This window comes from Streptomyces sp. NPDC005281, assembly GCF_040607495.1.
Classification (GTDB): Bacteria; Actinomycetota; Actinomycetes; order Streptomycetales; family Streptomycetaceae; genus Streptomyces.
In genome coordinates this window covers 171,229-228,899 of sequence record NZ_JBEXGX010000010.1, presented here as the reverse complement: position 1 = coordinate 228,899, position 57,671 = coordinate 171,229, and the positions used below count along the sequence as shown (strand labels likewise).

At 71.4% G+C, this 57,671-nt stretch carries 46 protein-coding genes and 3 tRNA genes (1 of these 49 running past the window's edge); 34 read left to right on the top strand and 15 right to left on the bottom strand.

Annotation, left to right across the window (positions count from 1 at the left end; translation table 11 throughout):
• Nucleotides 1–174: 174 nt before the first annotated feature.
• The 5 genes from fasR (at nt 175) to fabF (ending at nt 5,154) form a co-directional block, all read left to right on the top strand.
• Nucleotides 175–1,380, top strand: a complete 1,206-nt coding sequence (fasR, locus tag ABZV42_RS16760) for a fatty acid biosynthesis transcriptional regulator FasR (RefSeq protein WP_355976229.1) — start codon at nt 175–177, stop codon at nt 1,378–1,380.
• A gap of 89 nt (nt 1,381–1,469) precedes the next feature.
• On the top strand, nt 1,470–2,387 hold the full coding sequence (locus ABZV42_RS16755; RefSeq protein ID WP_355976232.1) for an ACP S-malonyltransferase: 918 nt from the start codon (nt 1,470–1,472) through the stop codon (nt 2,385–2,387).
• A 13-nt stretch (nt 2,388–2,400) separates the two neighbouring features.
• On the top strand, nt 2,401–3,432 hold the full coding sequence (locus ABZV42_RS16750; protein WP_355976235.1) for a ketoacyl-ACP synthase III: 1,032 nt from the start codon (nt 2,401–2,403) through the stop codon (nt 3,430–3,432).
• Nucleotides 3,433–3,506: 74 nt separating this feature from the next.
• Nucleotides 3,507–3,755 (top strand): acyl carrier protein, encoded by a 249-nt coding sequence (locus ABZV42_RS16745; RefSeq protein WP_329299470.1) that lies wholly within the window; start codon nt 3,507–3,509, stop codon nt 3,753–3,755.
• Between the two features lie 127 nt (nt 3,756–3,882).
• Complete coding sequence (fabF, locus tag ABZV42_RS16740) at nt 3,883–5,154, top strand: beta-ketoacyl-ACP synthase II (protein ID WP_356052354.1); 1,272 nt, start codon at nt 3,883–3,885, stop codon at nt 5,152–5,154.
• Nucleotides 5,155–5,274: 120 nt separating this feature from the next.
• On the opposite strand, the gene ABZV42_RS16735 is transcribed toward fabF, so the two are convergent.
• Nucleotides 5,275–5,769: a DUF3145 domain-containing protein gene (locus tag ABZV42_RS16735; protein WP_037623426.1), complete on the bottom strand. Its 495-nt coding sequence runs from the start codon at nt 5,767–5,769 to the stop codon at nt 5,275–5,277.
• Between the two features lie 308 nt (nt 5,770–6,077).
• On the opposite strand from ABZV42_RS16735, the gene ABZV42_RS16730 reads away from it, so the two are divergent.
• Together ABZV42_RS16730 and ABZV42_RS16725 are read left to right on the top strand one after the other, a co-directional pair.
• Nucleotides 6,078–6,977: an SGNH/GDSL hydrolase family protein gene (locus tag ABZV42_RS16730; RefSeq protein WP_355976244.1), complete on the top strand. Its 900-nt coding sequence runs from the start codon at nt 6,078–6,080 to the stop codon at nt 6,975–6,977.
• A gap of 10 nt (nt 6,978–6,987) precedes the next feature.
• Entirely contained in the window at nt 6,988–7,962 is a 975-nt protein-coding gene (locus tag ABZV42_RS16725) for an aldose epimerase family protein (RefSeq protein ID WP_356052352.1), read from the top strand.
• A 114-nt stretch (nt 7,963–8,076) separates the two neighbouring features.
• Here the strand turns inward: ABZV42_RS16725 and ABZV42_RS16720 are convergent, their stop codons facing one another.
• Entirely contained in the window at nt 8,077–10,533 is a 2,457-nt protein-coding gene (locus ABZV42_RS16720; protein WP_356052350.1) for a glycoside hydrolase family 3 C-terminal domain-containing protein, read from the bottom strand.
• Nucleotides 10,534–10,636: 103 nt separating this feature from the next.
• Here ABZV42_RS16720 and ABZV42_RS16715 point away from each other — a divergent pair, with 103 nt between their 5' ends.
• Complete coding sequence (locus tag ABZV42_RS16715; protein WP_355976252.1) at nt 10,637–11,212, top strand: TetR family transcriptional regulator; 576 nt, start codon at nt 10,637–10,639, stop codon at nt 11,210–11,212.
• A 7-nt stretch (nt 11,213–11,219) separates the two neighbouring features.
• Here the strand turns inward: ABZV42_RS16715 and ABZV42_RS16710 are convergent, their stop codons facing one another.
• The gene (locus ABZV42_RS16710; protein ID WP_355976255.1) at nt 11,220–12,056 is read right to left on the bottom strand and encodes an EI24 domain-containing protein; all 837 of its coding nucleotides are present in this window, start codon (nt 12,054–12,056) and stop codon (nt 11,220–11,222) included.
• A 143-nt stretch (nt 12,057–12,199) separates the two neighbouring features.
• Nucleotides 12,200–13,222 (bottom strand): NADP-dependent oxidoreductase, encoded by a 1,023-nt coding sequence (locus ABZV42_RS16705; protein WP_355976258.1) that lies wholly within the window; start codon nt 13,220–13,222, stop codon nt 12,200–12,202.
• A gap of 110 nt (nt 13,223–13,332) precedes the next feature.
• On the opposite strand from ABZV42_RS16705, the gene ABZV42_RS16700 reads away from it, so the two are divergent.
• Nucleotides 13,333–13,788: a MarR family transcriptional regulator gene (locus tag ABZV42_RS16700; protein WP_355976261.1), complete on the top strand. Its 456-nt coding sequence runs from the start codon at nt 13,333–13,335 to the stop codon at nt 13,786–13,788.
• 266 nt (nt 13,789–14,054) lie between these two features.
• Here the strand turns inward: ABZV42_RS16700 and ABZV42_RS16695 are convergent, their stop codons facing one another.
• Complete coding sequence (locus ABZV42_RS16695) at nt 14,055–14,813, bottom strand: hypothetical protein (protein WP_355976264.1); 759 nt, start codon at nt 14,811–14,813, stop codon at nt 14,055–14,057.
• A 253-nt stretch (nt 14,814–15,066) separates the two neighbouring features.
• On the opposite strand from ABZV42_RS16695, the gene ABZV42_RS16690 reads away from it, so the two are divergent.
• The 10 genes from ABZV42_RS16690 to ABZV42_RS16645 all read left to right on the top strand — a co-directional run bounded on the left by ABZV42_RS16690 (nt 15,067) and on the right by ABZV42_RS16645 (nt 29,621).
• Complete coding sequence (locus tag ABZV42_RS16690; RefSeq protein ID WP_355976267.1) at nt 15,067–16,224, top strand: mandelate racemase/muconate lactonizing enzyme family protein; 1,158 nt, start codon at nt 15,067–15,069, stop codon at nt 16,222–16,224.
• Entirely contained in the window at nt 16,221–17,225 is a 1,005-nt protein-coding gene (locus ABZV42_RS16685) for an alcohol dehydrogenase catalytic domain-containing protein (protein WP_356052348.1), read from the top strand. The genes ABZV42_RS16690 and ABZV42_RS16685 overlap by 4 nt, the downstream gene beginning before the upstream one ends.
• A 118-nt stretch (nt 17,226–17,343) precedes the next feature.
• Nucleotides 17,344–18,312 (top strand): hypothetical protein, encoded by a 969-nt coding sequence (locus ABZV42_RS16680; protein WP_355976273.1) that lies wholly within the window; start codon nt 17,344–17,346, stop codon nt 18,310–18,312.
• A 141-nt stretch (nt 18,313–18,453) separates the two neighbouring features.
• Nucleotides 18,454–19,566: a multiple monosaccharide ABC transporter substrate-binding protein gene (gene chvE, locus ABZV42_RS16675; protein ID WP_355976276.1), complete on the top strand. Its 1,113-nt coding sequence runs from the start codon at nt 18,454–18,456 to the stop codon at nt 19,564–19,566.
• Between the two features lie 32 nt (nt 19,567–19,598).
• Nucleotides 19,599–21,149, top strand: coding sequence for a multiple monosaccharide ABC transporter ATP-binding protein (gene mmsA, locus ABZV42_RS16670; protein ID WP_355976743.1), 1,551 nt, complete (start codon nt 19,599–19,601; stop codon nt 21,147–21,149).
• Entirely contained in the window at nt 21,146–22,390 is a 1,245-nt protein-coding gene (mmsB, locus tag ABZV42_RS16665) for a multiple monosaccharide ABC transporter permease (RefSeq protein ID WP_355976279.1), read from the top strand. Before mmsA ends, mmsB begins: the two co-directional genes overlap by 4 nt.
• A gap of 57 nt (nt 22,391–22,447) precedes the next feature.
• Nucleotides 22,448–23,593, top strand: a complete 1,146-nt coding sequence (locus ABZV42_RS16660; RefSeq protein WP_355976282.1) for an aldose epimerase family protein — start codon at nt 22,448–22,450, stop codon at nt 23,591–23,593.
• Between the two features lie 161 nt (nt 23,594–23,754).
• Nucleotides 23,755–25,452 (top strand): aminotransferase class I/II-fold pyridoxal phosphate-dependent enzyme, encoded by a 1,698-nt coding sequence (locus ABZV42_RS16655; protein ID WP_356052346.1) that lies wholly within the window; start codon nt 23,755–23,757, stop codon nt 25,450–25,452.
• Nucleotides 25,453–25,640: 188 nt separating this feature from the next.
• Complete coding sequence (locus ABZV42_RS16650; protein ID WP_355976288.1) at nt 25,641–26,420, top strand: intradiol ring-cleavage dioxygenase; 780 nt, start codon at nt 25,641–25,643, stop codon at nt 26,418–26,420.
• A gap of 228 nt (nt 26,421–26,648) precedes the next feature.
• Nucleotides 26,649–29,621, top strand: coding sequence for a beta-galactosidase (locus tag ABZV42_RS16645; protein WP_356052344.1), 2,973 nt, complete (start codon nt 26,649–26,651; stop codon nt 29,619–29,621).
• Between the two features lie 27 nt (nt 29,622–29,648).
• Here ABZV42_RS16645 and ABZV42_RS16640 read toward each other — a convergent pair whose 3' ends face one another.
• From ABZV42_RS16640 to ABZV42_RS16630, 3 genes are all read right to left on the bottom strand, one after another.
• Nucleotides 29,649–31,151: an alpha-N-arabinofuranosidase gene (locus tag ABZV42_RS16640; RefSeq protein WP_356052342.1), complete on the bottom strand. Its 1,503-nt coding sequence runs from the start codon at nt 31,149–31,151 to the stop codon at nt 29,649–29,651.
• A 435-nt stretch (nt 31,152–31,586) separates the two neighbouring features.
• Complete coding sequence (locus ABZV42_RS16635; RefSeq protein WP_355976296.1) at nt 31,587–32,465, bottom strand: SMP-30/gluconolactonase/LRE family protein; 879 nt, start codon at nt 32,463–32,465, stop codon at nt 31,587–31,589.
• Nucleotides 32,462–33,235, bottom strand: a complete 774-nt coding sequence (locus tag ABZV42_RS16630) for an IclR family transcriptional regulator (RefSeq protein ID WP_355976299.1) — start codon at nt 33,233–33,235, stop codon at nt 32,462–32,464. Before ABZV42_RS16630 ends, ABZV42_RS16635 begins: the two co-directional genes overlap by 4 nt.
• Nucleotides 33,236–33,535: 300 nt before the next feature.
• On the opposite strand from ABZV42_RS16630, the gene ABZV42_RS16625 reads away from it, so the two are divergent.
• Nucleotides 33,536–34,165, top strand: coding sequence for a hypothetical protein (locus tag ABZV42_RS16625; protein WP_355976302.1), 630 nt, complete (start codon nt 33,536–33,538; stop codon nt 34,163–34,165).
• A 46-nt stretch (nt 34,166–34,211) separates the two neighbouring features.
• On the opposite strand, the gene ABZV42_RS16620 is transcribed toward ABZV42_RS16625, so the two are convergent.
• Nucleotides 34,212–35,087 carry a hypothetical protein gene (locus ABZV42_RS16620; protein WP_356052392.1) on the bottom strand — a complete coding sequence of 292 codons (876 nt, stop codon included), beginning with the start codon at nt 35,085–35,087 and terminating at the stop codon, nt 34,212–34,214.
• A gap of 238 nt (nt 35,088–35,325) precedes the next feature.
• Here ABZV42_RS16620 and ABZV42_RS16615 point away from each other — a divergent pair, with 238 nt between their 5' ends.
• Complete coding sequence (locus ABZV42_RS16615; RefSeq protein ID WP_355976749.1) at nt 35,326–36,414, top strand: MerR family transcriptional regulator; 1,089 nt, start codon at nt 35,326–35,328, stop codon at nt 36,412–36,414.
• A gap of 57 nt (nt 36,415–36,471) precedes the next feature.
• Here ABZV42_RS16615 and ABZV42_RS16610 read toward each other — a convergent pair whose 3' ends face one another.
• Entirely contained in the window at nt 36,472–37,194 is a 723-nt protein-coding gene (locus ABZV42_RS16610; protein ID WP_355976304.1) for a toxin-antitoxin system, toxin component, read from the bottom strand.
• Nucleotides 37,195–37,582: 388 nt separating this feature from the next.
• Here ABZV42_RS16610 and ABZV42_RS16605 point away from each other — a divergent pair, with 388 nt between their 5' ends.
• Nucleotides 37,583–39,121, top strand: coding sequence for an acyl-CoA synthetase (locus ABZV42_RS16605; RefSeq protein WP_356052340.1), 1,539 nt, complete (start codon nt 37,583–37,585; stop codon nt 39,119–39,121).
• Entirely contained in the window at nt 39,114–40,505 is a 1,392-nt protein-coding gene (locus ABZV42_RS16600) for a carboxyl transferase domain-containing protein (protein WP_356052338.1), read from the top strand. Before ABZV42_RS16605 ends, ABZV42_RS16600 begins: the two co-directional genes overlap by 8 nt.
• 179 nt (nt 40,506–40,684) lie before the next feature.
• On the opposite strand, the gene ABZV42_RS16595 is transcribed toward ABZV42_RS16600, so the two are convergent.
• Nucleotides 40,685–44,338 (bottom strand): S8 family serine peptidase, encoded by a 3,654-nt coding sequence (locus ABZV42_RS16595; RefSeq protein WP_356052336.1) that lies wholly within the window; start codon nt 44,336–44,338, stop codon nt 40,685–40,687.
• Nucleotides 44,339–44,782: 444 nt separating this feature from the next.
• On the opposite strand from ABZV42_RS16595, the gene ABZV42_RS16590 reads away from it, so the two are divergent.
• The 7 genes from ABZV42_RS16590 (at nt 44,783) to ABZV42_RS16560 (ending at nt 51,515) form a co-directional block, all read left to right on the top strand.
• On the top strand, nt 44,783–45,820 hold the full coding sequence (locus tag ABZV42_RS16590; RefSeq protein WP_355976312.1) for a rod shape-determining protein: 1,038 nt from the start codon (nt 44,783–44,785) through the stop codon (nt 45,818–45,820).
• A 39-nt stretch (nt 45,821–45,859) separates the two neighbouring features.
• Entirely contained in the window at nt 45,860–47,566 is a 1,707-nt protein-coding gene (locus ABZV42_RS16585) for a GAF domain-containing protein (RefSeq protein ID WP_356052334.1), read from the top strand.
• A 378-nt stretch (nt 47,567–47,944) separates the two neighbouring features.
• Complete coding sequence (locus ABZV42_RS16580) at nt 47,945–48,181, top strand: hypothetical protein (RefSeq protein ID WP_355976316.1); 237 nt, start codon at nt 47,945–47,947, stop codon at nt 48,179–48,181.
• 227 nt (nt 48,182–48,408) lie between these two features.
• Nucleotides 48,409–49,755 (top strand): GH25 family lysozyme, encoded by a 1,347-nt coding sequence (locus ABZV42_RS16575; protein ID WP_356052332.1) that lies wholly within the window; start codon nt 48,409–48,411, stop codon nt 49,753–49,755.
• A gap of 38 nt (nt 49,756–49,793) precedes the next feature.
• Nucleotides 49,794–50,186 carry a hypothetical protein gene (locus ABZV42_RS16570; RefSeq protein ID WP_356052330.1) on the top strand — a complete coding sequence of 131 codons (393 nt, stop codon included), beginning with the start codon at nt 49,794–49,796 and terminating at the stop codon, nt 50,184–50,186.
• 73 nt (nt 50,187–50,259) lie between these two features.
• Nucleotides 50,260–50,679, top strand: coding sequence for a hypothetical protein (locus ABZV42_RS16565; protein WP_355976321.1), 420 nt, complete (start codon nt 50,260–50,262; stop codon nt 50,677–50,679).
• Nucleotides 50,680–50,735: 56 nt separating this feature from the next.
• The gene (locus ABZV42_RS16560; protein WP_355976323.1) at nt 50,736–51,515 is read left to right on the top strand and encodes a D-Ala-D-Ala carboxypeptidase family metallohydrolase; all 780 of its coding nucleotides are present in this window, start codon (nt 50,736–50,738) and stop codon (nt 51,513–51,515) included.
• A 126-nt stretch (nt 51,516–51,641) separates the two neighbouring features.
• Here ABZV42_RS16560 and ABZV42_RS16555 read toward each other — a convergent pair whose 3' ends face one another.
• The 4 genes from ABZV42_RS16555 to ABZV42_RS16540 all read right to left on the bottom strand — a co-directional run bounded on the left by ABZV42_RS16555 (nt 51,642) and on the right by ABZV42_RS16540 (nt 53,702).
• Nucleotides 51,642–52,865: a helix-turn-helix domain-containing protein gene (locus tag ABZV42_RS16555; RefSeq protein ID WP_355976325.1), complete on the bottom strand. Its 1,224-nt coding sequence runs from the start codon at nt 52,863–52,865 to the stop codon at nt 51,642–51,644.
• 444 nt (nt 52,866–53,309) lie between these two features.
• A tRNA-Ile gene (locus ABZV42_RS16550) sits at nt 53,310–53,386 on the bottom strand.
• A gap of 165 nt (nt 53,387–53,551) precedes the next feature.
• Nucleotides 53,552–53,624 (bottom strand) — tRNA-Asn (locus ABZV42_RS16545).
• Nucleotides 53,625–53,629: 5 nt separating this feature from the next.
• Nucleotides 53,630–53,702 (bottom strand) — tRNA-Asn (locus tag ABZV42_RS16540).
• Nucleotides 53,703–53,847: 145 nt separating this feature from the next.
• Between ABZV42_RS16540 and ABZV42_RS16535 the strand changes: the two genes are divergently transcribed.
• From ABZV42_RS16535 to ABZV42_RS16520, 4 genes are all read left to right on the top strand, one after another.
• Entirely contained in the window at nt 53,848–54,153 is a 306-nt protein-coding gene (locus tag ABZV42_RS16535) for a YtxH domain-containing protein (RefSeq protein WP_355976327.1), read from the top strand.
• Nucleotides 54,154–54,277: 124 nt separating this feature from the next.
• Nucleotides 54,278–55,732 carry an FGGY family carbohydrate kinase gene (locus ABZV42_RS16530; protein WP_355976329.1) on the top strand — a complete coding sequence of 485 codons (1,455 nt, stop codon included), beginning with the start codon at nt 54,278–54,280 and terminating at the stop codon, nt 55,730–55,732.
• Nucleotides 55,733–55,901: 169 nt separating this feature from the next.
• The gene (locus ABZV42_RS16525; protein ID WP_355976331.1) at nt 55,902–57,635 is read left to right on the top strand and encodes an ABC transporter ATP-binding protein; all 1,734 of its coding nucleotides are present in this window, start codon (nt 55,902–55,904) and stop codon (nt 57,633–57,635) included.
• On the top strand, nt 57,635–57,671 hold the 5' portion of the coding sequence (locus tag ABZV42_RS16520; RefSeq protein ID WP_355976333.1) for an ABC transporter ATP-binding protein. 1,892 nt of this gene lie beyond the right edge of the window; the window shows 37 of its 1,929 coding nt (coding positions 1–37); the start codon lies at nt 57,635–57,637; its stop codon lies beyond the right edge, outside the window. The genes ABZV42_RS16525 and ABZV42_RS16520 overlap by 1 nt, the downstream gene beginning before the upstream one ends.

Genomic DNA, 57,671 nt, shown 5'->3' with positions numbered 1-57,671 from the left:
CGGTAGGGCCTGCCGTTCGGATCGGGCGGCATGGAGGCGCGTCGCCTTGCCGGCCGGGCCGAGCCCCGCGTCCCGCCGCGTGATCCGAACGACAGGCCCCGGGCCCGGCGACCGCCCCCGCCTACTTGCGACCCGCCGCCGCACAGCTCCGTCCCGATAAGGCAGTCTTGTTCCGTGCCCGAACCCGAAGCCAGCAAGACCGAGCGCCCAGCGCACGACGTCCACTCACACACCGCGACCCTCAAGCGGCTGGAGAAGTCGGCCGGTACTCTCGCCGCCCAGGCCATCACGCGGATGGACGAGACGCTGCCGTGGTACCGGGCCATGCCACCGGAGAACCGGTCGTGGATCGGGCTGGTGGCGCAGGCCGGTATCGCGGCCTTCACGGAGTGGTTCCGTCACCCGGACGCGCCGCAGGCCATCTCCACCGACGTCTTCGGCACCGCGCCACGCGAGCTGACCAGGGCCATCACGCTGCGCCAGACGGTGGAGATGGTGCGGACGACAATCGAGGTCATGGAATCGGCCATCGACGAGGTGGCGGCACCCGGCGACGAGTCCGTGCTGCGCGAGGCGCTGCTGGTCTACGCCCGCGAGATCGCCTTCGCCACCGCCCAGGTGTACGCGCAGGCGGCGGAGGCACGCGGCGCCTGGGACGCCCGGCTCGAATCGCTCGTCGTGAACGCCGTGCTCTCCGGCGAGGCCGACGAGGGCGCCGTCTCCCGGGCCGCCGCGCTCGGCTGGAGCTCGCCCGAACATGTCTGCGTGGTGCTGGGCACGGCACCCGACGGTGACAGCGAGCTGACGGTCGAGGCGATCCGGCGTGCGGCCCGGCACGCCAAGCTCCAGGTGCTGACGGGAGTGCTCGGGGACCGGCTGGTCGTCATCGCGGGCGGCAGCGACAACCCGCTCGCCGTCGCCAAGTCGCTGATCGGCCCGTTCGCCGCCGGATCGGTCGTCGCCGGGCCGATCGTGCCCGATCTGCTGGCCGCGACCCGGTCCGCGCAGGCCGCGGCGGCCGGACTCAAGGCGTGTTTCGCCTGGCAGGACGCCCCACGTCCGGTTCTGGCGGACGATCTGCTGCCGGAGCGCGCGATCGCCGGAGACCCGTCCGCCCGTGAGCAGTTGGTGGAGGAGATCTACAGACCGCTGGAGGAGGCGGGCTCGGCGCTCCTGGAGACGCTCAGCGTCTATCTGGAGCAGGCGAGCAGCCTCGAAGGCGCGGCCCGGATGCTGTTCGTCCATCCCAACACCGTGCGCTACCGGCTCCGACGTGTGACTGACGTCACCGGCTGGTCGCCCTCGGATGTTCGGTCGGCGTTCACGCTGCGGATCGCGCTGATCCTGGGGCGTCTGGCCGATGGAGATCCACAAACGTAGGCTTTTGTCGGGGACCTACAATTCCCCCTCGTGTTCTTCGTCCCTGTCCCCACGGGCGGCCGTGGCCGTCCACAAGAGAGAGTGTGAGAGTGCTCGTACTCGTCGCTCCCGGCCAGGGCGCTCAGACGCCCGGCTTCCTGACTCCTTGGCTCGACCTCCCCGGTGCCGCCGAACGCCTCGCCGCGTGGTCGGACGCCATCGGGCTGGACCTTGCCCACTACGGCACGCAGGCCGACGCGGACGCGATCCGTGACACGGCTGTCGCACAGCCGCTCCTGGTCGCCGCCGGTCTTCTGTCCGCCGCCGCGCTCGGTGACGTCACCCCCGGTGCCGTCGCCGGCCACAGCGTCGGCGAGATCACCGCCGCCGCGTTCGCGGGAGTGCTCGACGACACCACCGCCCTCGCCCTCGTCCGCAAGCGCGGCCTGGCGATGGCCGACGCCGCCGCCGTCACGCAGACCGGTATGTCGGCGCTGCTCGGCGGGGACCACGACACGACGGTCGCGCACCTGGAGAAGCTGGGTCTGACTCCGGCGAACGTGAACGGCGCCGGCCAGATCGTCGCCGCGGGCACGCTGGAGCAGCTGGCCGCGCTGGAGGCGGACAAGCCCGAGGGTGTCCGGCGTGTCGTGGCCCTGAAGGTGGCGGGCGCGTTCCACACCGTCCACATGGCCCCCGCGGTCGAGGCGCTGGCGAAGGCCGCCGAGGAACTGGCTCCGGCCGACCCCCGGGTCACGTACGTCTCGAACCGGGACGGCCTGGCCGTGTCCTCGGGTGCCGAGGTCGTCTCGCGCCTGGTCGGCCAGGTCGCCAACCCGGTCCGCTGGGACCTGTGCATGGAGACCTTCCGGGAGCTCGGCGCGACCGCGCTGATCGAGGTGTGCCCCGGCGGCACGCTGACCGGTCTGGCCAAGCGCGCGCTGCCCGGCGTCCCGACGCTGGCCCTGAAGACCCCCGACGACCTGGACGCGGCTCGCGAGCTCATCGCCGAGCACGGCGCCGCCTGAGGAGCCCGAGAGCATGTCGAAGATCAAGGCACCCAAGGGCGCTCCGTTCGCGCGCATCCTCGGCGTCGGCGGCTACCGTCCGGTCCGGGTGGTGCCGAACGAGGTGATCCTGGAGACGATCGACTCGTCCGACGAGTGGATCCGTTCGCGCTCCGGCATCGAGACCCGGCACTGGGCCTCCGACGAGGAGACCGTCGCCGCGATGTCGATCGAGGCGTCCGGCAAGGCCATCGCCGACGCCGGGATCACCGCCGAGCAGATCGGCGCCGTGGTGGTCGCCACCGTGTCGCACTTCAGCCAGACCCCGGCCATCGCCACCGAGATCGCCGACAAGCTCGGCACGAACAAGGCCGCGGCCTTCGACATCTCGGCCGGCTGCGCGGGCTTCGGCTACGGCCTGACCCTCGCCAAGGGCATGATCGTCGAGGGTTCGGCCGAGTACGTCCTCGTCATCGGCGTGGAGCGGCTGTCCGACCTCACCGACCTGGAGGACCGCGCGACGGCCTTCCTGTTCGGCGACGGCGCGGGCGCGATCGTCGTGGGTCCCTCCGACGAGCCGCACATCGGCCCCACCGTGTGGGGCAGTGAGGGCGACAAGTCCGGCACGATCAAGCAGACCGTGCCGTGGGACCAGTTCCGGAGCGGCGACGTCTCCCGGCTTCCGCTCGACTCCAAGGGCGAGATCAAGTTCCCTGCCATCACGCAGGAGGGCCAGGCGGTGTTCCGCTGGGCCGTGTTCGAGATGGCGAAGGTCGCACAGCAGGCGCTGGACGCGGCCGGGATCAGCTCGGACGACCTGGATGTCTTCATTCCCCACCAGGCCAACGAGCGGATCATCGACTCGATGGTGAAGACGCTGAAACTGCCGGGACACGTCACGGTCGCGCGTGACGTGCGTACCACCGGCAACACCTCGGCCGCCTCGATCCCGCTCGCAATGGAGCGGCTTCTGGCGACCGGTGCGGCGAAGAGCGGCGACACCGCGCTCGTCATCGGCTTCGGGGCGGGTCTCGTGTACGCCGCGACGGTCGTTACCCTCCCCTAGGCACTCCGTGCCGGATCATCCGGTCCGTACGGAATATCGCCACCCTCTGTAAACACACCGAAGGAGCGCCTGACATGGCCGCCACTCAGGAAGAGATCGTCGAAGGTCTCGCCGAGATCGTCAACGAGATCGCCGGGATCCCCACCGAGGACGTCCAGCTGGACAAGTCCTTCACCGACGACCTGGACGTCGACTCGCTGTCCATGGTCGAGGTCGTCGTCGCCGCCGAAGAGCGCTTCGACGTCAAGATCCCGGACGACGACGTCAAGAACCTCAAGACCGTCGGCGACGCGACCGCCTACATCCTCAAGAACCAGGCCTGATCTTCCGATCACCTGGGCCGACCGTCCGGGTTCACCGGGGCCGTGTGCCCTGGTTCGCCCGGGCTGATGCCCCGCCACCCGGCGGTGGCGCCGCTGAATCCTCGTATCCGTTGGAGAAAGAATTCCCGTGAGCCCGACCAATCGCACCGTGGTCGTCACCGGTATCGGCGCAACCACACCGCTGGGTGGCGACGCAGCCTCTACCTGGGAGGGCCTGATCGCCGGACGTTCCGGCGTCCGCCCCCTCGAGCAGGAGTGGGCCGCCGACCAGGCCGTCCGTATCGCGGCACAGATCGCCGTCGAGCCGGGCGAGGTCATTCCCCGCCCGCAGGCCCGCCGGCTGGACCGCTCGGCGCAGTTCGCGCTGATCGCGGCCAAGGAAGCCTGGGCCGACGCCGGTTTCACCGACAAGGCGGGCGAGGACCCGAGCATCGAGCCCGAGCGGCTGGGCACGGTCATCGCCTCCGGCATCGGTGGTGTGACGACTCTGCTCGACCAGTACGACGTGCTGAAGGAGAAGGGCGTACGCCGCGTCTCCCCGCACACCGTTCCGATGCTGATGCCGAACGGCCCGTCCGCCAACGTGGGTCTCGCCGTGGGCGCCCGCGCCGGTGTGCACACCCCGGTCTCCGCCTGCGCCTCCGGCGCCGAGGCCATCGGCTACGCCATCGAGATGATCCGCACGGGCCGCGCCGACGTCGTCGTCGCCGGCGGCACCGAGGCGGCCATCCACCCGCTTCCCATCGCCGCGTTCGGCAACATGATGGCGATGTCCAAGAACAACGACGACCCGACGGGTGCCTCGCGCCCCTACGACGTCGCCCGTGACGGCTTCGTCCTCGGCGAGGGTGCCGGCGTCGTCGTCCTGGAGTCCGCCGAGCACGCCGCCAAGCGCGGCGCCCGGGTGTACGCCGAGGCGGTGGGCCAGGGCATCTCGGCCGACGCGCACGACATCGTGCAGCCGGAGCCCGAGGGCCGCGGTATCTCGCAGGCCCTTCAGAACCTGCTCGACAACACCGACCTGGACCCGGCCGAGATCGTGCACGTGAACGCGCACGCCACCTCGACCCCGGCCGGTGACGTGGCCGAACTGAAGGCGCTGCGCAAGGTGTTCGGCGACGAGGCCGACCACTTCGCGGTCTCCGCCACCAAGTCGATGACCGGTCACCTCCTCGGTGGCGCCGGCGGTGTCGAGTCGGTCGCGGCCGTGCTCGCGCTGTACCACCGTCTCGCGCCGCCGACCATCAACGTGGAGAACCTCGACCCCGAGGCCGAGGCCGCCGCCGACATCGTCCGCGGCGAGGCGCGCAAGCTGCCCGTCGAGGGCCGTATCGCCGCCCTGAACGACTCGTTCGGCTTCGGCGGGCACAACGTGGTGCTGGCGTTCCGTTCCGTCTGACGCCGGTCCTCCGTTCCGTACGACTGTGGCCCGTACCCCTGGGATCAGGGGTACGGGCCACAGTCGTACGTTCTTCGGCAGCGGTCCCGGTGACGCCGACGGGGCGTCACCCGGCCCGGGTCACACCACCTGGTGCAGCCAGCGGACCGGGGCGCCCTCGCCCGCGTAGCGGAAGGGCTCGAGTTCGTCGTCCCAGGGCTTGCCGAGGAGCTTGGCGAGGTCGGCCTCCAGGTCGCTCTCGCCCCGCTGGGAGCGCAGCAGCGCGGCGCGCAGACGGTCCTCGGGGATGAGGATGTCGCCGTGGATGCCGGTGACCGCGTGGAAGATGCCGAGCTCGGGGGTGCAGCTGTAGCGCTCGCCCTCGGCGGTGGGACAGGGTTCGGCGGTGACCTCGAAGCGCAGCAGGTGCCAGCCGCGCAGCGCGGAGGCGAGCTTGGAGGCGGTGCCGGCCTCGCCCTTCCAGGAGAACTCGGATCTCCAGGTGCCCGGCGCGGCGGGCTGCCGGATCCAGTCGAGGTTGACGCGCGTGCCGAGCACCCCCGCGACCGCCCACTCGACATGCGGACACAACGCGCGGGGCGCGGAGTGCACGTAGAGAACTCCACGTGTCGTCACTGGGGCCTCCGGACAGAGCGAGACATCTTGTAACTTAGCGGAACGGCGGTGGCAGGGCGGCCACGTGGCGAGGCTACCTTGCGGCGGCGCAAGGAGTGTGACGTACCGTCGGTCCAAGCGCCGTGAACCTCCGAGGTTTCACCCGGCGGGACGTGTCCGGACTCCGCTGCCGGGGTCCGGGTCCGCCTCCCGGGTGAAGACGGCCGCACCATGGGAACGCGGCGCGACCGACCGTGTACGACGTGGTGCGACCGACCGCGCGGAGCGGGTGCCGACCAACCCTGTACAACGAACGAGGAGACCAGGGGATGCGGAATCGCAGCCACCGTTGGCGGGCCGCCTTCGCCGTCGCATCGGCGGCGGCTCTCCTGGGCACCGCCGCCTGCGACGCCGCCGGCAACTCCTCGGCGCCGGGCGGGACCGCGGGACTCCGGCCGTCGGCGAGGCCCACGCCGGTCTGGGACCGCAGCCCGGACTCCATGGCCGCGGTCGGCGACTCGATCACGCGCGGTTTCGACGCGTGCAGCGTGCTGTCGGACTGCCCCGAGGTGTCGTGGGCGACCGGCAGCGATCCGCGGGTCGACAGCCTCGCCGTACGGCTGCTCGGTCCCACCGGCGCGGCCGAGCGCAGCTGGAACTACGCGGTGACCGGCGCACGGATGGCCGACCTTGCCGGCCAGATGGAACAGGCGGCGGCCCGCGGGCCCGAGCTGGTCACGGTGATGGCGGGCGCCAACGACGCCTGCCGCTCCTCCGCCTCGGCGATGACGCCCGTCGCCGGCTTCCGCACCGAGTTCCAGGACGCGATGAACACGCTGCGCCGCACGCTGCCCAAGACCCAGGTGTACGTGTCGAGCGTGCCGGATCTGAAGCGGCTGTGGTCCGAGGGGCGCGGCAATCCGCTGGGCAAGCAGGTGTGGAAGCTGGGCATCTGCCCCTCGATGCTCGGCGACCCGGACTCGCTCGGCTCGGCGGCGACCCTGCGGCGCGGGCAGGTGTGGGACCGGGTGAAGGAGTACAACGAGGTGCTGCGCGAGGTGTGCGCCAAGGACCGGCGCTGCCGCTTCGACGGCAACGCGGTCTTCGGCTACCGCTTCGGCACGGACCAGTTGAGCCACTGGGACTGGTTCCACCCGAGCAGGGACGGACAGGCGCGACTCGCGGAGATCGCCTACCGAACGGTCACGGCACGCGAACCCGTGACCTAGGGTTTCTCTCATGAGTGAACTTTTCGGCACACTTTCCGACGGCACCAGGGTCCACCGCTGGACCCTGGAGCGCGCCGGGGTCCGGGTGCGGGTGCTCACCTACGGCGGGATCGTGCAGTCGGCCGAGGTGCCGGACCGGGACGGGCGGGCCGTGGACGTGACCCTGGGCTTCCCCGCCCTGGAGGGGTACACGGCCCATCCCGAGCCGTACCTCGGCGCGCTGGTCGGACGGTACGCGAACCGGATCGGGGGTGCGCGCTTCACGCTGGACGGGGTGACGTATCCCCTGGAGCCGAACAACGGGCCCAACTCGCTGCACGGCGGCGACGACGGTTTCGACAAGCGCGTGTGGGACGCGGAGCCGCTCGATCACGGGGTGCGGCTCTCCCGGGTCAGCCCGGACGGCGAGGAGGGCTTCCCGGGGCGTCTGGAGGTCTCGACGACGTACACGCTCGACGAGCGGGGCGCGCTGCGGATCGCCTACGAGGCGGTCACCGACGCGCCGACCGTGGTGAACCTGACGAACCACACGTACTGGAACCTCGGCGGCTCCGGCAGCGCGGTCGGGCACGAGCTCCGGCTCGACGCGTCACGGCTGACGCGGGTGGACGAGCAACTCGTCCCGACCGGGGAGCTCGACCCGGTCGAGGGCACCCGCTTCGACTTCCGCGAGTCCCGCAAGACCGGCGCGGGCTATGACCACAACTACGTGCTCGACAAGGGGGCCACCGCCGCTCCCGTGGAGGTCGCCGAGCTGTACGACCCGTCGTCCGGGCGCGTGCTGACCGTCGCGACCACCGAACCCGGCCTCCAGCTCTACACCGCCGACCACCTGGGCGACCCCTTCTCCCCCAACGACGGCATCGCGCTGGAGACCCAGCATTTCCCCGACTCCCCGAACCGGCCGGAGTTCCCGAGCACACAGCTGCGGCCGGGCGAGGTGTACAGGTCGGAGACGGTGTACGGGTTCTCCGTGCGGTCCTAGGGAGTCCCGGGCCGCGTTCCGCGGGCGCGTGTCCTTCGCGGCCGTGCAGTAACGGCGAGCCCCGGTCCGGATGTCAGGTTCCGGGCCGGGGCCGGCCGTAGGCGGGCGCGTTGTTCACGCCTCGATGATCGTGCTCAGACGGAGGTCCGAAAGGGAACGGCCTACCTGAATCTCGTACGAACCCTTCACAAACGCCCAGGTGCTCGTGGCGGTGTCCCAGACCTCGAAGGCGCGGCGCGGAAGTTCCACGACGGCCTCGACGCTCTCGCCGGATCCGGCCTCGACCCCGGCGAATCCGGCGAGTGCCCGGACGGGCCGCTCGGTGCCGGGTTCCGCGGGGGCGAGGTAGACCTGGACGACCTCACGACCGGCACGTCGACCCGAGTTGCGGACACGGACGGTGACGGTCGTGCCCTCGGCCTCGACGGACTCGTACGTCCAGTCGGTGTAGCCGAGGCCGTGCCCGAAAGCGTACGAGGGGGTCCTGCCCTCCTTCTCCCAGGCGCGGTAGCCGATGAAGACGTCCTCGGCGTACGGGAGTTCGCCGCCGTCGGGGCGCACCCGGGTGACCGGGGCGTCGGCGAGGGAGCCCCAGGTGGTGGGGAGGCGGCCGCCCGGCTCGTGGGCGCCGGTGAGGACGTCGGCGAGGGCGGCCCCGCCCTCCTGCCCCGGGAACCAGCTGAGGAGCACGGCGGCGACCTCGTCACGCCACGGGAGTTCCACCGGGGAGCCGGAGTTGACGACCACGACGGTGTTCGGGTTGGCGGCGGCGACGGCGTGCACCAGCTCGTCCTGGCGGCCGGGGAGCCTCAGGTCCGCCCGGTCGAAGCCCTCGGACTCGACACGGTCGGTGGTGGCGACCACGACGACGACGGTGTCGGCGGCGCGGGCCGCCGCGACCGCCTCGGCGATCAGTTCGTCCGCGTCCCGTACGGGCTCCTGGTGGGCGAGCGAGAAGCCGACGACCCTCATCGGAACGTCCTCGGGGAACGCGACGACGTGGGTGAGGGAGACCTCCACCGTTTCGCCCGCGGCGAGTTCGGCCTGACCGCGGGGGACGGGGGCGCCGAAGAACGTCACGAAGGGGTCGTCCTTGTCGGCGCCCTGGACGTCGTCGAAGTACGTCGTCCCGTCGACGGTGAGGGTGAACGCGCCGAGGCCCTTGACGCCGAAGGTGTGCGGGCCGCTCTCACGCGGGGTGAAGGTGCCGGTGAGTTCGACGCTGTGGAGATTGTCGTAGGTGACCCCGTCCGGCAGGTCGTCGCCCATCCACTGGATCTGGCCGTTCGGGGCGGAGGCCGTGGCGATGACCTCGCCGGAGGCGTCGCGGCAGATGGCTCGCAGCTCGAAGCCCTTCCCGGCGATGGGGAGTTCCACGGTCGGGTCGGCGCCGACGGCGTACGTCAGGCTCCCCTCGGGCAGGGCGGCGGCGAGGCCGTCCAGGGGCGGGACGATCCGGGCCGGGAAGACGGTGGCGGAGCCGCCGCCGAGGACGCGGGCGTCGCGGGCGGCGGCGCCGATGAGGGCGACCCGGTGCCCTTCGGGGAGCGGCAGGGCACCTTCGTTGCGGACGAGGACGAAGCCCCGGCGGGCGATCTCGCGGGCCAGCGCCGGTCCGTCCACGGTCTCCGGCGGCTCGGTCACGACGGGTTCCGCGCCCTCCAGGACGCCGACGCGGGCGGCGAGCCGCAGCACGTTGCGGACGGCCGCGTCGACGGTGGCCTCCGCGACCTCGCCGGCGCGCACGGCGGCGGCGAGCGGTTCGCCGTAGACGGTCCGGGGGCCGGGCATGGCGACGTCGAGGCCGCCCTCTATCGCGGCCGTGGTGGAGCGGGCGGCCATCCAGTCGGAGACGTTGAAGCCGTCGAAGCCCCATTCACCGCGCAGGACCTCGTTCACGAGGTGGCGGTGCTCGCTCATCGTCGTGCCGTTGACCGAGTTGTAGGCGGTCATGATGCCCCACGGGTGGGCGTTCTCGACGACGGCCTCGAAGGGAGCCAGGTACAGCTCGCGCAGGGCGCGTTCGGAGACGAGGTTGTTCACCGTGAAGCGGTCGGTCTCGGCGTCGTTGGCGACGAAGTGCTTGACGGTGGTGCCGACCCCGCCGGACTGCACGCCCCGGACATAGCCGCTGCCGATCGCGCCGGTCAGGAGCGGGTCCTCGCTGTAGGCCTCGAAGTGCCGGCCGCCGAGCGGTGAGCGGTGGAGGTTGACGGTGGGGGCGAGCAGGACGTGGACGCCCTTGCGGCGGGCCTCCTGGGCGAGGAGCACGCCGGCGCGGCGGGCCAGTTCCGGGTCCCAGGCGGCGGCGAGCGCCGTGGGCGAGGGCAGGGCGACGGAGGGGTCGTCGGCGCTCCAGTGGACACCCCGGACGCCGATGGGGCCGTCGGACATGACCAGGGACCTCAGCCCGATCTCGGGGAGCGCTGGCAGCGTCCACATGTTCCGTCCGGACAGCAGCCGGGCCTTCGCGTCCAGGCCGAGCCGGGCGAGGGCCGCCTCGACGACGGCTTCGCGGGCCGTCTCGGCGTCCTCGTGGTCCTTCGCCGTCTCCACCGCAGTCTCCGCCATGGCGGCACCTCCTCGTTGAAAGCCGTCGGTCCCCCACATCGTGCATCGGTCGCCTGTAGAGCGGTAGGTTTCGTTATTCTGCCGTTACAATTGGAATGATCGGATGCCGTACGGTGACGCCATGACGACCAGGTCCCGGAGCGAGGAGCGGCGCGCCGAGATCGTGCGCGCGGCGCTGGAGGTGATCGCCGAGCGCGGTTACCGGGGCGCGAGCCTCGCCGCGGTCGCCGAGCGCGTCGGCCTCACCCAGCAGGGCCTGCTGCACCATTTCCCCACCAAGGAGGCCGTGCTCGTCGCCGTGCTCAGGGAGCGGGACCAGTGGGACGCCCTTCCGGGCACCGAGTGGCGGGCCGATCTGCTGGTCTCGCTGGTCGAGTACAACGCGATGCGGCCCGGGATCATCCAGACGTTCTCGGCCCTGCTCGGCGAGAGCGTCACGGAGGGGCACCCGGCCCGCGAGTTCTTCACCCGGCGCTACACCGCGGTGCGCGCGAACATGGCCGTGGTCCTGCGGGCCGAGTACGGGGAACGGCTGCCGAGCGGCCTCACCCCGGAGCGCGCCGCCCCCCTGCTCGTCGCCGTGATGGACGGCCTTCAGTACCAGTGGCTGCTGGACCCGGAATCGGTGGACATGCCGGCCGCGTTCCGCGACTTCCTCACCCTGCTGGGCGAGGACTGAGCACCCGTCACGAGGTGGTGCTCTGCTCCTCGGGCGCCGCCGCCGAGGCCGGCTCGGAGGCCGCCTCGGAGTCCTCCTCGTCGGCTTCGCCCTCGCGGATCTCCTCGCCGAGCAGGTCACGGGCCATCAAGGTGGCGCCCGCGACAGCTCCGGGCATCAGGAACACCGCGACGAACGGGACGAGGAAGGCGAGGCCCAGCGGGGTGCCGAAGCCCCAGACCAGCGACTTGCGGGAGCGCAGCAGCGCGAGGCGCTCCCTGAGGTCGACGTCGCGGCGCTGGAGGGCGACGGCGACGAGTTCCTCGGTGAGGAAGAAGCCCGTGACGACGAAGCCGAGCACCGGGACGACGGTCTGGCCTACGAACGGGACGAAGCCGAGCGCGAAGAGGAGGACTCCCCACACGAGGGCCCGTACGAGGACACGGAGGCTGTCACGGGCGGAGATCCACAGCTCGCGCCAGAGCGGCCGCCCCGACTCGGGGGCCGTGCCGTCCGGGGAGACGTCCCGGTCGACCTTCTCCGAGAGGCTCTCGTAGAAGGGCTGGCCCAGGAGCAGGGTGACCGCGGTGAAGGTGAGGACGGCGAGGAGGAGCGCGAGGGCGAACAGGACGGCGGTGAGGAAGCCGCGGAAGAGGCCGGCCCAGGGGCTGGTCCAGTCGTCCGCGAACGGCGTCGCCCAGGTGACGAAGCCCTCCCCGTACACGCCGAGGGCGACGAGCGCCGCCGCGTAGAGCACGAGCGTGATGAGCCCGGGCAGCAGTCCGAACCCGAAACTCTTCCCGTGCCGGACCACCCACCGCTGGCCGGTCAGCAAATAGCCGAAGCCCACCCCGAGATCACGCATGGGGAGACCCTATCGGGGCGCCGCGCCGGACCACGAGGCAGGAGACGGAGGCCGCCTCCCCGGCGTCGGGGATGCGGCCTCCGCGGTGTGCGACGGTGGCATGTCACCGGCGGGCGTCGCCCCGGTCACCCCGGTCGCCCCGGTCAGAGCTTGACGATCATCTTTCCGATGTTGTCTCCGCGCAGGACGCCGAAGAACGCCTCGGCGTTGTTCTCGATGCCCTCGAGAATCGTCTCGGCGTACTTCAGCTCACCGGAGCGGATCCAGCCGCCGACCTCCTGGACGAACTCGGGCTGGAGGTCGTAGTGGTCGCCCACGAGGAAGCCCTGGATGCGGCCGCGGGTCTGGATCAGCCGGGCCAGGTTCCGGGGGCCGGGGGCGGGCTCCGTGCTGTTGTAGACGGAGATCATGCCGCAGACGGCGATGCGGCCGTCCCGGTTCAGGGAGCCGATCGCCGCCTCCAGGTGGTCGCCGCCCACGTTGTCGAAGTAGACGTCGACGCCGTCCGGCGCGGCCTCGCGCAGCTGCTGGGAGACCGGGCCGCTCTTGTAGTTGAAGGCCGCGTCGAAGCCGTACTCCTCGACGAGCAGCTTGACCTTCTCGTCGGACCCGGCGGAGCCGATGACGCGCGAGGCGCCCTTGAGCCGGGCGATCTGGCCGACCTGGCTGCCGACGGCACCGGCGGCGCCGGACACGAAGACGGAGTCGCCCTCCTTGAAGGAGGCGGTGCGCAGGAGCCCGGCGTACGCGGTGAGGCCCGTCATGCCGAGGACGCCGAGGTACGTCGACAGCGGCGCGGCCTCGGGGTCCACCTTGACGGCCTGCTTGGCGTCCACGACGGCGTACTCGCGCCAGCCGAGGAAGTGCAGCACGTGGTCGCCGGCCTCGATGCCCTCGGCGTTCGAGGCGATGACCTCGCCGACCGCGCCGCCCTGCATGGTCTCGCCGAGCTCGAAGGGGGCGACGTAGGACTTGGCGGCGCTCATGCGGCCGCGCATGTACGGGTCGACGGAGACGTAGGAGTTCCGTACCAGGACCTCGCCGGGACCCGGCTGCCGGACCTCGGCCTCGACCAGGGCGAAGTCGGCGGGCTGGGGCCAGCCGACCGGGCGGCTGACCAGGTGCCATTCACGGCCGGTGGAGGGAAGCGTGGGGGTCTCGGACATGAGGGTGCGCCTTTCACGGTGGCCTGCGAGCGGTTCTAATACTTCAGTACCTCAAACAACCATGCTCCTAAATATTTAATGATGTCAAGTAACACGCTAGGATCAGGGGCATGGCCACCCACAAGAGACCACGGATCGACCCCTTGACCATGGAGGTCGTCGAGCTGATCGGCACGGTCGTGGCGCGCTATCACGAGGAGTACGAGGACGCGGCCGCCGAACACGCCCTCACCGGCGCCCAGGCGCGGCTGCTGAGCCTGCTCTCGCTCGAGCCGCTGCCGATGCGCCGTCTGGCGCAGCAGCTGAAGTGCGAGCCGTCGAACGTGACGGGGATCGTGGACCGGCTGGAGACGCGGGGGCTGGTCGAGCGGCGCCCCGACCCGGCGGACCGCCGGGTGAAACTGGCGGCGGCCACGGCCGAGGGCCGCAGGATCGCCGGGGGGCTGCGCGACTCGCTCGACTTCGCCCGCGAGCCGTTGGCGGAGCTCTCGGACGAGGAGCGGCTGGCCCTGCGCGACCTGCTGCGCCGCATGCTGGGCGGGGATTCAGGCGCCGTCGGCGCCTGAGGACTCGAGGGCCTCCGCCGGGCCCGGTCGGCGTCCGTCGCGAGCTTCCGGGGTCGCCCCGGACCCGGTCGGCGTCCGACGAGAATTCCAGCGTCCTCCGGAACCCGTCGAGGCCCACCGAGGACCTGGGAGCCTCCCCGGAACCCGTCGAGGCCCACCGAGGACCTGGGAGCCTCCCCGGAATCGGTCAGTGTCCGTCGGTCCCCGGCCGGCGGATTCGCCCGGGATGCGTCGGAGAAGGGGTCACCCCGCGACGGGCGACACGCCTACGTGCACCACCACAGGAAGCGGTTGCACTTGCCCGAGGAGGAGGGTGCCGGCGCGGGGGCCGACGTCGTCGGGGACGTGGTGGCGGGGGCCGAGGTTCGGGGCGTCGAAGAGGCGGTCACCGGGTCCGAGGTGGACCGGCCCGGGAGAGTGCCGGCGGCCGAGGGGCCGCCGGTCTTCCCGCTCGTCGCCGTGGGAGACGCGGAACGGGACGCGGACGCGGAGGCGGAGACCGACGACGAGGGGCCGGGCGCACGGCCGGCCGTGGCGGAGGCCGAGGGGGAACTCTTCGAGAGCGTGGACGCCGCCGGCGAGGCCGAGCCGTCGGGCGACTCCGCCGCGGCGGGGCTCGGGCCCAGACCGGGCGCGTCGACGCCGAGTTCGGCCAGACTCAGACCGCCGGCCGCGAGGACGAAACCAACCGCTATGTACAGGGTGCGGCGGCGCCGGCGGCGATGCGCGGCGGCCTTGCGGTCGCGACGACTGGTGCCGGCCGGAGCCTCCGGCCGGTCGCCCGGACCCCCGGCCCCGGCGTCCGGGGCAGGACCTCCGCGGCGGCGCTCGGCCCGCCGGGAACGCCACTCGACGTCGTCGTCCGCGCCGTGGCGCGCGTCGGCATCGGCATCGGCGTCGACGCCCGCTTCGGGGCGCACGCCGGTCTCCTCGGCGTCCGCTCCGAGTTCGTCGACCGGGGTGCCGCACCCGGGACAGGCGAGGGCGCCGTTGAGGTGCCTGCGGCACACGTGGCAATAGTCCATGACGCGGGAAGACTAGGGTCACCGCCGGTAACGTTCCTAGTCGCAGTTGTGAAGATCTTGTGCGGAATCAAGTATTCCGGTCCGTCGGACACGGGCACCCCCGAACATTCCCCGCCATCCTGCGCCCATCGCATCGAAACCGTTATGCGCGCGACCCATTGACACCCCCCGGGCCGCGTCCTTACTGTCACGCCAGCATTTCGAACGTGTGACGAAATTTCGAACAGAGCCGAAAGCACAGGGGGCATCTGCCGTGCGCATCACGGGAATCACCACACACGTGGTCGGGACACCCTGGAGGAACCTGACCTACGTCCAGGTGCACACCGACGAGGGCATCACCGGGGTCGGCGAGACCCGCATGCTGGGCCACACCGACGCGCTGATCGGTTATCTGCACGAGGCGCAGGCCAACCATATTCTCGGCTCCGACCCGTTCGCCGTCGAAGACCTGGTCCGCCGGATGAAGTACGGCGACTACGGGCGCGCCGGCGAGATCGTGATGTCCGGCATCGCGGTCATCGAGATGGCGTGCTGGGACATCAAGGGCAAGGCGCTCGGGGTGCCGGTCTGGCAGCTCCTCGGCGGCAAGGTCACCGACAGGGTCAAGGCCTACGCCAACGGGTGGTACACCACCGAACGCACCCCGGAGGCCTACCACAAGGCCGCTCAGGAGGTCGTCGCGCGGGGCTACAAGGCCCTCAAGATCGACCCCTTCGGCACCGGGCACTTCGAGCTCGACCACGAGGCCACGCTCTACTCGGTGTCGCTCATCGAGGCGGTGCGCGACGCCATCGGGCCCGAGACCGAGCTGATGCTGGAGATGCACGGCCGCTTCTCGCCGTCCACCGCCGTCCGCCTCGCCCGCGAGCTCGCGCCCTTCAAGCCCGCATGGCTGGAGGAGCCGGTGCCGCCGGAGAACCTCAAGGCGCTGGAGAAGGTGGCCGCCAAGGTCGACATGCCGGTCGCCACGGGCGAACGGATCCACGACCGCATCGAGTTCCGCGAGCTCTTCGAGAGCCAGGCGGTCGACATCATCCAGCCCGACGTCGGCCACATCGGCGGCATCTGGGAGACCCGCAAGCTCGCCGCCACCGCCGAGGCGCACTACGTCCTGGTGGCGCCGCACAACGTCGGCGGGCCGGTCCTGACCGCCGCCTCCCTCCAGGTCGGCTTCACCTCGCCGAACTTCAAGATCCTGGAGCACTTCAACGACTTCGCGGACGCGGAGATCAAGAAGATCGTGAAGGGCGCCCCGCAGGTCGTGGACGGCTACTTCGAGCTGTCCCACGAGCCCGGTCTGGGTGTCGAGCTGGACGTCGACGCGGCGGCCGAGTTCCCGCAGCAGCAGGCCCGGTTCGACCTGTGGGCCGACGGCTGGGAGCAGCGCAAGCCCAAGGGGGCGCAGTGAGCACCGCGGTCGTCGTCGAGGGTCCCGGCGAGCACCGGCTGGCCCCGCACGAGCCGGTCCGCCCGTCGGCGGGCGAGGCGCTCGTACGGGTGCACGCGGTCGGCATCTGTGGCAGCGACCGCGAGGTCTACCAGGGCAACCGGCCCGAGGGGTACGTCCGCTACCCGCTGACCCCGGGGCACGAGTGGTCCGGGACCGTCGAGGAGGTCGGCGCCGGTGTCCCGGCGGCGCTCGTCGGCCGCAAGGTCGTCGGCGAGGGCTTCCGCAACTGCCAGGTCTGCGACCGTTGCCACGCGGGCGAGACAACGTTGTGCACGGCCGGGTACGAGGAGACGGGTTTCACCGTTCCCGGCGCCATGGCGAGCACGCTGACGCTGCCGGCCCGGCTGCTGCACGTCCTGCCCGACGACGCCGATCTGACGGCCGCCGCCCTGCTGGAACCGGCCGCCTGCATCGCGGCCGCCGCGCTCAAGGCGAACGCGCGGCCCGGTGAGCGGGTGGCCGTGGTGGGCACCGGGACGCTCGGGATGTTCGCCGTGCAGTTCCTGAAGGCCGGTTCGCCGGCCGAGCTGCTCGTGGTGGGCACCCGCCCGGACCGGGCGGCGCTGTCGCGGGAGTTCGGCGCCACCGACTTCCGTACCAGGGACCAGCAGCTCCCCGACGACTTCGACGTCGTCATCGAGACCGCCGGGTCCTCGTCCGCCGCGCGCACCGCCGCCTCCCTGCTGCGCCGCGGTGGGCGCCTGGTCCTCACGGGGATCCCGGCGCCCGGTGCCGAGGGTCTCGACCCGACCGATCTCGTCGTACGGCAGCTGGAGGTGCACACCGTGTTCGGGGCGCCGCCGGACGCCTGGGCGCACGCCGTGCGGGTCTTCGGCGCGGGTCTGCTGGACCCGTCGCCGCTGGTGACGCACGAACTGCCGCTCGCCGCTTTCCCGGAGGCCATCGAACTGGTGGGTTCCGGTGATCCCAAGGTCGGCAAGGTCCTGCTGAAGCCGTGACCACCAAAGCCGTACGCCGGTACGGGGTTTCCTGACGGCCCCGTACCGGCGTACACCAGGCCTCGCGCGCCCGATCTCGCGAACCATGCCCGAAATATCGAACAATGAAGGACAGCTTGTGACCGACGCCTCTTCCACGGCGCCCCGTCGGCCCGGCGAGCCGGCTCTGGCCGCGCTCGGCCTGGACGCGCCCGCCCTCTCCCCCGCCGACGCCTCGCCGCACACCTTCCCCGGAGGCGGTCGCTGGCGCACCGAGGTTCCCTCCGTGGAGGGGCCCGAGGCGCTCGCGGTGGTCCTCAAGGAGGCCTCGCGGCTCGACGTGCCGATCCACCGGATCAGCCAGGGCAGCGGTGTCTGGATGCTCACCGACGCCGAGATAACCGAGATGGTCGAGGCCACCGGTGAACGCGACATCGAGCTCTGCCTGTTCACCGGGCCGCGCGGTATCTGGGACATCGGCGCCTCGGCGCGCACCGATTCGCGCGGCGGCGGGCTGCGCGCCCGCGGCCACGACGCGGTGGCCGGCTGTGTCGAGGACGCCGTCCGGGCGACGGAGCTGGGCGTCAAGTGCCTGCTCGTCGCCGACGAGGGCGTGCTGTGGACACTGCACCGGGCACGCGTCGCCGGGATCATCCCGGCCGACACCACCCTCAAGGTCTCGGCGCTGATCGGTCCGGTCAACCCGGCCTCTTACGCCGTGTACGAGAACCTCGGCGCGGACTCGCTGAACGTGCCGAGCGATCTGACGCTCGATCACCTCACGGAGATCCGGCGGGTCTCCGCCGCCCCCATGGACATGTACATCGAGGCCCCCGACGATCTCGGCGGGTACATCCGGATGTACGAGGTCGCCGAGCTGATCCGGCGCGGCGCACCGCTGTATCTGAAGTTCGGGCTGTCCAAGACCCCTGGGATCTACCCGTACGGACACCATCTGCGGGACCTGACGCTGAGCACGGCCAGGGAGCGGGTGCGGCGCGGCCGTCTCGCCCTTGACCTGCTGACACGGCACGGAGCGGGCGACGACATGGCGCCGCTCGGCTCCCGTCTGCCCGGCCCGCTCTCACGGTTCGACACTCCCTCATAACGTTCGCACAAACCCCCTTCACACAAGCAGACACAGTCGCGCACAATCCAACACACCTTCTCGGCCTTCCTCTCTCCAAGCTCCCGGAGCTTCCGAGTTCCGCGAGACCGAGCCCGGTCCAAGACATCAAGGATGATGATCATGCGTAACCGCAGAGCCGCCCTCACCGCCATAGCCGGAGCCGCCTCCCTCGCCCTCGCCCTGACCGCCTGCGGCCAGAACAGCGACGGCGGCAGCAACGCGGACAAGGGCAGCAGCAAGGGCGGGACGATCGGTATCGCGATGCCGACCAAGTCGTCCGAGCGCTGGATCGCCGACGGCAACAACGTCGTCAAGAACCTGGAGTCCAAGGGCTACAAGACCAAGCTGGTCTACGGCGAGGACGACCCCCAGCAGCAGGTCTCGCAGATCGAGAACCTGATCACGCAGAACGTCAAGGCGCTGATCGTGGCGGCCATCGACAACAAGTCCCTGGACAACGTGCTCCAGGAGGCCGCGGACGCCCACATCCCGGTCATCGCCTACGACCGTCTGATCCTCGGCTCGAAGAACGTCGACTACTACGCGTCCTTCGACAACTCGAAGGTCGGCGAGCTCCAGGGCAACTACATCCTCCAGAAGCTCGGTCTCGCGGACGGCTCCAAGAAGGGCCCGTTCAACATCGAGCTCTTCGCCGGCTCGAACGACGACAACAACACGAAGTACTTCTTCGGCGGCGCGATGAAGGTGCTCCAGCCCTACATCGACAAGAAGCAGCTCGTCGTCCAGTCCGGCCAGACCGCGCTCAACCAGGTCACCACCCTGCGCTGGGACGGCGCCACCGCCCAGAAGCGCATGGACGACATCCTCACCAAGTCGTACGCCAGCAAGAAGGTCGACGCGGTCCTCTCGCCGTACGACGGCATCTCCATCGGCATCCTGTCGGCGCTGAAGTCGGACGACTACGGCTCCAAGAACAAGCCGCTGCCGGTCCTCACCGGTCAGGACGCCGAGCTGGCCTCGGTGAAGTCGATCATCGCCGGCGAGCAGACGCAGACCGTCTACAAGGACACCCGTCAGCTGGCCAAGATCGCCTCGACCATGGTCGACGACGCCCTCAAGGGCAAGAAGCCGCAGACCAACGACACCAAGACCTACGACAACGGCGCGAAGGTCGTCCCGGCCTACCTCCTCCAGCCGGTGAGCGTCGACAAGTCCAACTACCAGTCCGTCCTGGTCGACGGTGGCTACTACACGGCGGACCAGCTCAAGTAAGCGTCGAACCTCACGGATTGGAAGGCACGACCATGGCGGGACCCGTCCTGGAAATGCGCTCGATCGTCAAGACCTTTCCCGGCGTCAAGGCGCTGTCGGACGTCACTCTGACCGTCCGTCAGGGCGAGGTCCACGCCATCTGCGGTGAGAACGGCGCCGGAAAGTCCACCCTGATGAAGGTGCTCTCCGGCGTCCACCCCCACGGCAGTTACGAGGGCGAGATCCTCTTCGAGGGAGAGGTCTGCGGCTTCAAGGACATCCGGGCGAGCGAGCACCACGGCATCGTCATCATCCACCAGGAACTGGCGCTGTCGCCCTACCTCTCCCTCGCGGAGAACATCTTCCTCGGCAACGAACACGCCAAGGGCGGGTTCATCAACTGGAACGAGACCCTGCGGCACGCCACGCAGTTGCTGCGCCGGGTCGGTCTGACCGACCACCCCGAGACCCGCGTCGCCGACATCGGCGTGGGCAAGCAGCAGCTCGTGGAGATCGCCAAGGCACTCTCCAAGAAGGTGAAGCTGCTCATCCTCGACGAGCCGACAGCGGCGCTCAACGACGAGGACAGCGACAAACTCCTTGATCTCATACTGGAGTTGAAGAACCAGGGCATCACCTCGATCATCATCTCCCACAAGCTCAACGAGATCCGCAAGGTCGCCGACTCGGTGACGATCCTCCGCGACGGCCAGTCCATCGAGACCCTCGACGTGAAGGCGCCGGAGACGACCGAGGACCGGATCATCAGCGGAATGGTCGGCCGGGACCTCGACCACCGCTTCCCCGAGCGCACCCCGCACCACCCGGAGGAGGGTGCCGCCCCGGCGCTGGAGATCCGCGACTGGACCGTGCACCATCCGATCGACCAGCAGCGCAAGGTGGCCGACGACGTGTCGCTCCAGGTGCGGCGCGGGGAGATCGTCGGTATCGCGGGCCTCATGGGCGCCGGCCGCACCGAGCTCGCGATGAGCGTCTTCGGTCGGTCGTACGGCCGCTACGCGGGCGGGACGGTCCTCAAGGACGGCAAGGAGATCCGTACCAGGACCGTCGCGGAGGCGGTCGGCCACGGCATCGCGTACGTCACCGAGGACCGCAAGCACTACGGGCTCAACCTCATCGACACCATCAACCGCAACATCTCGCTGGCCGCCCTGGACAAGGTCTCCAAGCGGGGCCTGGTCGACGAGCACGAGGAGCGCCAGGTCGCCGAGCGCTACCGCAAGTCGATGAACATCAAGGCGCCGACCGTCTTCGAGCCGGTGGGCAAGCTGTCCGGCGGCAACCAGCAGAAGGTCGTCCTCAGCAAGTGGATCTTCGCGGGTCCGGACGTACTGATCCTGGACGAGCCGACCCGCGGCATCGACGTGGGCGCCAAGTTCGAGATCTACACGGTCATCGACAAGCTGGCCGCCGAGGGCAAGGCGATCGTCTTCATCTCCTCCGAGCTGCCCGAACTGCTCGGTATGTGCGACCGCATCTACACCATGGCCGCGGGGCGGCTGACCGGTGAGTTCTCGCGAGCCGAGGCCACTCAGGAAGTGCTGATGCGTCAGATGACGAAGGACAAAGAGGTAACGCGATGAGCACCGATGTGACCAACATCCCGGCCGAGGCGCCACCGGGCAAGGACGGGAGCGGCGACACCGGGGAGAACCTGCTGCGGGTGATGCTCGACGGCCTGCGCCAGAACATGCGCCAGTACGGCATGCTCCTCGCGCTCGGTCTGATCGTCGTCCTCTTCGCGGTCTGGACCGACGGAAGCCTGCTGCTGCCCCACAACGTCTCCAACCTGGTCCTCCAGAACAGCTACATCCTGATCCTCGCGATCGGCATGATGCTGGTGATCATCGCGGGCCACATCGACCTGTCGGTCGGCTCGGTGACGGCGTTCGTGGGCGCGTTCGCGGCCGTGCTGACGGTGCAGCACGGTGTGTCGTGGCCGGTCGCCCTGGTGCTGTGCCTGCTGGTGGGCGCCGTGGCGGGCTCGGTCCAGGGATTCATGATCGCCTACCTCGGCATACCGTCCTTCATCGTCACCCTCGCCGGGATGCTGATCTTCCGCGGTCTGACCGAGATCCTGCTCAAGGGGCAGACCCTCGGCCCGTTCCCGGGCGGCCTCCAGAAGATGGGCAACGGCTTCCTGCCGGAGGTCGGCCCGACCACCAACTATCACAACATCACGCTGCTGCTGGGCCTGATCGTGATCGTCTTCGTGGTCCTGCAAGAGGTCCGTGACCGCAGGCGCCAGCAGGAGTTCTCGCTGGACGTGCTGCCGGCCAAGCTGTTCGCGCTCAAGTTGGTCGCGCTGGTCGCCGCGGTGCTCACCGTCACGATGATGCTCGCCAGCTACAAGGGCGCGCCGATCGTGCTGCTGATCCTCGGCGTGCTGGTCGTCGGCTACGGCTACGTCATGCGCAACGCCGTCTTCGGCCGTCACATCTACGCGATCGGCGGCAACCTCCCGGCGGCGAAGCTGTCGGGCGTCAAGGACAAGAAGGTCACCTTCTATGTCTTCCTGAACATGGGCATGCTCGCGGCCCTGGCGGGTCTGGTGGTAGCCGCCCGCCTGAACGCGGCCTCTCCGAAGGCCGGCCTGAGCTTCGAGCTGGAAGCGATCGCCTCGTCGTTCATCGGTGGCGCGTCCATGAGCGGCGGTGTCGGTACCGTCCTCGGCGCGATCATCGGCGGTCTGGTCCTCGGCGTGCTGAACAACGGTATGAACCTCCTCAGCGTCGGCTCCGACTGGCAACAGGTCATCAAGGGCCTGGCCCTGCTGGCCGCGGTCGGGTTCGACGTGTGGAACAAGCGCAAGGTCGGTTCGTAAGTCAGCCGGGGCCCCGCCAGAAGGCGGGGCCCCCTCCATTGGGCAGGAGCCGCAAAAATGGAAACGAGCAGACGTACGGTCATCGCAGCGGCGGCGGCAGCGGGATTAACCGCGGCCACCATCGGCACCGCGCACGCCTCGGGCGCCAGGAAGCCCGAGAAGGAACTCTTCGGAAAGCTCGCCGACGGGACGAAGGTCCACCGGTGGTCCCTGGAGAACGGCGGGACACGGCTCAAGGTCCTGTCGTACGGCGGAATCGTCCAGTCCCTGGAGATCCCCGACCGGCACGGCAGGTACAGGAACGTCGCGCTGGGCTTCGGTGACATCGACTCCTACGTCGCCTCCAGCCCGTACTTCGGCGCCCTGATCGGCCGGTACGGAAACCGCATCGGCAAGGGCCAGTTCACCCTCGACGGCAAGAGCTACCAGCTCTCCGTCAACGACGGCGTCAACAGCCTGCACGGCGGCGCCAAGGGCTTCGACAAGCACGTCTGGAACGTGGAGGGCTTCACCTCGGGCTCCGACGTCGGGCTCGTCCTGCACTACACCAGCATCGACGGCGAGATGGGCTACCCCGGCACCCTCAGGGCCAAGGTCACCTACACCCTGACCCGGCACGGTGACTGGCGCATCGACTACGAGGCCACCACCGACAAGGCCACCGTCGTCAACCTCACCAGCCATGTGTACTGGAACCTCGCCGGTGAGGGCAGCGGCTCGATCTACGACCACGAACTCGCGATCGCGGCCTCCCGCTACACCCCCGTCGACTCGGGCCTGATCCCCACCGGGGAACTGGCGAAGGTCGCCGGCACCCCCTTCGACTTCCGCCGCGCCAAGACCGTCGGCCGGGACATCCGGGTGGCGAACCAGCAGCTCCTGTACGGCAAGGGCATCGACCACAACTGGGTCCTCGACAAGGGCATCACGGCGAGGCCCGAGCATGTCGCCACGCTCCGCGACCCGTCCTCCGGCCGCACCCTGAGCATCGCGTCGAACGAACCCGGCCTCCAGTTCTACTCGGGCAACTTCCTGGACGGCACCCTGGTCGGCACCGGCGGTCACATCTACCGCCAGGGCGACGCCCTGTGCCTGGAGACCCAGCACTTCCCGGACGCCCCGAACCACCCGTCGTTCCCCTCGACGGTGCTGCGGCCGGGACAGACCTACCGGACCAGCACGGTGCACACGTTCGGTACGTGACCGGACCTCACAGTCGGTTCACAAAATCCGCACGACCTCACAACGATTGAACAGCGCCACATCCGTATCCGTATGAGACGGCGGCCCGCGCTCCCCCGCGCGGGCCACCCAAAGAACGGGGGCCCGTCCTCCCCAACGGGCTTGCCCTATACGGAGGTTCCATGGCCGGCAATGTCACCTCGCTCTTTCGCGGCACCGCGGCGCACAGCCCGTCGATGGCCGCACTGACGCGGGAGGGCGACGGAGCCGGCCCGGTGGACTTCTGCATCCCCTGCAACCCGTACTTCCCCACCCCCGCCATGTTCGACGAACTCGCGAGCAGGCTGCGGGAGATCATCACCTACTACCCGAGCAGCGCCGACACGATCACCAGTGAACTGTGCTCGCTGCTCCAGCTTCCGCCGCAGTGCGTCGCGATGGGCAACGGTTCGACCGAACTCATCACCTGGATCGATCACTTGCTGGTCCGCGAGTCCCTCGCCATCCCCGTCCCCACGTTCGGCCGCTGGACCGACCAGCCGATGGAGACCGGCAAGCGGGTCGACATGTTCCCGCTCCAGGAGTCCAACGGCTTCGCGCTCGACCTCGCCGCGTACGCCAAGTTCATCCGATCGCGCGGCACCAAGGTCGCCGTCATCTGCAACCCGAACAACCCCGACGGCGGCTTCCTGCCGCGCCAGTCGGTCATCCAGTTCATGGACGCGATGGCCGACCTGGACCTGATCGTCATCGACGAGTCCTTCCTGGAGTTCGCCGACGCCGAGTCCGAGCCCAGCGTGGTCGAGGACGCGGTCATGCGGCCCAACGTCATCGTGCTGCGCAGCCTCGGCAAGAACTTCGGCCTGCACGGCATCCGCTTCGGCTATCTCGTCGCCAACCCCTCGCTGGCCGGCAAGGTCCGCTCGATGCTGCCGAAGTGGAACCTCAACTCCTTCGCGGAGACCGTGGTGTTCATGCTCAAGAACCACGGCAAGGAATACATGGAGAGCCTGCACATGGTCCGCCGGGACCGGCTCGACATGGCCCGCCAGCTCTCCGCGCTGCCCGGTCTGACGATCTACCCCTCGCAGGGCAACTTCCTGTTCGTACGTCTTCCCGTCGGCGCCGAGGGCACCGTGGTGCGGGACCGGCTGCTCACCGAGCACCGCATCCTGGTCCGCGAGTGCGGCAACAAGGTCGGCTCGTCCAGCCGCTTCCTGAGACTCGTGGTACGTCCCCAGACGGACGTACGCCGCCTGGTGGCCAGCCTGGAACAGGTGCTCTACGGGTCCAGGAAGGAGACCCCCGTACCCGAACTGAGCCATGGGACCGGCTACAGCTCGGGTACGGCCATGGTGGACCGTCTCGTCGGCTCGACCAACGGAGCGGGCATGCAGGGGCTGGCCGCGCAGGCGAACGCCTGGCCCGGGCAGCCCGTTCAGGCGCCCCAGCCGGTGGCGGCCGCCGCCCCGCAGCCCAGCCTGCCGTCCGTTCCGCAGCCGCGTCCCGCCGCGGCCTCGCCCTACCCGGCCCAGCAGCCCTTCCCGGCTCCGGTCTATCCCGCCCCGCAGCAGCCCGCGGCGGCCTCGCCCTACCCCGCCCCCGGTCCCGCCAACTGGCCGGCCCCGGCCCAGAGCCCCGGTGCGATGCCCGCCCAGATGCCGCCCGCGGCCATGCAGGCGCCGGCCCAGCCGCCCGGCCTCCAGCCGGCCGCCCAGACCGGCATGCCCGGCATGGCGGGCGCGGCCTCCATGGGCGCGCAGGGCGGCCTGACGGCGGCCCAGGTCCGCGGCAGGACACAACCGGAACCTCCCCCACCACAGCCGTCGAACGGCGGCTGGGGAGCCGTCGGCGCCATGCTGTACAACCAGGCCGGCTAGGCCACACACACCGCCGGTCGCATCTCGCCATGCCGGGCGGGCTCACCGCGCGGCCGGCTCCCCACGGGCCGGCCGCGGGGAGCCGCCCTCGGCCGAGGGGGCAACGTGTCCAACAAGGAGCTTGACGGGCCGTCGTTTTACACAACTGACAGCTCGCCGACAGCATCCCCTCCTACGGTGCCGTGTCCATGACAGACACCCCCACGAAAGACACGTCGGAGGCCCCCGTCGGGCGCCGGACCGTACTGATCGCCACGGGCGCCTCGGCCGCGGCACTGGCCGTGGCCGCCGCTGCGCCCGTCGCCCCCACCCCCGGCGCCGGCCCGGCCGACGCGGTTCCCGCCGCCGCGGCCGTCTGCACCCTCACCAAGGAGATGACCGAAGGCCCCTACTACCTCGACGGACAGCTCGTCCGCGCCGACGTCACCGAGGGCAAGGCGGGCGCCCCGCTCAAGCTGGTCCTCACCGTCGTCGACGACTCCACCTGCGCGCCGATCGGCAACGCCCTCGTGGAGATCTGGCACTGCGACGCGCTCGGCGAGTACTCCGGCTTCGTCGGCAACAACGGCCACAGCGAGGCGGACGACGGCACGTTCCTGCGCGGCGGCGTGCTGACGAACACCTCCGGCGTCGCGAACATCACCAGCATCTACCCCGGCTGGTACCGGGGCCGCTGCGTGCACATCCACGTCAAGGTGCACACCGGCGTCACCCTCACCTCCGACGGCTCCTTCACCGGCGGCCAGGAACTCCACACCGGCCAGCTCTTCTTCAGCGAGACCATGACCACGGCGATGGCCAAGGTGTCCCCGTACTCCACCAACAAGGTCACCCGCACCACGCTCACGCAGGACTCCGTCTACGACGGCGGGGGCGCCTCCTCCGGCCTCCTGACCCTGACGGCCCTCGGCAGCACCACGTCCGCCGGCTACACCGGCACCCTGACGCTCGGCGTCGAGACGAGCTGACCGCCGCCTTCCCCCCACGGAGACCGGGAGCGGTCCGCGACCTCGCGGGCCGCCCCCGGCCGCGACCCGCGGCTCCGGTCACCCCCATACCGCGTAATCCCCCGCGCCGGGATCGTCGTACGACCATCGAATGACCTGCCCGTGTGGACAATGGCCGCACCTTCCCCCGCCTTCTCGGGCTCGGACCGAGCGGGGAAGACCCCCGTCGCCGTCCCCGGGAGAACCCGCATGGTGTTGAGCAGACGTACCTTCAGCGCACTCGCCGGTACCGCCGCCCTCGGCCTCTCGCTCAGCGGCAGCGGGAGCGACGTGGCCTGCGCGGCCGGAAGGACGCCCCTCGCACCCACCGGACCCGCGCCCGCGCCGCCCGCCGCCGACGGCAGGAGGCACACCGTCGGCTTCGACCGCTACTCCATGGTGATCGACGGCAGGCGCCTGGTGGTCTGGTCGGGCGAGTTCCACCCCTTCCGGCTGCCGAGCCCATCCCTGTGGCGGGACGTCCTCCAGAAGATGCGCGCCCACGGCTACAACACGGTCAGCATCTATGTCGCGTGGAACTACCACTCCCCCGCACCCGGGCAGCACGACTTCACCGGAGTCCGCGACCTCGACCTGTTCCTGCGGACCGCCGCCGAGACAGGCCTGTACGTGATCCTGCGCCCCGGCCCGTACATCAACGCCGAGGTCGACGCGGGCGGCTTCCCCGGCTGGCTGACGGCCACCCCCGGGGTGGCCCGCACCTCCGACCCCACCTATCTGAGGCACGTCGACGCGTGGCTGACCGCCGTCGACCGCATCGCCGCCCGCCATCTCCACACCGACGGCGGCGGCACGATCGTCCTCTACCAGTTGGAGAACGAGTACGACAACCACGTGACGGAGCCCGCCGGCCGCGACTACATGACCCACCTGTACGCCAAGGTGCGCGGCGACGGCATCGACGTACCCCTCTTCCACAACGACAAGGGCAGGAACGGCCACTGGGCTCCCGGCACCTTCGACACCGGTGGCGAACGCGGGCGTTATCTGTACGGCTTCGACGGCTACCCCTCCCCCTTCAAGACACCTCCGGACTGGGGTCACTTCGGCCCCGGCGGCATGAAGGGCGGCTCGACCGCCAGCCCGGACACCCCGGGATTCATCCCCGAGTTCGGAGGCGGCTGGTTCGATCCGTGGGGCGGGGCGGAGTTCGACGGCCTCGGATACGCCGAGTCCCGCCGCACCCGGGACGCGGCCTACGAACGGCGCTTCTACCTCACCAACCTCGCCAACGGCATCACGGTCCACAACGTCTACATGACCTTCGGCGGCACGTCCTGGGGCTGGCTGCCCGCGCCGATCGTCTACACCTCGTACGACTACGGGGCCGCGATCGACGAGGCACGGCAGCCGACCGACAAGCTCGTCCCGATGCGGCAGATCGGCCGGCTGCTCCAGTCGGTTCCCGATCTGGCCAAGCTCGACCGCGCCGACCCCCTGCCCGGCGACGACACGGCGGCCGGCCCCGGCATCAAGGCGTACCACCTGGTCAATCCGGACACGAAGGCGCGCTTCCAGGTGCTGCGCAACGACACGCCCTCCGAGTCCGTCGCCACCGTGACGCTCGGCGGAACGAGTGTCGAGGTGCCGGTGCCCGGCCTCGACGCGCGGCTGCTCGCCTCCGGGATCGCCCTGGGGCGGCGGAGGCTGAGCTGGTCCACCGCCCAGCCGATGCTGTGGCTCACCGCCGGACGGCAGGACATCGCCGTGTTCACGGGCCGGGCGGGCGAGTCGACCCGCACCTGTCTGGAGGCCGCGAGCGAGCCGAAGGTCACCGTGCTGGACGGGGACGCGGGACACGGCTACGAGAACGGCGTCCTGCGGATCGACGCCGTGCTCGCGGGCATCACGCGGGTCCGGGTGGAGGGCGGCGGTGTCGCGGCCCCCCTCCTGCTGCTGTTCGCCGACGACGAGAGCTCGCGTCTGCTGTGGCGCCACGACACCCCGTCGGGTCCGGTGCTGGTACACGGCCCGGCGCTGCTGCGCTCGGCCGACCTGCGCGGCACGAGCGCGCATCTCACCGGCGACACGACGAACGCCGCGGACCTGGAGGTGTGGGGGCCGCGCGGGATGAGCGAACTCGTCTGGAATCAGCGCGCGTCGCCGTCCCGTACGACCGCCTCCGGGAGCCTGCGGGCCGGGCGGCGGCTGGCCGGTGCGGGCCGGGTGCCGCTCCCCGCCCTGACCGGCTGGCGCCGGGCCGTGGGAGACCCCGAGTCGGCCGCCGGTCACGACGACAGCGCGTGGCGCGTGACCGACAGGACGTCCTCGTGCAGCGTCACCCCGGTGCCGGAAGGCCAGCCCGTGCTGTTCGCCGACGACTACGGCTTCCACTACGGGGACGTCTGGTACCGGGGGCACTTCGCGGACGCGGGCGGCGCGGACTCCGTGGCCCTGTCCTATGTCACCGGAACCCAGGGGCTGTTGATGGCCTGGCTGGACGGAGAGCCGCTGGGCACGCACCGGATGCCCGTGCCGGACACGAAGACCGTGCGCAAGGGGACCTGGGCGGCCACCGCCACCTTCCCCGTCCGGCCGCGGAAGGGACGCTCCCACGTGCTGTCGGTCCTGGTCCGGCCGATGCAGCACGACGAGGACGGCAGGGCCGACGACACGCACAAGGCGGCCCGGGGACTGACGGCCGTCGCCTTCTCCGGAGCCGCTCCGGCGGTCCGCTGGCGCATCCAGGGCGCGACGGCCCCCGACCCGGTGCGCGGCCCCCTCAACACCGGAGGCCTGCACGGCGAGCGGCACGGCTGGCATCTGCCGGGCTTCGCCGACGGCGGCTGGGAGCCCGCGGCCTTCCCGCGCGCCGAACGGCGCCAGGGGGTCACCTGGTACCGCACCGGCTTCCGGCTCGCCGTGGACAGCGGGCTGGACGCGTCGATCGGGCTCACCCTCACGGACGACCCGGCCCGCGCCTATCGTGTCCAGATCTTCCTGAACGGCTGGAACATGGGCCAGTACATCAACGACGTGGGCCCGCAGCACACGTTCGTCCTCCCCAACGGGGTGCTGCGCACCCGGGGGCACAACACACTGGCGCTCGCGGTCCTGTCCGACGGGACCACCCCCGCCGGTCCCGGCCGGGTGGAACTGACGCTGCTGGGCAGCGCGGCCGGAGGAGTCCCGGTGACCCCGGTGCGCTCCCCCGGCCCCTAGGACCTGTCCCTCCAGGGCGGGCGGTTCCTACGCCAGCCGGATCATGTTCCAGGACAGCGGCTCCAGGACGGCGCTCAGTGTGCCGTCCCGGAGCGTGGTCCCCTCGACGGGGTGCGGGGTGACCCGCTCCTGGTCGTGCAGGCTGTTGACGGCGTCCGGGTCGGCGTCGGCGAGCGCGCTGTGCTCGACGACCCTCGTCAACTCCAGGCGGTTCAGGGCGACTTCGAGGGGCAGCGGCTCGGTCTGGCTCCGGTTGACGGCGAAGACGGTGACCGAGCCGTCCTCGGCGCGCACCGCGGTGGCGTGCAGCAGGTCCGCCTCGCCGTACTTGCGGGTCGCATACGTCGGCGAGTCCACCCGGACGTCGAGGACCTGTCCGCGGCCGTGCGCCGAGGCCTGGGCGAACGGGTGGAACGTGGTCTGCCGCCAGGCCGGGCCGCCCGGTTCGGTCATGATCGGGGCGATGACGTTGACGAGCTGGGCGAGGCAGGCGACGGTCACCCGGTCCGCGTGCCGCAGCAGCGCGATGAGCAGCGAGCCGAGGACGACCGCGTCCGTGACGGAGTAGACGTCCTCCAGCAGGCGCGGAGCCTCCTGCCAGTCCTCCACCGGGTGCGGGTCGGTCCGGCTCTGGTACCAGACGTTCCACTCGTCGAAGGAGAGGTTGATCCGCTTCGCGGACTTCAGCCGGGCGCCCACGTGGTCGCAGGTCGCGACGACGTTCTCGATGAACGACTCGGTGTCGACCGCGGAGGCGAGGAAGGAGTCCCGGTCGCCGTCGGTCTCCTCGTAGTAGGCGTGCAGCGAGATGTGGTCGACGAGGTCGTACGTCTCGGCGAGGACGGTGGCCTCCCACTCGGCGAAGGTCGCCATCCCCTGCCCCGAGGACCCGCAGGCGACGAGTTCGAGGTCCGGCTCGATCTGCCGCATCGCGCGGGCTGTCTCGGCCGCGAGCCGGCCGTACTCCTCGGCGGTCTTGTGGCCGGTCTGCCAGGGCCCGTCCATCTCGTTGCCGAGGCACCACAGCCTGATCCCGAACGGGTCCTTGTCGCCGTGCGCGATCCGCAGGTCGGAACGGGCCGTGCCGGACGGGTGGTTGGCGTACTCCTGGAGCGCGAGGGCCTCGGCGACCCCGCGCGTGCCGAGGTTGACCGCCATCATCGGCTCCACCTGCGGGCCGATCTTCCGCACGAAGCCGATGTACTCGCTCAGCCCGAAGCGGTTGGACTCGGTGGAGCGCCAGGCGAGGTCGAGCCGGCGGGGCCGGTCCTCGGCGGGGCCCACCGAGTCCTCCCAGTCGTAGCCGGAGACGAAGTTGCCGCCGGGGTAGCGGACGGCCGTGACGCCGAGCTCGCGGACGAGCTCCAGCACGTCGGTGCGCAGGCCTTCGGCGTCGGCCGAGGGGTGGTCGGGTTCGAAGATGCCGGTGTAGACGCAGCGGCCGAGGTGCTCGACGAAGGAGCCGAAGAGACGGGGGTCGACCTCGCCGATGGTGAAAGCGGGGTCGAGGGCGAAGCGGGCGGTGCGCATGGGGTCCTTTCGGGGCGCCTTGGGTGTGAGGGGGCTGTCCGGCCGAGGGTGGGCCGGCCGGTCCTCTTGCAGGTCAGCCTGTTCAGGCCGAGCTCGGGCGTGCCGTTGTCGTCCGCGTCGTAGTAGTGGCACGCCGGCCAGTCCCGACCGCCCATCGTTCGAAATTTCGGAGAATGATCGCAACTTCGAACGGGACCGTAGATAGGAAGCGCTTACTCGTCAATGGTTTGCGCAAAAAACGGCTGACGCGAAAGACGGTCCGACCTCGAAAACGGTCCGGAAAGCAAAGTCCCCGCCCGGTGACGACACTTGGGCGGGGACTCGCGGCAGAGCCGGAGGCGGGACGGGCGTGGACCGGGCGTGAGGCGGGCGTTGGCCGGGCGTGGACCGGGCGTTGGCCGGACGTTGGCCGGGCGCGGGTCGGGCGCGGGTCGGCTAGCCGGCGAACTCCGGCTGCGGCAGGCCCTTTCCGGCGCCGGGGACGACGAGCAGGGAGCCGGCCATCGGGTGCGGTGCCGTGAGGCCCGTACGCGCGGTGGTGATGTAGAGGTCGGTGAGACCGGCTCCGCCGAAGGCACAGGCGGTGGGGCGGCGGACCGGCAGCTCCAGGACCCGGTCCAGGGTGCCGTCCGGCGTGTAGCGGCGGACCGCTCCGCCGTCCCACAGGGCCACCCAGACGCAGCCCTCGGCGTCCACCGTCAGACCGTCGGGGAATCCGTCCTCCACGGTGGCGAACGGGTGCCTCTCGACGGGAAGTTGATCGTCCCCGAGCTCGAAGACGTCGATGCGGCGGGTCGGCGAGTCGATGTAGTAGACACGACGGCCGTCGGGGCTCCAGCCCGTGCCGTTGCTGACACCGACGTCGTCGAGGATCGGGCGGACCGTGCCGTCGGGCGCGATGCGCGACAACGTACCCCCGCCCGGCGCCTCGTCGTAGCGCATGGTGCCGCACCACAGCGAGCCGTCGGGCGCGACGGCCGCGTCGTTGGCCCGCCGGCCGGGCACGGGTTCCCGGTGCAGCCAGCGGAACGAACCGCCGGCCGGAGCGGCCGGGGTGGACTCGCCGGACCCGGCAGGCCCGTAAAGACCCACGCCGTCACGGAGGTTGACCACCAGTCCGCCGCCCGCGCGGGGCTTGGCCGCCCCCACGTGCTGCTCGGTGGCCATCACCGTGCGACGGCCCGAGGCGGGGTCGTAGGTGTGGATCCGGGAGCCGAGGATGTCGACCCAGATGAGCCGCCCGGCCCGGGCGTCCCAGGTCGGGCCCTCGCCGAGCGCCGCGTGCGCGTGGACGGCGACCTCGACGGCGCTCACCGCACGTTCCGGTGGCCGAGCCGCTCGGACAGTTCCGCGGCACCCTTCGCCGCGAGCTGTTCCAGCTCGACGCGGCGCTCGTCGCTCCAGCGGATCATCGGTACGGAGATCGAGAGCGCGGCGACGACCTGTCCCGCCCGGTCCCGCACCGGGGCGGCGACACAGCTGACGTCCGGGTTGGACTCACGGCTCTCGACGGCGATCCCGCGACGGCGGATCTCGGCGAGGGCCTCGCGCAGGGCGCCCGGCTCGGTGATGCTGTTCGGGGTCATCGCGACGAGGTCGGCGTCGTCGGGGACACGTGAGGTCAGCTCCGGCTCCGAGAGGGAGGCGAGCAGCATCTTGCCGACGGAGGTGCAGTGCGCGGGAAGGCGGCGGCCGGCGGCCGAGACCATGCGCACGGCGTGCGTGGAGTCGACCTTGGCGATGTAGATGACGTCGGTGCCTTCGAGGATCGCCACGTGCACGGTCTCGTCGCAGGTCTCGGCGACGGAACGGGCGACCTGCTGGCCCTCGGCCGCGAGGTCGAGCTGCTCGGCGTAGCGGCTGCCGAGCTGGTACGGGCGCACGCCGAGCCGGTAGCGTCCCGGCTGGCCGGGCACCTGCACGATGTACGACCGGGCGGAGAGCGTGGTCACCAGTTCGTGCACGGTCGTGCGCGGCAGCTGGAGCCTGCGCACGATGTCGGGGGCGGAGAGCGTCCCGTCCCCGTCGAGAAAGAGCTCCAGTATGTCCAGGGCCCGGGTCACGGCAGGTACGAGGCGTCCCACAACCGGCCCCCTCTCTTTTGTTCGAAATTTCAACAGACGATCGGGATGACGAACACAGGCTAGTCATTCGCCCTGGGGCGGGCAATGGTTTGAGTGGCCCGCCCCGATGGGCCCACACGCCACCTCGCGCCGATCCGCGCCCCAAAGGGCACGAAAGACACATGCCGCCCCACGCCCGACGGACCCTCACACCCCACACAGGACACCCCACACAGGACACCCCGCAGAGGACACCCCGCACGGCGGCCGGGTCACGGCCTCGTCGGCGGCGCCCGCCCGGCGAGGCCCCGGTGCGGGACCATGGAGCCCATGCCGGCCGAACGCCCCTCCGCCCCCTTCACGCCGCTCGACTTCCAGCTGGTCCTGCTGCGCCGCATGGCCGACCACAACCCCGGTCCGGTCGAGGACGCCCGCCACGTACTGGGGGTGTCCATCGCGGACATGCGCGAGGCCAACCGTCGCTGGCAGGCGATGCTGCGCGTGCCGCGCGCACGGTCCGCCGCCTCGCGCTACCGCTCGGTCCTCGGCGCCCCGGAGTCCGCGCGCGAGCGCCGGATCGGCGATCTGACCTGCGAGGCCCTGCAATGGCCTGTGCCCCTGTGGCCCGATCTGCGCTTCGAGGTCCTGCTCGCCCCGAACGGTGTCGCCTGGAACGAATGGCTGGTACGGGCCCCGGGCGCCCCCGCCCCGGCGCTGGAGACCCTGGAGGATCTGGCCCCCTGGTGCTGCACGGTCGACGAGGTGGCCCGCGCCTTCGCCCCCGCCCGGCCCCTGGAGGGCACCGCCCCGACCCGGTGGGGTCTGGCGTTCACGGCGCCCGACGCTTCGGGAGTGCCGCACGCGTGCGCGGCGGAGTTCACCTGGGGACTGCTGCAACGGGTGGGGGTCAAGGGCCCCGTACCGGAACCCCCCGGGAGTCCCGGCCGGTAGCGGCGGAGGGGACCGAGGACAGGCCCGGCGGGCTCCGGGCCGGCCCTCAGCGGGCCGCGGCCCCGATGATCCGGTCCACGACGACGGGCAGCGACCCGGGGTGGAGCCACAGGAAGAGGTTCGGCTCCACGAGTTCGAGCTCCATCAGCCGGGGCCCGCCGTCGTCGCCGTCGACGAGGTCGACCCGGGCGTAGAGCACGCTCTCCGCACCGCCCGGCACGGCCGCCAACGCCTTTTCGGCAACGGCCAGTTCGGCCCCGGTGGGCTCCCAGACCTCCAGTCGCGGATGGGGCGTCTTGTCCCCGTCGTAGGGCGTCCCCGGCTCCAGCACCGCACCCTTGCGGCTGGCGTGCAGCAGCTGTCCGCCGAAGAACTGGAGCGCCCGCTCGCCCCGGGTGTCGATGTCCCTCACATACGGCTGGACCATCGCGGTCAGCCCCTCGGCGTGCATCCGCGCGAGCTGCCCGAGGGCCGTCTCCCGCTCCGCGGGCGTGTACCGGGCGGCGTAGCGCGCCCCGGCCCCCGCCGTGGGCTTCACCACGAACTCGTGATCGCCGGGCAGTTCGACGTGGTCCCCCGGCGCGACATACCGGGTCGGCACGACCGGCACCCCCGCCTCCGCGAGCTCCCCGAGATACCGCTTGTCCGTGTTCCAGCGCACGACAGGCGCCGGATTCATCAGCCGTGTGAGCCCGGCGCACCGCTCCGCCCAGGCCACGAACTCCGGCACGCGCCGGCTGTAGTCCCAGGTCGACCGGATCAGCGCCAGGTCGAACCCGGCCCAGTCGATCGCGGGATCGTCCCAGTGCACGATGTCCGCCACCGCCCCGGCGTCCTCCAGGGCCGCCCTCAGCACGGGCAGATCCCGGTCCGCGCCGGGCTCCTCGCCCGGGTCGTAGGTGACGAGCGCGATACGGGCCACTGCGGACTCCAACCTCGTACGGCACCGGTGCACGGCATCGGCGCACTGCGTCGGGCGCACCCCATCGGTACGCCGTCCCGGGACAACCCCGCCGCAGGCTAACAACCCCCGCTCTCCCGGGCCGGGCCACACTTGACCTTCACCAAGGGGCAGGGCCCAGCATCGGTGACGCGACGAGGAACCAGGGCCAGGACCAGGTGCGGCCAGGACACGGGAACGACGGGGTGGACGCGTGGACATGCTGACGATCGGGGCCTTCGCGAAGGCCTCCCGGCTGTCGCCCAAGGCGCTGCGGCTCTACGACGAGCTGGAGCTGCTGCGGCCCGCCCGGGTCGACCCCGGGACCGGATACCGCTACTACGCGGCGGACCAGCTCGAACGGGCCAGGCTGGTGGCGTGGCTGCGGCGGCTCGGCATGCCGCTCGCCCGGATCCGGCGGGTGTGCGCCCTCGAACCGGGGCCGGCCGCGCGGGAGATCGGCGCGTACTGGGCCGGGGTCGAGGCCGAGACGGCCGCCCGCCGGGATCTGGCGGCGTTCCTCGTGGACCATCTGTCACCGTCCCCAGGGAAGGACACCAGCATGCTGGAACTCCGCTACTCCGCCCTCTCCGACACCGGTCTGGTCCGTGAGGCGAACCAGGACAGCGTCCACGCGGGTGCCCGCGTCCTCGCGGTCGCCGACGGCTGCGGACCCGACGGGGCACCCGCCAGCACTGCCGCGGTACGGGCCCTGACGTTCCTCGACGATGAGCCGCTGTCGGCCGGTGGCCTGCTCAACCTGCTGGAGGACGCGGTGGAGGGCGCCGCGCAGGCCGTGGCGGACCTGGTGCCCGCCGCCGCGGGCCCGGACCTGGACGGCACCGGCAGCACCCTCACGGCCCTGGTGTGGACCGGCTCCCAGCTCGCGCTCGTCCACATCGGGGACTCACGGGCCTATGTGCTCCGCGACGGCGGGCTGTTCCGGATCACCCACGACCACACGGTGGTCCAGTCGATGATCGACGAGGGCCGTCTCACCCCGGAGGAGGCGGCCACGCATCCGCAGCGTGCCATCCTGCTCAGGGCGCTGGGCGCGGCCGCTTCCGTGCCCGATCTGCGGCTCCATGACGTCCGGCCGGGCGACCGCTACCTGCTCTGCTCGGACGGGCTCTCCGGCGTCGTGCCGGACGAGGGGATCGAGCGGCTCCTCACCTCGGCGCCCGATCCCGACGGGGCCGTCCGGGCCCTGGTCGGGGCGGCGAACGACGCCGGCGGACCGGACAACGTCAGCTGCGTGGTCGCGGACGTGGTCGAGGTGTCCCGCCCCGCCGGACTCCGGTTCGCCTAAAGAGTCCCGCATCAGTACTCCGGCCCGCGGGCCGGCCTTTCGGCGGCGGGCCTTCGATCAGCCCTTCGGCCCGCGAGCGGTCCCGGCGCCGCGCGGGCCGCTCCCGGTCGCCGCGGCCGGTCCCGGGCGCGACGCGGGCCGGTCCTGGGGCCTGCGGTAGCCGAGGGAGGTCTCGATGGCGCGGCCGACCGGGTCGACGGCGGTGCTGTCGCCGGGGCCGGTCACCCAGGAGCGGAAGACGCTCGCCAGTTGCAGGCCGAAGGCCTCGGCCCGGGCCTCGTCCGCCTGACGTGATCCGTCACGGGCGGCGACGGAACGGGCGACCTCCTGCCGGAACGGCGCCCGCGGTCCGGGCTCGCTCCAGCCGGAACGGTCCGAGAGGGCCGCCCGTGCGACGGCCGTGGCGCCGTCCACGTGGTGGTCGCGGTGGCCTTCCTTCATGTGCCACAACTCGTGCCCGAGAATGACGAGTTGCTGCACCGTCTCGGCACGCTCCTCGACGACGACGAGGTCGAAGTCGCTGAACTCCATCCACAGACCGGTGACTTCGATCTCGTCCGGGAAGCGCTCGAAGCGGAGCTGGACCGGACGGCCGCCCCGTCGCCTGCCCACCTCGGCGCAGAGGGCCTCGGCCAGCTCCCTCATGTCGACGGGCGTATCGATCCTTCTCCGCAGTACCCGGCCGAGCTCCACAGCCAGCGCCCGCATCTCGGAGCGGGTGCCTCGCGGACGCAGGGCCGCCATGAGCCTTCCGACGGAACCGGCCGGCTTCGTCGTCATCGCCGTGTCTCCCCACCGTCCAGGACGTGCTGGGGGGAAGGCCGCCTCCCGCTCTTCGCGAGACACGCGTCGTACGGGCCCCGCGCACGCCCCCGGACGGGGACGGGGCGTACGAGTGTCTCGGGAAGGTGCGGCGGGGACTGACTCACCAAAGGTCTCCCGGCAGTTGACTCATCAAGTTGTGACGCGAGCCCGACATTACGTGTCCGGGTCCGTCCACGCCACGGTTCCCTGACGATCGTTCCCGGTTTCCGAACGATCCTTACGGCGCCTGCGCTCACCCTCCACGTCCCCGGCGCGATCGGGCGGGCGACCGCCCGGTCCGCGATCCTGATCGTGTAGGAAGAGCCTGTCCCTCCCGGTGAAGTCCTCTCGGCAAGGAGTCCTCGTGTTCTCCCTCTTCCCGGCCCTGGTGGGCGGTTCGGTCACGGACCGGTCCGCGGTGCGCTTCGGCGACCGGTCCCTGACGTACGCGGAACTGGCCGCCCGCGCGGGAGCGCTGGCCGCACGGCTCGACGGTGCCGGGAGGGTCGCCGTCTGGGCGACGCCGACCCTGGAGACGGCCGTCGGCGTGGTCGCCGCGCTGCTCGCAGGGGTGCCGGCCGTGCCGCTGAACCCGAAGTCGGGGGAGACGGAACTCGGCCACATCGTGGGAGACAGCGCGCCGTCGCTGGTGCTCGCGGCCCGGGGGGACCTGCTTCCCGCCCCGCTCGCGGCGCTCGACCGCGTCGACGTCGTGGTCGAGGCGGAGGCGGACACCGAGGCGTCCGGCGGCGCGGGGGCACCCGGTTCGGCCACGCCCGCCTTCTCCCCCGAGGCCTCCGGCGCGGTCTCCGACCCGGCCGCACCCGCCCTGGTCGTCTACACCTCCGGCACCACCGGTCCGCCCAAGGGCGCGGTCATCCCGCGCCGGGCGATCGCCGCGACCCTGGACGCCCTGGCCGACGCCTGGCAGTGGACCGGTGACGACGTGCTGGTGCACGGCCTGCCCCTGTTCCATGTGCACGGGCTGATCATCGGCATCCTGGGCCCGTTGCGGCGCGGCGGATCGGTCCGGCATCTGGGCCGGTTCAGCGCCGAGGGCGTGGCACGGGAGCTGGACACCGGCGCGACCATGCTGTTCGGGGTGCCGACCATGTACCACCGGCTCGCCGAGACGCTCGGCACGGATCCCGGGCTCGCCGGGGCGCTGGGCCGGGCACGGCTGCTCGTGTCGGGCTCCGCCGCGCTGCCCCTGCACGACCACGACCGGATCAGGGCCGCGACCGGACGCGGGGTCGTCGAGCGGTACGGCATGACGGAGACCCTGATGAACACGAGCGTACGGGCGGACGGGGAGGTCCGCCCCGGCACGGTCGGTGTGCCACTGCCGGGCGTCGGTCTGCGGCTCGTCGAGGAGGACGGGACGACGATCGCCTGGTACGAGGCCGACGGCACCCCGGCCGGGACGTACGACGGCGAGAGCGTCGGCGAGATCCAGGTGCGCGGGCCGAACCTCTTCACCGAGTACCTGAACCGGCCCGACGCCACCGCCGCCGCGTACACCGCCGACGGCTGGTTCCGCACGGGCGACATGGCCGTCCTCGACCCCGACGGCTCGGTCCGTATCGTCGGCCGCAAGGCCACCGACCTGATCAAGAGCGGCGGCTACAAGATCGGCGCGGGTGAGATCGAGAACGCGCTCCTCGAACACCCCGGGGTGCGCGAGGCCGCCGTCGCCGGGGAGCCCGACGCCGACCTCGGTGAGCGCGTCGCGGCCTGGATCGTCCCGCTCGCCCCCGAGGCGCCGCCGTCCGCCGAGGAGCTGGCCGACCATGTGGCCCGCCGTCTGGCCCCGCACAAACGGCCCCGCACCGTGCGCTTTCTGGAGGCCCTGCCCCGCAACGACATGGGCAAGATCCTGAAGCGGGAGCTGCCGCGTGACTGAACGGATCTCGGCCCGCGAGGCCATCGCCCTCGTCACCGACAGCTTCGCCGAACTCCCCTGCCCCGAGGCGGAGTTCCCTCCCGACGGTCCGCTCTCCTGGAAGGGCTACGGCGATTCGCGGGCGCGCGCGGCGGCCCGCACCGGCGAGCAGGAGTCCGTCGTCTGCGGCACCGCGACCTTCGGGACGGCGAGTTTCGGCACCACGATCGACGGCAGGGCTCCGCTCGGTCCGGTCACCGCCGTCCTCGTCGCCTTCGAGTTCGGCTTCCTCGGCGGTTCCCTCGGCGAACGCACCGGTGACCGTCTGGAGACCGCCTACGACTACGCCCGGACACACCGGCTGCCGGTCGTCTCGCTCGTCGCCACCGGCGGCAGCCGGATGCAGGAGGGCATGCTCGCGCTGACCCAACTCCAGCGGGTGGCACGGCAGTCGGCGCTCACCAGGGAGGCCGGACTCGCGCAGGTCGCGGTCCTGCGCGACCCGACGACGGGCGGCGGGTGGGCCACGCTCGGGGCGGGTGCCGATGTGACCCTCGCGCTGCCCGGCGCCCAGGTCGCCTTCGCGGGCTCCCGAGTGCGTCCGCCCGACGCGGACCCGGCCGCGTACACGGCCGAGGCGCAGCTCGCGGCGGGCTCGGTCGACGCGCTCGTACCGAAGGACGGGCTGCGGGAGGCGCTCGCCCTGTGGCTGGACCTGCTCACCCGGCCCGCGGCCGGACCGGCGCCCGTCCCGGCCGCGCTGGGCGGGACGACCGACCTTCCCGCGACGGGCTGGGAGGCCGTGCAGCGGGCCAGGGACGCCGAACGGTCGCGCGCGGAGGCCTACTTGGATGCCTATTTCACCCGCAGGGCGGCGATCGGCGGGGACCGCTGCGGTGACACCGACGACGGCGTGCTGTGCGGCTTCGGCCGAGCGCGCGACGGGCGGACCGTCGCGTACGCGGCCCAGCGCGGTACCCCGACGCGTCCCGCCGGTTACCGCACGGCGGCCCGGCTGGTCCGGATGGCGGGCCGGCTCGGTATCCCGGTGCTGACGCTGGTGGACACCCCGGGCGCCGCGAACGACGCGGCGGCCGAGCGGCAGGGGGCCGGAGCGGCGATCGCGGACCTGTTCGCGGCGGTCGCCACCGCCCGGACGCCCATCACCACGCTGGTGATCGGTGAGGGCGGCTCGGGCGGTGCGCTGGCGCTGGCCGCTCCCGGCAACACCTGGGCCACGCCGGACAGTTACTTCTCCGTCATCGCGCCGGAGTCGGCGGCCGCGATTCTCAAGCGGCCCGCCGGCGAGGTCCGGGCGACGGCGGACCAACTCCGTGTCCGGCCGCAGGACCTGCTCGATCTGGGAGTGATCCGGGGCATCTCGCCGCACCGCCCCGGAGGCTGAACGGACGGCGGCCGCCGGACCCTCCCTCCCAAGAGGGCCCGACGGCCGCCTGCTCGGAGGACCGTGCCGGGCGGCGGGCTGCCCGTTCACGGTGACGTGCCGGGCGACAGGCTCCCGTTCACCGTGACGTGCCGGGCGGCGGGCTCTCCCCCGGGGAGTCCGCCGCCCGGCCGTCGCGGTCACCGCACGCCCGCCGCCCGGATGATCTCCTGGCCGACGGTGCCGCCCCGGTCGTCATGGGCGGAGGCCCGCAGCGACACGAACTGGGCATCGCGCGGCACGTCCAGCGTGCCCTTCCAGCGGACCTTCCCGCCGTCGGTGAGCGGGACGGCCTTCCAGGTCGCCCCGTCGTCGTAGGACACCTCCAGCCTTCCGCCGCCGATGGTGCCGGTGTCAGGAGCGCCCTTCACGTACTCGGCGTAGACGCTCACCGGGACCTTGCGGCCGCGCACGTCGCCCGCGAGGTCGGTGTCGAGGTCGTAGCCGAGGTTGATGAGCGGGAGGAAGGTGAAGTGGTCCTCGGGAGTGGCCGCCGACCGGACGGTCCACTCGCTGTGGCCCTTCGTGGAGAGCTTCCAGCGTGCCGGATCGAGGGTGGTGTCGGTGACGACCTTGTAGGTGTGCTCGTCGGCGGGCGCGTCCCAGACGTATCCGGCGGAGCTCTTCCCGTCGTAGACGAGGACGCCGTCCTGGTAGACCTCGGTGGCCTGCGTCATCCCGGTCTCGTCGCTCCACACGTCGCCGAAACCGGTGTGGTCCGGCCCGGAGTCGCCCCAGCCGGGGGTGTTGAACTGGATCTGGTTGCCCGCGCGTTGCTGGCCCCAGCCGAGTCCGGTGCCGAGCCAGGGGTGCCAGACGGGCTTGAACCAGTTCAGGGTCGCGTGGCTGCCGCCCCGGTAGGCGACCAGACCGCTGCGTTCCTCCAGCGCGCCCGTCCCGACGTTCACGGACTCCATCCAGGTCTGTCCGGTGCCGGTGGAGACGTAGTCGGTCCGTTCGGCGGGATAGTCGATCCGCTCCTGGAATCCGATACCGATGGGGAAGGGGTCGGCGACCGAGTAGCGGAACTCGCTGCCCTGGACGGGCTTCACGGCGTGGAATCTCGTGTCGAGGACGGCCAGTTCACCGCGGTCGGGCGCGTAGGTGAGACTCCGGTCCGGGACGGCACCCCGGTAGCCGTGCGAAAGGTCGTACATGTAGGGCGAGTTGAGCGTGCCGGTCATGTCGACGGACCGGCTGGCGCGCAGCCGTGCGGCGTCCGCCGCGTCGACGGTGGCGATCTGGAGCGGCCGGTTCTCGTAGTCGTCCGTGCCGAACCAGGCGTTGAGGCGCCCCGGCTTGTCGTCGGTGACGAACAGGGCCTTGGCGCCCGCGTCCTGGGCGGCCTGGGCGAGCGCGGCCGGATCGACGCCGTCGGTGAGCCGGGCGAGGACGGCCTTGCCGCTCACCCCGGTGAACGGCCCGTCGCCGACATCGACCAGCGGTAGCCTGCCGCGGCCCTCGATCAGGGTGGCGCCCGGCTGGAAGAGCGCCTCCTTCACGCCCGCGACCTCGAGGAGCGGCTTCCCGAGCCGCCATACGGTCCGGTAGTCGAAGGTGCCCTCGGTGACCTTCCGGGTGGGCGCGGCGAAGACGCTGTCGTACTTGACGGGTACCTGGACCGCGCCGAACAGGTCGGAGCCGCCCGCGTTCCGGTCGTACTCCATGAGCAGCTGCCGGGTCTCGGTGCGCCGGCCGACCTTCGCGCCGATCTCCCGCAACTTCCGCCCGTCCAGGGTGACTTCGCGGTCCCGGTCGAGTGCGATCTGGGGTGCGGCGAGGAAGCCGAGCCCGAGCGAGTCGGCGCCGTGAGCGCCGCGCACGTCGAGGAACGACGTCAGGCTGTACGTGCCCGGCCCGAGCCGCAGCTTCAGGGTGCCGGAGTCGCCGACGGCCGCCGGGTAGGCGTCGACGTCCTTGGCGAGCTGCTGCACGACGAGGTCGGCCGCGGTCGGGGCGCCGTCCCGGTCCTTCACATGGACGGTGAGCGTGTACCGCTCCTCCTCCTTGACCAGCCCGAACGCGGTGTGGGCGACGGGCGTTCCGTCCACCGACGCCACGATCCGCCCCGAGGTCTGGCCCACCGGCGCGTTCGAGCCGTCGCCGGTGAGTGTGGTGGACGCGGTGCCGTGCGCGGGCACCGTGAGCGTGGTGTCGGCGAGGGTGGCGACACCCTCGCCGGCCCCCTCCGCGGCGAGGGTCAACTCCACCGCCGCGTCGGAGGAGTTGGTGTAGGTGATCGTCCTGATGACGGGCTTGTCGTCCTCGTAGGGCCAGCTGAGGAAGCCGAGGTCGGCGCTGCCCGTGGCGGTGATCCTCGCGCCGATCGCGTCCGGAACACTCACCCGGCCCGCGCCCAGCTCGTAGACGGAGGCGTCGAGTTGCCTGGACGTCGACATCAGCGCGTCCTTGAGCCGGGCGCCCGTCCAGTCGGGGTGTTCCTGGGCGAGCAGCGCGGCCACGCCCGCGACGTGCGGTGTCGCCATCGACGTGCCGCTCATCGACGTGTAGTAGCCGCTGCCGTCGACGAGTTGGGACCGGGCGGCGAGGATGTCGACGCCCGGCGCGGAGAGGTCGGGCTTGAGCGCGTTGTCACCGTGGCGCGGTCCCGCGCTGGTGAAGTACGCGGCCTCGTCGGCGGAGTCGACCGCGCCGACGGTCAGGGCGGAGTCGGCGGCGCCGGGCGAGCCGATGGAGGAGGGGGCGCCGGTGTTGCCCGCGGCGACGACGAAGAGGGCGCCGGTCTCCTTCGAGAGGGTGTCGACGGCCACCGCCATGGGGTCGGTGCCGTCGCTCGGCTCGGTCGAACCGAGGCTCATCGATATGACCTTGGCGTGCACGTCCCGCGCCGCCCACTCCATGCCGGCGATGATCTGCGACTCGCTGCCCGAGCCCTGGTCGCTGAGCACCTTGCCGACGGCGAGCGTGGCCTCGGGCGCCACGCCCTGCTCCTTGCCGTCGGAGGCGGCGCCGCTGCCGCCGACGGTGGAGGTGGTGTGCGTGCCGTGACCGTTGCGGTCGGCGACCTCCTCCCCGTCGATGAAGCTCCTGGTCTGCGTGACCCGGCCGGCCAGGTCGGGGTGGCTCGTGTCGACGCCGGTGTCGAGCACGGCGACGGTCACGCCCTTGCCGGTGAGCCCGGCCTCCCAGGCCTTCGGCGTACCGATCTGCGCGTTGCTCTCGGCCATGTCGGCCTTGACGCGCCCGTCGAGCCAGACCTTGCCGATCCCCGCCCTGCCGGTCAGCTGCCGGGTCATCGCCTTCCAGAAGGTCCGGCCCTTGTCCGCGTCGACGGCCGCGCCGCGGATGCTCGGCAGCGAGCGCGTGCGTTCGGCGCCGCCCGGGGTGACCGTGCGCGCCTTCGGGTCGTACGTCACGATCAGCGGGAGCTCAGCCGTCTGCCGGTCGGTGAGCCCCTGCCGTATCAGCTCGCTCACGTCGAACAGCCGCCGGTCGAGGGTGCCGGCCCGCAGATACGGCAGCGCCTCGTCCGGTACGACGGTGACGGTGCCGTCGGCGACCTGGGTGCGCACGGCTCCGGTGGCCCCCCGGGGGCGTACGACGGACACGGTCTTCTTCCCGCGGCCGATGTCGGTGACGGTCACCTTGTCGCCGGTCACGAGGGTGACGGTGGACGCGGTGCCGGCGGCCCTCGCCGACGCCGGAGTGCCGGTGGACGCGGTGTGCGCGGTGCCTGCGGTGGCGAGCGCGCCCGCCCGCCCTGCCGGCAGCAGGGCGAGCACGAGCCCGGCCGACAGCAGCGCCGCCGGACGTCTCAGTGGTCCTCTGGTCATTCATGGCCTCTCTTCGTCGGCCGTGCGCGCGCCGGGCAGGGGGTGGCGCCCGGTGCCTGCGAAGAGTCTCGGGGGGCCCGTGCGGCCGGGACGCCGACGGAACCTGGCGGGAAGGCGCCCTGGCGGTTTCCCGCCAGGACATGCCGGTACGAGCCGCGGCAAGCGGGACAGCTCCAACTGCCCCGCGGGTCAACGCTGTCGCTTCCCCGACACCCGCCCCGCGCCTCGGGTGTTCCGCGACGGAAGCCCGCGGCCCGGCGCCGCCGGGGCCGGGCCAGGGGCCGGACTCACCGCCGGTCCGGGCGCTCGCCCGCGCCGCCACCCGTCCGGCGGCACCTCGCCCGGCCGTCCAAAAGGGGCGCCCGACGCGTACCGCGCGCACGATGTTCGAAGAGGACCGCCGCCCGGCGGAGCCCCACGGTCTGCGCCTCGGGAGGGCCTGCCATGACCGCCAGTCTGGAGCAGCTGCGCCGCTGTCACTTCGCCGTCGACCTGGGCGCGGCGCGGACCCGTGTATGGGTGCGGGGCGCGGGCCTGGTCGTCGATCAGCCGAGCGTCGCGGCGATCAACACGAAGACGGGCGCGCTGATCGCGGTCGGGGAGTTCGCGGAGAAGATGACGGGCCGTACGCCCGACTACATCCGGGTGGTGCGCCCGGTGTCCGGCGGCACCGTCGTGGACATCGACATGGCGCAGCGGATGCTGCGCAATCTGCTGGGCGACAAGGTCCGGCGGACGCTGCGCCGCAAGCCCCGGCTGCGGGCGGCGGCGTGCACCCCGCACGACGCGGACCCGCTGGCGCAGCGGGCCACGATCGAGACGCTGGTCGGTCTCGGGGCGCGGCGGGTGGAGCTCGTCGACACGCTGATCGCGGCGGCGGTCGGCTGCGGACTGCCCGTCGAGCGGCCCGAGGCCACCATGATCATGGTGTGCGGGGCCGCCGCGACCCAGCTCGCCGTGCTGTCGCTGGGCTCGATCGTCACCGCCGAGCGCATCCCGGTCGGGGGTGAGGCCGTCGACCACGCGATCGTGCAGCACCTGCGTCACCAGCACGAGCTGATGCTGCCGAGTCAGGCCGTACGGCCGCTGCAACTCGCCCTCTCCGGGAACGGTCTGAGCCCGCACGGGCCGACCCTGACCGAGATCCACGGGCGGGACGTGGCGACGGGGCTGGCGCGTTCCGTGAAGGTCGACACCGCCGCCGTGCGCATGGCGATCGAGACACCGCTCACCGCCGTGCTGGACGGGGTCGGCAAGGTGCTGCGGTCCTGCCCGCCCGATCTGGTGGCCGACGTCGCCGACCGCGGGATCATGATGGTCGGCGGCAGCGCGCTGCTTCCCGGGCTCGACCAGATGCTCCGGCAGGCGACCGGTGTGCCGGTCCACATCGCCGAGCGGCCCGATGTGTGTGCCGTTCAGGGCCTCGGCTACATGCTGGAGGGCAAGATCGAGCCGATGATCCTGAACCCGCTGGCCAACTGACGAACCGGCAGCCGGCGAACCGGTGTCCGAGGGCCTCGGATGACCGACCCCGTGCCCGGCCTCCCGCCCCTTCTCGAGGCGGTCCTCAGCGTCGGCACCGAACTCGAACTGCGCGCGACGCTCCAGCGGATCGTGGACGCGGCCGCCGAGCTGACCGGGGCGCGGTACGCGGCGCTGGGGATGCGGGACCCGGGACAGGACGGGCTGGTACGGATCCGTACGGCGCGACCGCGCACACCGCCCGCGCCAGGTGCCGCCCCCGCGCCGGAGGATCGGGGGTCTCCCGGCACTTCAGCCTCCCCCGAGCCCACCCGCTCCCCCACGCCGGAGGATCGAGGGTCTCCCGGTACTCCAGCCTCCCCCGAACCGGACGGCTCCCCCGAACCGGACGGCTCCCCCGAACCCGACATCTGTCTGGACGTTCCCATCCGGGTCGACGACGAGGTGTTCGGCAATCTCTATCTCGCGGACAAGTCCACCGGGCCCGTGACCCACGAGGACGAACAACTGGTTCGTCTGCTCGCGACGCAGGCCGGTATCGCGATCGCCAACGCCCGGCTGTACGAGACGGCCCGGCAGCGGGAGCGCTGGATCGAGGGCGCCGCCGCCGTCACCACCACTCTGCTCAGCGGCGGAACCGGCGCCGACGCGCTGGCGACGGTGGCCGAGCGCGCCAGGATCCTCGCGGGAGCCTCGGCGGGGATCATCCTCGAGCCCACGGACGAGGGCGGCATGGAGATCGTGGTCGCCTCCACTCCCGAGGACCCCGCCGGCATCGTGGGCACCACCATCGCACCCGGCAGTCCCGTGCTCGATCAACTCCTGGGCGGGGAACCGGTGTTCATCGAGGACTCGGCGACCGACCCACGGATGACGACCCATGTACGGTCCCGGTTCGGGCCGAGCATGATGCTGCCGCTCCAGACGGAGGGCCGCCTCATCGGGACACTGGCCCTGCCGCGCGGGCGGGGCGGCCGCCCGTACACGGAGGTCGAACGCCTGCTGGCCGTCCAGTTCGCCTCGCAGGCCGCGCTCGCCCTGGTCCTCGCCGACGCCCGGCACAGCCGTGAACTCCTCGCGGTGTACGAGGACCGGGACCGCATCGCCCGTGACCTGCACGATCTGGTCGTACAGCGTCTCTTCGCGACCGGCATGATGCTGGAGTCGACGCAGCGCAGGAACGCCGCCCGCGGAGACGGCGACGAGGACGACGGCGAGACCGAGGAGGTGTCGGCTGCCCTCGGCCGGGCGGTCGACGAGCTCGAGGCCACGGTCCAGGAGGTGCGCACCGCGATCTTCGCGCTCCAGCAGCCGCCCGCCGACGCCCCCACCACGTTCCGCGGCAAGGTGCTGCGCGAGACGGCGGGCGCGGCCGCGGTCCTCGGCGTCCAGCCGTCCACCCGGTTCACGGGACCGGTGGAGAACCGGATCACCGCCCCCGTGGCGGGCCGGCTGCTCGCCGTGCTGCGGCGCGCGCTGGCCGCCGCCTCGCGACGCTCCGGGGTGTCGCGGATCGAGGTCGCGGTCGACGTGACGCAGGCTCTGCCGGACGGCCGCCCCCGCGTCCGGCTGACCGTCCACGACGACGGCGCCCCGGACGACTCCTCCGAGCACACGGACACCACAGGCACAGGCACAGGCACAGGCACAGGCACAGGCACCGACGGCCGCTCCGGCGACGGGAGCGTGACCGGTGTCGGCCCGGGTGCCGACGGCACGAACGTCACCTGGCAGTCACCGCTGTAGCGGCCCGGAACCGACGAACCGACCGCGCCGTCCGGACATGCCACGGCCCGCCGGGTATCCGCCCGGCGGGCCGTGCTGCTTCGCGTACGGGCGGGTCAGTACGGCAGTAGACGCCCCGACGGCGTCCTGCGGTCGATCGGCGTCTCGCGCGGAGCGGAGGGCCGACGGTTGACGCGAATCCGGATCTGACGGTTCATGACCCCTCCTCATGACTGATGAGACCGGCGTCCTCGTCGACGCGCATAGACGCATGGTGCCCACGGATGCGCCTCTCCTACCCTCCGAGCAGGATGTTCGGGCACCGGCCCTCGCGCGGGACGGCAACGCGCCCGCCCGCGGTCCCTCCCTCCCGGGTCAGGCCGTGTTCACCTGGGACGCATGAACAGCACACACGACGCCCGCGTCACGCAGTGGTGGGAAGCGCTGGACCCCTCGACGCGGAAGGCCCTCCTGGATCTCCGTCTGGTCGAGGGCGACAGGCTGCCCGAGGAGTTCGTTCGGGGGCTCACGGACCACGGCATCCACCCCGTCCAGTGGGAGGAGCCGGAAGCCGGGCACCTCGTGCCCGGGCAACTGGTGGAGTTCCTCGCCGAGAAGCGGGCCGCGGGCACCTGATCCTCCACCCCCGGGAGCCGGGACACCGCAAGGCGCCCGACCTCGGCGGGTTCCGGCACCGGCCCGGTGTCCCAAGCCCATCCCAGCGGTGACGCGTTCGTGCAGGTCAGGGGCGTGGGACTGTCCCGGCGTCCCGAGGCGGACCAGGAGGCTCCGCTGTGGGCCGGGCGCTGCCAGCATGGCGGCGGCCGAGGGTTCCCGGTCACCGACCAGAGGGGGAACACCAGATGGGAAAGAGGACGCTTCTGCGGGGTCTGACCCTCGCCGTGGCAGCGGTCCTGCCCCTGTACGGGCCCGTGGCGGCGCAGGCGACGGGGTCCGCGGCCGCCGCGGTCGCCGTCTGCGGGCACACGAGCGCGCAGCCCACGCTGCAACAGGGGTCGACGGGGGACGCGACGGTCGAGGCGCAGTGCGAGCTCGACCTGGCGACGAAGCCGAGCCGCTACACCCCGATCGCCGCGGACGGCACGTTCGGCTCGGCGACGGAGACGCGGGTCAAGGAGTTCCAGCGGTGCGCCGGGCTGGGCGCGGACGGTGTGCTCGGCCCGCAGACCTGGACGGCCCTGAACTCCTGGGCCGCGCAGCCGCACACCTGCACGACCCAGGGCACGGCGGGCACGGCGCAGGCGACCGTGTGCGGCCACACCGACACGCGCCCGACCCTGAAGAACGGCGCGAAGGGCGACGAGGTCAAGGAGGTTCAGTGCCGGCTGAACCTGGCCATGGCGCCGTTCCACTATCCGCCGCTGACCGTCGACGGCGATTTCGGGGGCGGCACCGAGGACCGGGTCGTCGAGCTCCAGCACTGTGCCAACCTCAGCGCCGACGGCACGGTCGGCCCGAACACCTGGGCCAAGCTCGTGGACTGGTCCGGCCGTAACGCGTACTGCGAGCCGCCCCACCCCGCCGGCCATCCGATCGACGGCCTGGACACGGCCAAGTACCAGCACCCCGGCGGCGCGCCGATCGACTGGAAGGCCGTACGCGCCTCGGGGGCCGAGTTCGCGACCGTCAAGGCCACCCGGGGCCTGAACGTCACCGACGAATACCTCACCAGCGACCTCCAGGGGGCCAGGGCTGCGGGGCTGGCCGTGGCGCCGTACCACTTCTACACCGGTACGGCGGCCGACACGGGCGCCGCGCAGGCCGACCGGTTCATCGCCGCCGTGCGGGCGACCGGCTACACCGGGCAGCGCCCGGGCGATCTGCCGCCGATCTTCGACCTGGAGCGCATGGACGACGGCAGCGGGCGCTGTCCCACCTATGGCACGCCGGCCGACGCCAAGGCCTGGCTCGACCGGGTGGAATCCGCGTTCGGCCGGGTCCCGATGATCTACACCCAGAAGTCCTTCCTGGACGACTGCATGGGTTCGACCACCGCCTTCGCCCGGTATCCGCTGCAACTCGCGGACTACCGCCAGTCGATCACCCAGCCGCCGCTGCCGAACGGCTCGACGACCTGGGCGATGTGGCAGTACACCGACGCCGCGGTCTTCCCTGGCCTGCGGGCCCCGGCCACCGGGGACGTGTTCAACGGCACCCAGGCCGATCTGGACCGGCTGGCCAACCGGTGATCCCGGCCAAGGCCATCGCCGTACCGAGGAGGAACACCATGACCGGCCGGTTCGCACGCGCGTCCCTCGTCGCCCTGCTCGTCACCCTGGGCTTCACCGTTCCGGCGCCCGCCTCGGCCGCCACGGCCGGCGCCGCCGCCACGAGCTGCTACGGCGGGGCGGTCACGGTGCACTACGGGGACGTGCTCGACTTCGGCCCGTACCGGACCACGAGCCGCTGTACGGACATCAACATGCGCATCACCGGCGGCGACGCGGAGTACGTCGTCGCCTGCGTGAAGTTCGAGAAGACCGGCGTCTGCAACCGCTGGACCAAGGTCGGCCGGAGCTGGACCACCATCGCCACCGACGTCCTGGACGGCACCAGGTTCACCGTGCCCAACGGCGTTGACCTGGAAGGCAGTTCGGCGACCATACAGATCGCCTTCTGACCTCTTCTGACCCCTTCCGGCGACTGCCGGTCCCTTCCGAACCCTTCCGACTTGCACCCGAACGGAGATCACCATGATCAGGAGCAGGGCGTTCGCCTCGGTTCTGTTCACCGCGGCCGCGCTGCTGGGAGTGGGCGTCGCGCCCGCCTCGGCCCAGTCCTCGGCCGCCGCGACGAGCTGCTACGGCGGCGCCAAGACCCTGACGTACCACTATCAGACGGCCGCCAAGGAGTACGGCACCTACACCACGTCCTCGCGGTGCGGTGACATCAACCTGCGCCTCAACGCGAACACGCCGGACGGGGCGTACCTGGATGCCTGTGTGGTGTTCGTCGACCACACCAGCCTGTGCAACAACGACAACGCGTACACCACCCACGGCACCGAGTGGGGCACCGTCGCGACCGACGTCAAGGACGGCACGCACTTCGTCCTGCGCATCCACGCCTACGACACCGACGTGCACGACGTGACGTTCCAGCTCGCCTACTGAGCTCGCCGCCGACCGTCTTCCGCACGTTCTCGCACCACCGTTCCGAAAGGACGACGATGACTTCCTTCTTCCGTTCCGCCGACGGCCGCCGCGCCGCCGCCCGCTCCCTCGACCGCCGCAGCATGCTGCGCGGCACGCTGGCCGTCGGCGCCGGCGTCGCGTTCGGCCAGCTCCTGTTCTCCGGTGTCGCTCAGGCCTATTCGTGGTCGCGCACGCTCCAGCAGGGCGACACCGGGGCCGACGTGACCGAGTTGCAGATCCGCGTCGCGGGCTGGGCGGCCGACAGCGCCGGCCACAGCCGGGTCGGCGTCGACGGGGATTTCGGCCCCGGCACGGCAGCGGCCGTGAAGCGGTTCCAGACGGCGTACGGTCTCGGCTCCGACGGGGTGGCCGGCCCCAACACCCAGGCGAAGCTGAACGCGCTGGAGCAGTCGGACGGCTCCACGGTCCACTTCAACTGGAGTGAGTTCGTGGACCAGTCGACCGGCAACTTCAACGGCGGCAAGGTGACCGCGACGCAGGCGAAGGAGAACGCCCGGCGCTGCATGTACAAGCTGGAGGCGCTGCGCAAGAAGCTGGGCGACAAGCCGATCACGGTCAACTCCGGCTTCCGCAGCATCGCGCACAACGCCGACATAGGCGGGGCCAGCGACAGCATGCACCTGTACGGCACCGCGGCCGACCTCGATGTGCCGGGCGTGGCCACCAAGACCGTCTACCAGAAGGCGGAGACCTGCGGATTCTCCGGCCTGGAGACGTACACCGTCGACCACCAGCACGTCGACAGCAGGGCTGACCTCGGCCGCGACTGGTGGTGGGAGGACGGCACGGTCTGACGCCGCCCCGGGTGATCCGGAGCCGGAAGTCCCGGGTACTGCGGGGAAGTACCCGGGACTTGCGTGCTTCGGCCTCTCGGCGCGAGCCGGAGGGGCTTCAGCCTTTCGCCGCGAGCCGGAGGAGCTTCAGCCCTTCGCCGCTTCCTTCGGCGCTTCCTTCGGCGCTTCCTTCGGTGCCTTCTTCGCCGCTTCCTTCGGCGCTTCCTTCGGCGCTTCCTTCAGCGCCGCCTGGCAGGAGGGCCAGTCGTGGAAGTCGTGCCGGGCGCTCCACAGCCGGTGGGCCGCCTGGATGTTCCACTCCGGGTCGAACGCCCGCAGCGGGGTGCCGCCGAGTTCCCGCAGGCGGACGTCGGAGATCTGGAAGACGCCCCAGTTGCGGCTGCCGTTGGTGTTGGGCAGCACCCACAGCGGGTCGAGGAAGGAGGCGCAGCGGGCGATGGCCACGGCGGTGCGGGGATCCTCGGCGAACACCTCGCGGATCCGCTTCGCCACCCTGTCCGGCGACCAGGTCGCCATGCTCACCTTGTGCGCGTAGAGCGCCTTCTTGGTGGGCTCGTCGACGACGTTGCTGGCCGGCATGCCCACCAGCACCTGGAACGCGGTCAGTCTGCGCAGGGTCTCGGGCCCGAAGTCCCCGTCGACGGCGAGTCTGCCCCCGGCCCGCACCAGCAGTGTCTGGACCTCGCGCACGCACTCGTCGTGCTGTCCCATGCTGACCGTCCTGCACGCGGAGGAGTACAGCAGCCCGTCGTCGGCCGACGGCTGGTCGTCGGCGGGCATCCACACGAAACCGGCCACGAGCCCCGTCACGGCCACGACCGCGGCGGCCAGCACCGCGAACCGGGAGGACAGCTTCTCGGGCACCCGGAGCCGTCGCGGCTCGGTGGCCCCGGCAGGGGTGATCTCCGGCGGGGCGGCGTCCTCCGGCCGGGGGCCCACGTGCGCGGCCACGGCAGGACCGTCCGTTTCCGGCTCGGGCTCCGGCTCCCGGTCCGGTGCTGACGCCGGGTTCGTTTCCGGCTCCGGCTCCGGTTTCGAGTCGTCCTGGGTGGTCTCGGCCGTGCCGGCGGTCGCGAGGGGCGGCGGCACGGCCTGCGCGACCCTGTCGGTGTCCGCCAGCGCCCACAGCCGGTGCAGTTCACGGAGCTCCTCCGGACTGGCACCGCACACCTTGGCGAAGGAGTGCACCACCCGGTAGTCCGTCGGCACGCTGAGGCCGGAGCAATAGCGATGCAGGCTGGAGCCGCTGACGCCCGCCTCCTTGCCGAGCCGGTCGTAGCCACGGCCACTGCGGTCCTTCAGCACCCGAAGGCAGGCGGCGAACTTCTCGGTTTGCGAAGGGGCAGCCACGTATCCACCCTTGCTCAAGCCTCTACTGACGGGTAGAAGCTACACCGCGAAAACCTGTGCGCACCCTTTGAGCGCCGGAATACGATCGTCAACAACCGCTTAAATGACGGTATTTGAAAAAGTGTCAGCTGCCGGGACCGCGTCAGCGGTGTCGTCCCGACTCCGGCACACCGCTCCCGGGACGGTCGGCCTGCGGCCATGGCGCGAGTGAGGGTGGCCGTCCGCGAACCGTCATGGTCGAACCGACGGCTTTCTCGAACCAGGTGACCCGGCCGCATCGGCACTCGCGGTCGCTGGGCGGCGCCTCAGCCGACTGCCACTCCCTGGATCTCGCCTCGGACCCCGGGCCGGGCGTCACGGCCCCTCACGGGCCTCTGGATCGCGCCTCGCGCCTCGGGGGACAGCCGTCCCGGAGACCGGCGACGACCCTGGCCGGTGCCTGCGTGGTGGGGCGGGTGGGACTCGAACCCACGGCCGACGGATTATGAGTCCGCTGCTCTAACCGGCTGAGCTACCGCCCCGTTACGGCGCGCCGCGCACATTTGTGCGCGCCGTCTGCCGCAGCATAGCCGCTCATACGATCTCCTGCTCCGGCTGGTCGGCTTCGCGCGACCATGACGCCTTCGGCATGCCCTGGGCGGTTCCTGCGGACATGAAAAAGGACCCCGAAGGGCCCTCTTTCGTTGCTCTCCCGACTGGACTCGAACCAGTAACCTGCCGGTTAACAGCCGGCTGCTCTGCCAATTGAGCTACAGGAGATCGAGCTCCCCCGACTGGACTTGAACCAGTAACCTGCCGATTAACAGTCGGCTGCTCTGCCAATTGAGCTACAGGGGATCGATCTTTGCATCGAACGCACCCACCTGGGTATTCGCCAGGGGGCGTGCGCTTGCTGCGACACATACATTAGCGCAAGCAGGGGGGTGCTCCGCCAATCGGTTCCCCCCGCACCGATGCCGACCGCAAGGGAAGGGTGGCCGTCATGCGCTACCGGCTCACGTTCGTCGCCGGACTGGCCCTGGGTTACGTGCTCGGCACGAGGGCCGGGCGCGAGCGCTACGAACAGCTGAAGAAGTCCATGCGCCAGGTCGCGCAGAACCCCGCGGTGCGCAACACCGCCGAGACCGCGGCGCAGCAGAGCAAGGAGATCGCGGGCAAGGCGCTGCACACCGTGAGCGAGAAGGTGGGCGACCGCGTCCCCGACTCGGTCTCGGACCGCGTGCGTTCCCTGCGGGAGCGGAACGCGTCCGCCACCGGCGAGGACGACTGGGGCACCAGCAACACCTAGGGACCCCGACCGGTCCGGACGGCACCCCCTGGTTCAGGCGTTCGGAGCGTGCCGCACGGCGCCGGGTGAGGCCTCTGTGCCGGCCCGGCGCCATCGGCGCTCGCCGTACGGCAGAATTTCCGCCATGGGGATAGTCGCCGGGCTGGACAGTGCGCCCGATTTCACTCGCATCGTCATCTGCGACACGGACACGGGTGCCGTGCTGAGGCAGGGGTATGCGCCGCATCCGATCGACGCAGGCGAGGGTGGCGGCCGTCCCTCCGACGTGGATCCGCAGGCCTGGCTGCTGTCCCTGGGCGAGGCCGCCGCGGGCGGCCTGCTCGAAGGCGTCCAGGCCATCGGCGTGTCCGCCCAGCAGAACGGGCTCGTCCCGATGGACCCGCAGGGCAACACCGTGCGCCCCGCGATGGTCGGCGGCGACAAGCGGGCGCAGGTCGCCGCGGCCGATCTGATCGACGCGCTCGGTGGGCGCGAGGCGTGGGCGCAGGCGGTGGGCAGCGTCCCGCAGGCCGCGCAGCCGGTGACCAAGCTGCGCTGGCTGAGCAAGACCGAGCCGGAGGCCGCGCGGCGCACCAGCATGCTGTTGCAGGCCCACGACTGGCTGGTGTGGCAGCTTCTCGGCCGGCCCGTGCGCAGGACCACGGACCGGGGCGGAGCCTCCGCGACCGGGTACTGGTCGGCCTCCACCGGCTCCTACCGGCAGGATCTCGTCGAACTGGCGCTCGGCCACCAGGCCGGGCTGCCGGACGTGCTCGGCCCCTCCGAGGCCGCCGGGACCACCCCCGAGGGCCTGCTGATTTCCGCCGGGACCGGCGAGACCATGGCGGCGGCGTTCGGGCTCGGCATCGGGCTCGGTGACGCGGTGGTGTCGCTGGGCGCCTCCGGCTCCGTGATGGCCGTCCACACCGAGGCGCTGGCCGACTCCACCGGCATGATCACCTCCCTGGCGGACGCGACCGGCATGCACCTCCCGGTCGTCACCACGCTCAACGCCGTACGGGCCCTGCGCGGGGCCGCCGAGCTCCTCGGTGTGTCCGACCTCGAAGGGCTGTCCGACCTGGCGATGAAGTCGACCCCGGGCTCGCACGGGCTCGTCCTGCTGCCGTACCTGGAGGGCGAGCGAACCCCGAACCTGCCGCACACGGCGGGGACGCTGGCGGGTCTTCGCCGGGAGTCGATGAAGCCCGAGCACATGGCGCGGGCTGCCTTCGAAGGCATGCTGTGCGGGCTCGCGGACGCCCTGGACGTGCTGCGCGGCCGGGGTGTCGACGTACGCCGGATCTTCCTTCTCGGCCAGGCGGCCGAGCTGCCCGCCGTCCAGGCCGTGGCGCCCGCGCTGTTCGGCGCGCAGGTCGTCGTGCCGCAGCCCGCGGACTACGCGGCGCTCGGCGCGGCCCGTCAGGCGGCCTGGGCCCTCGGTGTCTCGCAGGGCACTCTCGACCCGCGGACCCCACCCGTCTGGCAGGGTCCGGTCGCCCAGGTGCTGGAACCCGGCGACGAACTCGCCGTCGGGCAGGCCGTGCGGCAGCAGTACGTCTCCGTACGCGAACAGACGCATCCCGGGGCGTTCCGGGCGTAGCCCCTTGACGGACGTACGACCGAAGACGGAGGCGGCGTCCTTTTTTGGACCGCACTTGGGTTAATCGGTTGAGGTAACGCAGGGGGAGTGTCCGACGATAGGGGGTGGTGCGTGCACCATGCACAACCCGTCGGTCACCCCCGCCGTCCACGATTCCGAGAGACCCCGCGTGCTCATACGACTCCTGCGGACCCACCTCAGTCCGTACAAGAAACCCATCGCCCTGCTGGTGCTGCTCCAGTTCCTTCAGACCTGCGCCACGCTCTACCTGCCCACCCTGAACGCGCACATCATCGACAACGGTGTCGTGAAGGGGGACACGGGCTACATCCTGTCCTTCGGCGCCCTGATGATCGGCATCTCGCTGACCCAGGTCGTCTGCAACATCGGGGCCGTCTACTACGGCGCCCGTACGGCGTCCGCGGTCGGCCGGGACATCCGGGCCGCCGTCTTCGACCGCGTGCAGTCGTTCTCGGCGCGTGAGATGGGCCACTTCGGCGCGCCGTCGCTGATCACCCGCACCACCAATGACGTCCAGCAGGTGCAGATGCTCACGCTGATGACGTTCACCCTGCTGGTGTCGGCGCCGATCATGTGTGTGGGCGGCATCATCCTGGCCCTCGGCCTGGACGTGCCGCTGTCCGCGGTGCTCATCGCCGTGGTGCCGACGCTCGGCATCTGCGTGACCCTCATCGTGCGCCGGCTGCGGCCGCTGTTCCGCACCATGCAGGTGCGCCTGGACACCGTGAACCGGGTACTGCGCGAGCAGATCACCGGCAACCGCGTGATCCGCGCGTTCGTGCGCGACGGCTACGAGAAGGACCGCTTCAAGGGCGCCAACACCGACCTCACCGAGACGTCGCTGGCCACCGGCCGGATGCTCGCCCTGATGTTCCCGATCGTCATGACGGTGGTGAACCTGTCGTCCATCGCGGTCGTCTGGTTCGGCGCCCACCGCATCGACAGCGGCGGCATGCAGATCGGCGATCTGACCGCGTTCCTGGCCTATCTGATGCAGATCGTCATGTCCGTGATGATGGCCACCTTCATGTTCATGATGGTGCCGCGCGCGGAGGTCTGCGCCGAGCGCATCCAGGAGGTCCTCGGCACCGAGAGCAGCGTCGTCCCGCCCGTCGCGCCGGTCCTGGAACTGCGCCGGCACGGCCACCTGGAGCTCCGCGAGGCCGGGTTCCGCTACCCGGGCGCCGAGGAGCCGGTCCTGAGGTCCGTCGACCTGGTCGCCCGCCCCGGTGAGGTGACCGCGGTCATCGGTTCGACCGGCAGCGGCAAGTCGACTCTGCTCGGCATGATCCCCCGGCTGTTCGACGCCACCGACGGCCAGGTGCTGGTCGACGGCGTGGACGTCGCGACCATCGAGCCGAAGCTGCTGGCCAGGACGGTCGGGCTGGTCCCGCAGAAGCCGTACCTGTTCGCCGGGACGGTCGCCACGAACCTGCGGTACGGAAACCCGGAGGCGACCGACGAGGAGCTGTGGCACGCGCTGGAGGTGGCGCAGGCCAAGGGCTTCGTGGAAGCGCTGGAGACCGGCCTCGACTCGCCGATCGCGCAGGGCGGGACGAACGTGTCCGGCGGCCAGCGCCAGCGTCTGGCCATCGCCCGCACCCTCGTGCAGCGCCCCGAGATCTACCTGTTCGACGACTCCTTCTCGGCCCTCGACTACGCGACGGACGCGGCGCTGCGCTCGGCCCTCACCGCCGAGACCGCGGAGGCGACCGTGGTGATCGTCGCCCAGCGGGTGTCGACGATCAGGGAGGCCGACCGGATCGTGGTCCTCGACGAGGGCCGGGTCGTCGGCACCGGACGCCATCACGAACTGATGGCGGACAACGAGACCTACCGGGAGATCGTGCTCTCCCAGCTGACGGAAGCGGAGGCCGCCTGATGGCCGGGCCTATGGGGCGCATGATGGCCGGGAGCG

What these genes read in the sequence shown, in the direction of transcription:
- ABZV42_RS16585 (WP_356052334.1), top strand. Translation starts at nt 45,860, where the DNA reads ATGACCGACCCCGTGCCCGGCCTCCCGCCCCTTCTCGAGGCGGTCCTC.
- ABZV42_RS16660 (WP_355976282.1), top strand. Translation starts at nt 22,448, where the DNA reads ATGGAAACGAGCAGACGTACGGTCATCGCAGCGGCGGCGGCAGCGGGA.
- ABZV42_RS16590 (WP_355976312.1), top strand. Translation starts at nt 44,783, where the DNA reads ATGACCGCCAGTCTGGAGCAGCTGCGCCGCTGTCACTTCGCCGTCGAC.
- ABZV42_RS16720 (WP_356052350.1), bottom strand. Translation starts at nt 10,533, where the DNA reads ATGGCGGAGACTGCGGTGGAGACGGCGAAGGACCACGAGGACGCCGAG.
- ABZV42_RS16710 (WP_355976255.1), bottom strand. Translation starts at nt 12,056, where the DNA reads ATGCGTGATCTCGGGGTGGGCTTCGGCTATTTGCTGACCGGCCAGCGG.
- ABZV42_RS16640 (WP_356052342.1), bottom strand. Translation starts at nt 31,151, where the DNA reads ATGCGCACCGCCCGCTTCGCCCTCGACCCCGCTTTCACCATCGGCGAG.
- ABZV42_RS16610 (WP_355976304.1), bottom strand. Translation starts at nt 37,194, where the DNA reads ATGACGACGAAGCCGGCCGGTTCCGTCGGAAGGCTCATGGCGGCCCTG.
- ABZV42_RS16695 (WP_355976264.1), bottom strand. Translation starts at nt 14,813, where the DNA reads ATGGACTATTGCCACGTGTGCCGCAGGCACCTCAACGGCGCCCTCGCC.
- ABZV42_RS16705 (WP_355976258.1), bottom strand. Translation starts at nt 13,222, where the DNA reads ATGTCCGAGACCCCCACGCTTCCCTCCACCGGCCGTGAATGGCACCTG.
- ABZV42_RS16725 (WP_356052352.1), top strand. Translation starts at nt 6,988, where the DNA reads ATGAGTGAACTTTTCGGCACACTTTCCGACGGCACCAGGGTCCACCGC.
- ABZV42_RS16625 (WP_355976302.1), top strand. Translation starts at nt 33,536, where the DNA reads ATGGAGCCCATGCCGGCCGAACGCCCCTCCGCCCCCTTCACGCCGCTC.
- mmsA (WP_355976743.1), top strand. Translation starts at nt 19,599, where the DNA reads ATGGCGGGACCCGTCCTGGAAATGCGCTCGATCGTCAAGACCTTTCCC.
- chvE (WP_355976276.1), top strand. Translation starts at nt 18,454, where the DNA reads ATGCGTAACCGCAGAGCCGCCCTCACCGCCATAGCCGGAGCCGCCTCC.
- ABZV42_RS16730 (WP_355976244.1), top strand. Translation starts at nt 6,078, where the DNA reads ATGCGGAATCGCAGCCACCGTTGGCGGGCCGCCTTCGCCGTCGCATCG.
- ABZV42_RS16700 (WP_355976261.1), top strand. Translation starts at nt 13,333, where the DNA reads ATGGCCACCCACAAGAGACCACGGATCGACCCCTTGACCATGGAGGTC.
- ABZV42_RS16530 (WP_355976329.1), top strand. Translation starts at nt 54,278, where the DNA reads ATGGGGATAGTCGCCGGGCTGGACAGTGCGCCCGATTTCACTCGCATC.
- ABZV42_RS16580 (WP_355976316.1), top strand. Translation starts at nt 47,945, where the DNA reads ATGAACAGCACACACGACGCCCGCGTCACGCAGTGGTGGGAAGCGCTG.
- ABZV42_RS16655 (WP_356052346.1), top strand. Translation starts at nt 23,755, where the DNA reads ATGGCCGGCAATGTCACCTCGCTCTTTCGCGGCACCGCGGCGCACAGC.
- ABZV42_RS16575 (WP_356052332.1), top strand. Translation starts at nt 48,409, where the DNA reads ATGGGAAAGAGGACGCTTCTGCGGGGTCTGACCCTCGCCGTGGCAGCG.
- ABZV42_RS16715 (WP_355976252.1), top strand. Translation starts at nt 10,637, where the DNA reads ATGCCGTACGGTGACGCCATGACGACCAGGTCCCGGAGCGAGGAGCGG.
- ABZV42_RS16535 (WP_355976327.1), top strand. Translation starts at nt 53,848, where the DNA reads ATGCGCTACCGGCTCACGTTCGTCGCCGGACTGGCCCTGGGTTACGTG.
- ABZV42_RS16565 (WP_355976321.1), top strand. Translation starts at nt 50,260, where the DNA reads ATGATCAGGAGCAGGGCGTTCGCCTCGGTTCTGTTCACCGCGGCCGCG.
- ABZV42_RS16560 (WP_355976323.1), top strand. Translation starts at nt 50,736, where the DNA reads ATGACTTCCTTCTTCCGTTCCGCCGACGGCCGCCGCGCCGCCGCCCGC.
- ABZV42_RS16615 (WP_355976749.1), top strand. Translation starts at nt 35,326, where the DNA reads ATGCTGACGATCGGGGCCTTCGCGAAGGCCTCCCGGCTGTCGCCCAAG.
- ABZV42_RS16570 (WP_356052330.1), top strand. Translation starts at nt 49,794, where the DNA reads ATGACCGGCCGGTTCGCACGCGCGTCCCTCGTCGCCCTGCTCGTCACC.
- ABZV42_RS16650 (WP_355976288.1), top strand. Translation starts at nt 25,641, where the DNA reads ATGACAGACACCCCCACGAAAGACACGTCGGAGGCCCCCGTCGGGCGC.
- ABZV42_RS16750 (WP_355976235.1), top strand. Translation starts at nt 2,401, where the DNA reads ATGTCGAAGATCAAGGCACCCAAGGGCGCTCCGTTCGCGCGCATCCTC.
- ABZV42_RS16745 (WP_329299470.1), top strand. Translation starts at nt 3,507, where the DNA reads ATGGCCGCCACTCAGGAAGAGATCGTCGAAGGTCTCGCCGAGATCGTC.
- mmsB (WP_355976279.1), top strand. Translation starts at nt 21,146, where the DNA reads ATGAGCACCGATGTGACCAACATCCCGGCCGAGGCGCCACCGGGCAAG.
- ABZV42_RS16645 (WP_356052344.1), top strand. Translation starts at nt 26,649, where the DNA reads ATGGTGTTGAGCAGACGTACCTTCAGCGCACTCGCCGGTACCGCCGCC.
- ABZV42_RS16595 (WP_356052336.1), bottom strand. Translation starts at nt 44,338, where the DNA reads ATGACCAGAGGACCACTGAGACGTCCGGCGGCGCTGCTGTCGGCCGGG.